This is a genomic window from Bhargavaea massiliensis (assembly GCF_018390575.1).
GTDB classification, from domain to species: Bacteria; Bacillota; Bacilli; order Bacillales_A; family Planococcaceae; genus Bhargavaea; species Bhargavaea massiliensis.
Genome location: NZ_JAHBCJ010000002.1, coordinates 136,154 through 192,927, shown reverse-complemented (window position 1 = coordinate 192,927; position 56,774 = coordinate 136,154). Strand labels below are relative to the sequence as shown.

Annotated in this window: 59 protein-coding genes and 1 tRNA gene (2 of these 60 running past the window's edge); 22 read left to right on the top strand and 38 right to left on the bottom strand. The window is 55.5% G+C overall.

Translation table 11 applies throughout. The annotated features are described in order from the left end of the window. Positions 1–405 carry the 5' end (the start) of an arginine--tRNA ligase gene (argS, locus tag KHA84_RS03760; RefSeq protein ID WP_213422194.1) on the bottom strand. The gene continues 1,266 nt to the left of window position 1, outside the view, so the window shows 405 of its 1,671 coding nt (coding positions 1–405); its start codon is at positions 403–405; its stop codon lies beyond the left edge, outside the window. Continuing rightward, on the bottom strand, positions 402–836 hold the full coding sequence (locus tag KHA84_RS03755; RefSeq protein WP_213422193.1) for a YwiB family protein: 435 nt from the start codon (positions 834–836) through the stop codon (positions 402–404). Before KHA84_RS03755 ends, argS begins: the two co-directional genes overlap by 4 nt. 157 nt (positions 837–993) lie before the next feature. Here KHA84_RS03755 and KHA84_RS03750 point away from each other — a divergent pair, with 157 nt between their 5' ends. Beyond that, positions 994–2,082 (top strand): GGDEF domain-containing protein, encoded by a 1,089-nt coding sequence (locus KHA84_RS03750; protein WP_213422192.1) that lies wholly within the window; start codon positions 994–996, stop codon positions 2,080–2,082. Positions 2,083–2,136: 54 nt separating this feature from the next. Here KHA84_RS03750 and speB read toward each other — a convergent pair whose 3' ends face one another. Beyond that, positions 2,137–3,009 (bottom strand): agmatinase, encoded by an 873-nt coding sequence (gene speB / locus KHA84_RS03745; protein WP_213422191.1) that lies wholly within the window; start codon positions 3,007–3,009, stop codon positions 2,137–2,139. Further along, positions 3,006–3,848, bottom strand: coding sequence for a polyamine aminopropyltransferase (speE, locus tag KHA84_RS03740; RefSeq protein ID WP_213422190.1), 843 nt, complete (start codon positions 3,846–3,848; stop codon positions 3,006–3,008). Before speE ends, speB begins: the two co-directional genes overlap by 4 nt. Before the next feature lie 208 nt (positions 3,849–4,056). Here speE and KHA84_RS03735 point away from each other — a divergent pair, with 208 nt between their 5' ends. Then, entirely contained in the window at positions 4,057–6,120 is a 2,064-nt protein-coding gene (locus tag KHA84_RS03735; protein ID WP_213422189.1) for a transglycosylase domain-containing protein, read from the top strand. Between the two features lie 265 nt (positions 6,121–6,385). Here KHA84_RS03735 and KHA84_RS03730 read toward each other — a convergent pair whose 3' ends face one another. From KHA84_RS03730 to KHA84_RS03720, 3 genes are read right to left on the bottom strand one after another with little or no spacing between them, the layout of a single operon-like run. Further along, on the bottom strand, positions 6,386–6,904 hold the full coding sequence (locus tag KHA84_RS03730) for a YwhD family protein (RefSeq protein WP_213422188.1): 519 nt from the start codon (positions 6,902–6,904) through the stop codon (positions 6,386–6,388). Between the two features lie 58 nt (positions 6,905–6,962). Next, positions 6,963–7,469 (bottom strand): YwgA family protein, encoded by a 507-nt coding sequence (locus KHA84_RS03725; RefSeq protein WP_213422187.1) that lies wholly within the window; start codon positions 7,467–7,469, stop codon positions 6,963–6,965. 19 nt (positions 7,470–7,488) lie between these two features. After that, positions 7,489–8,787 (bottom strand): HD domain-containing protein, encoded by a 1,299-nt coding sequence (locus KHA84_RS03720; RefSeq protein ID WP_213422186.1) that lies wholly within the window; start codon positions 8,785–8,787, stop codon positions 7,489–7,491. Positions 8,788–8,998: 211 nt separating this feature from the next. On the opposite strand from KHA84_RS03720, the gene KHA84_RS03715 reads away from it, so the two are divergent. Further along, positions 8,999–9,631, top strand: a complete 633-nt coding sequence (locus KHA84_RS03715) for an RsfA family transcriptional regulator (protein WP_213422185.1) — start codon at positions 8,999–9,001, stop codon at positions 9,629–9,631. Between the two features lie 91 nt (positions 9,632–9,722). On the opposite strand, the gene lipL is transcribed toward KHA84_RS03715, so the two are convergent. Further along, the gene (gene lipL / locus KHA84_RS03710) at positions 9,723–10,565 is read right to left on the bottom strand and encodes an octanoyl-[GcvH]:protein N-octanoyltransferase (RefSeq protein WP_213422184.1); all 843 of its coding nucleotides are present in this window, start codon (positions 10,563–10,565) and stop codon (positions 9,723–9,725) included. Between the two features lie 207 nt (positions 10,566–10,772). Between lipL and hemQ the strand changes: the two genes are divergently transcribed. Beyond that, complete coding sequence (gene hemQ / locus KHA84_RS03705) at positions 10,773–11,525, top strand: hydrogen peroxide-dependent heme synthase (protein WP_213422183.1); 753 nt, start codon at positions 10,773–10,775, stop codon at positions 11,523–11,525. A gap of 121 nt (positions 11,526–11,646) precedes the next feature. On the opposite strand, the gene KHA84_RS03700 is transcribed toward hemQ, so the two are convergent. Continuing rightward, positions 11,647–12,504: a hypothetical protein gene (locus tag KHA84_RS03700; protein ID WP_213422182.1), complete on the bottom strand. Its 858-nt coding sequence runs from the start codon at positions 12,502–12,504 to the stop codon at positions 11,647–11,649. A gap of 84 nt (positions 12,505–12,588) precedes the next feature. Between KHA84_RS03700 and KHA84_RS03695 the strand changes: the two genes are divergently transcribed. Both KHA84_RS03695 and gerQ read left to right on the top strand, forming a co-directional pair. Further along, positions 12,589–13,008, top strand: coding sequence for a cell wall hydrolase (locus KHA84_RS03695; protein WP_213422181.1), 420 nt, complete (start codon positions 12,589–12,591; stop codon positions 13,006–13,008). Positions 13,009–13,029: 21 nt separating this feature from the next. Continuing rightward, complete coding sequence (gerQ, locus tag KHA84_RS03690; protein WP_236823101.1) at positions 13,030–13,401, top strand: spore coat protein GerQ; 372 nt, start codon at positions 13,030–13,032, stop codon at positions 13,399–13,401. 111 nt (positions 13,402–13,512) lie between these two features. On the opposite strand, the gene KHA84_RS03685 is transcribed toward gerQ, so the two are convergent. The 4 genes from KHA84_RS03685 to KHA84_RS03670 all read right to left on the bottom strand — a co-directional run bounded on the left by KHA84_RS03685 (position 13,513) and on the right by KHA84_RS03670 (position 15,663). After that, the gene (locus tag KHA84_RS03685) at positions 13,513–13,890 is read right to left on the bottom strand and encodes a DUF423 domain-containing protein (protein WP_213422180.1); all 378 of its coding nucleotides are present in this window, start codon (positions 13,888–13,890) and stop codon (positions 13,513–13,515) included. Between the two features lie 22 nt (positions 13,891–13,912). After that, a complete protein-coding gene (locus tag KHA84_RS03680) occupies positions 13,913–14,176 on the bottom strand; it encodes a YwdI family protein (protein ID WP_213422179.1) in 264 nt (87 codons plus the stop codon). 80 nt (positions 14,177–14,256) lie between these two features. After that, on the bottom strand, positions 14,257–14,940 hold the full coding sequence (locus KHA84_RS03675; RefSeq protein WP_213422178.1) for a uracil-DNA glycosylase: 684 nt from the start codon (positions 14,938–14,940) through the stop codon (positions 14,257–14,259). Positions 14,941–14,946: 6 nt separating this feature from the next. Further along, entirely contained in the window at positions 14,947–15,663 is a 717-nt protein-coding gene (locus KHA84_RS03670; protein ID WP_213422177.1) for a DUF4230 domain-containing protein, read from the bottom strand. Between the two features lie 203 nt (positions 15,664–15,866). Here KHA84_RS03670 and thiD point away from each other — a divergent pair, with 203 nt between their 5' ends. The 4 genes from thiD (at position 15,867) to KHA84_RS03650 (ending at position 19,441) form a co-directional block, all read left to right on the top strand. Continuing rightward, positions 15,867–16,700 carry a bifunctional hydroxymethylpyrimidine kinase/phosphomethylpyrimidine kinase gene (gene thiD / locus KHA84_RS03665; protein WP_213422176.1) on the top strand — a complete coding sequence of 278 codons (834 nt, stop codon included), beginning with the start codon at positions 15,867–15,869 and terminating at the stop codon, positions 16,698–16,700. A 153-nt stretch (positions 16,701–16,853) separates the two neighbouring features. Then, complete coding sequence (locus KHA84_RS03660; protein ID WP_213422175.1) at positions 16,854–17,204, top strand: YojF family protein; 351 nt, start codon at positions 16,854–16,856, stop codon at positions 17,202–17,204. A gap of 13 nt (positions 17,205–17,217) precedes the next feature. Beyond that, positions 17,218–17,919: a bacillithiol biosynthesis deacetylase BshB2 gene (gene bshB2, locus KHA84_RS03655; RefSeq protein ID WP_213422174.1), complete on the top strand. Its 702-nt coding sequence runs from the start codon at positions 17,218–17,220 to the stop codon at positions 17,917–17,919. A 163-nt stretch (positions 17,920–18,082) separates the two neighbouring features. Then, the gene (locus KHA84_RS03650; protein ID WP_213422173.1) at positions 18,083–19,441 is read left to right on the top strand and encodes a YjiH family protein; all 1,359 of its coding nucleotides are present in this window, start codon (positions 18,083–18,085) and stop codon (positions 19,439–19,441) included. Positions 19,442–19,513: 72 nt separating this feature from the next. On the opposite strand, the gene KHA84_RS03645 is transcribed toward KHA84_RS03650, so the two are convergent. Both KHA84_RS03645 and KHA84_RS03640 read right to left on the bottom strand, forming a co-directional pair. Continuing rightward, positions 19,514–20,392, bottom strand: coding sequence for a GNAT family N-acetyltransferase (locus tag KHA84_RS03645; protein ID WP_213422172.1), 879 nt, complete (start codon positions 20,390–20,392; stop codon positions 19,514–19,516). A gap of 174 nt (positions 20,393–20,566) precedes the next feature. Further along, positions 20,567–21,517: an L-threonine 3-dehydrogenase gene (locus KHA84_RS03640; RefSeq protein ID WP_213422171.1), complete on the bottom strand. Its 951-nt coding sequence runs from the start codon at positions 21,515–21,517 to the stop codon at positions 20,567–20,569. Positions 21,518–21,701: 184 nt separating this feature from the next. Between KHA84_RS03640 and KHA84_RS03635 the strand changes: the two genes are divergently transcribed. Then, complete coding sequence (locus KHA84_RS03635) at positions 21,702–22,367, top strand: hypothetical protein (RefSeq protein WP_213422170.1); 666 nt, start codon at positions 21,702–21,704, stop codon at positions 22,365–22,367. Positions 22,368–22,372: 5 nt separating this feature from the next. Further along, a complete protein-coding gene (locus KHA84_RS03630; protein ID WP_213422169.1) occupies positions 22,373–22,531 on the top strand; it encodes a hypothetical protein in 159 nt (52 codons plus the stop codon). Positions 22,532–22,586: 55 nt separating this feature from the next. Here KHA84_RS03630 and KHA84_RS03625 read toward each other — a convergent pair whose 3' ends face one another. The 9 genes from KHA84_RS03625 to KHA84_RS03585 all read right to left on the bottom strand — a co-directional run bounded on the left by KHA84_RS03625 (position 22,587) and on the right by KHA84_RS03585 (position 31,550). Continuing rightward, the gene (locus tag KHA84_RS03625; RefSeq protein ID WP_213422168.1) at positions 22,587–22,874 is read right to left on the bottom strand and encodes a DUF6958 family protein; all 288 of its coding nucleotides are present in this window, start codon (positions 22,872–22,874) and stop codon (positions 22,587–22,589) included. Between the two features lie 11 nt (positions 22,875–22,885). Further along, complete coding sequence (locus KHA84_RS03620; RefSeq protein ID WP_213422167.1) at positions 22,886–24,076, bottom strand: glycine C-acetyltransferase; 1,191 nt, start codon at positions 24,074–24,076, stop codon at positions 22,886–22,888. A gap of 50 nt (positions 24,077–24,126) precedes the next feature. Continuing rightward, complete coding sequence (locus KHA84_RS03615) at positions 24,127–24,441, bottom strand: DMT family transporter (RefSeq protein WP_213422166.1); 315 nt, start codon at positions 24,439–24,441, stop codon at positions 24,127–24,129. Continuing rightward, positions 24,441–24,782 (bottom strand): DMT family transporter, encoded by a 342-nt coding sequence (locus KHA84_RS03610; RefSeq protein WP_213422165.1) that lies wholly within the window; start codon positions 24,780–24,782, stop codon positions 24,441–24,443. The genes KHA84_RS03615 and KHA84_RS03610 overlap by 1 nt, the downstream gene beginning before the upstream one ends. Positions 24,783–24,880: 98 nt before the next feature. Further along, positions 24,881–25,948, bottom strand: coding sequence for a hypothetical protein (locus KHA84_RS03605; RefSeq protein WP_213422164.1), 1,068 nt, complete (start codon positions 25,946–25,948; stop codon positions 24,881–24,883). Between the two features lie 83 nt (positions 25,949–26,031). Further along, entirely contained in the window at positions 26,032–26,664 is a 633-nt protein-coding gene (locus KHA84_RS03600) for a YczE/YyaS/YitT family protein (RefSeq protein ID WP_213422163.1), read from the bottom strand. A 34-nt stretch (positions 26,665–26,698) separates the two neighbouring features. Beyond that, positions 26,699–27,187 carry a Cys-tRNA(Pro) deacylase gene (gene ybaK / locus KHA84_RS03595; protein WP_213422162.1) on the bottom strand — a complete coding sequence of 163 codons (489 nt, stop codon included), beginning with the start codon at positions 27,185–27,187 and terminating at the stop codon, positions 26,699–26,701. Positions 27,188–27,201: 14 nt separating this feature from the next. Continuing rightward, positions 27,202–29,376, bottom strand: a complete 2,175-nt coding sequence (locus tag KHA84_RS03590; protein WP_213422161.1) for a DNA topoisomerase III — start codon at positions 29,374–29,376, stop codon at positions 27,202–27,204. Between the two features lie 209 nt (positions 29,377–29,585). Next, the gene (locus tag KHA84_RS03585; RefSeq protein ID WP_213422160.1) at positions 29,586–31,550 is read right to left on the bottom strand and encodes a cation:proton antiporter; all 1,965 of its coding nucleotides are present in this window, start codon (positions 31,548–31,550) and stop codon (positions 29,586–29,588) included. Positions 31,551–31,693: 143 nt separating this feature from the next. Here KHA84_RS03585 and KHA84_RS03580 point away from each other — a divergent pair, with 143 nt between their 5' ends. Both KHA84_RS03580 and KHA84_RS03575 read left to right on the top strand, forming a co-directional pair. Then, positions 31,694–32,719 carry a glycosyltransferase family protein gene (locus tag KHA84_RS03580; RefSeq protein WP_213422159.1) on the top strand — a complete coding sequence of 342 codons (1,026 nt, stop codon included), beginning with the start codon at positions 31,694–31,696 and terminating at the stop codon, positions 32,717–32,719. A 70-nt stretch (positions 32,720–32,789) separates the two neighbouring features. Beyond that, entirely contained in the window at positions 32,790–32,975 is a 186-nt protein-coding gene (locus tag KHA84_RS03575) for an SE1832 family protein (RefSeq protein WP_035000982.1), read from the top strand. Positions 32,976–33,034: 59 nt separating this feature from the next. Here the strand turns inward: KHA84_RS03575 and KHA84_RS03570 are convergent, their stop codons facing one another. The 3 genes from KHA84_RS03570 to KHA84_RS03560 form a co-directional block, all read right to left on the bottom strand. Next, complete coding sequence (locus KHA84_RS03570; protein WP_213422158.1) at positions 33,035–34,495, bottom strand: phospholipase D family protein; 1,461 nt, start codon at positions 34,493–34,495, stop codon at positions 33,035–33,037. A gap of 129 nt (positions 34,496–34,624) precedes the next feature. Beyond that, positions 34,625–35,176, bottom strand: coding sequence for an RNA polymerase sigma factor (locus KHA84_RS03565; protein ID WP_213422157.1), 552 nt, complete (start codon positions 35,174–35,176; stop codon positions 34,625–34,627). Positions 35,177–35,521: 345 nt separating this feature from the next. Next, positions 35,522–36,784, bottom strand: coding sequence for a hemolysin family protein (locus KHA84_RS03560; protein ID WP_213422156.1), 1,263 nt, complete (start codon positions 36,782–36,784; stop codon positions 35,522–35,524). 146 nt (positions 36,785–36,930) lie between these two features. On the opposite strand from KHA84_RS03560, the gene KHA84_RS03555 reads away from it, so the two are divergent. Continuing rightward, positions 36,931–38,322, top strand: a complete 1,392-nt coding sequence (locus KHA84_RS03555; RefSeq protein ID WP_213422155.1) for a dipeptidase — start codon at positions 36,931–36,933, stop codon at positions 38,320–38,322. On the opposite strand, the gene KHA84_RS03550 is transcribed toward KHA84_RS03555, so the two are convergent. Next, positions 38,283–38,882 (bottom strand): nitroreductase family protein, encoded by a 600-nt coding sequence (locus KHA84_RS03550; protein WP_213422154.1) that lies wholly within the window; start codon positions 38,880–38,882, stop codon positions 38,283–38,285. The two genes, KHA84_RS03555 and KHA84_RS03550, sit on opposite strands and share 40 nt — an antisense overlap. A 62-nt stretch (positions 38,883–38,944) precedes the next feature. Here KHA84_RS03550 and KHA84_RS03545 point away from each other — a divergent pair, with 62 nt between their 5' ends. Both KHA84_RS03545 and KHA84_RS03540 read left to right on the top strand, forming a co-directional pair. Next, entirely contained in the window at positions 38,945–39,517 is a 573-nt protein-coding gene (locus tag KHA84_RS03545; protein WP_213422153.1) for a glycerol-3-phosphate acyltransferase, read from the top strand. Between the two features lie 143 nt (positions 39,518–39,660). Then, complete coding sequence (locus KHA84_RS03540; protein WP_213422152.1) at positions 39,661–40,512, top strand: DegV family protein; 852 nt, start codon at positions 39,661–39,663, stop codon at positions 40,510–40,512. Positions 40,513–40,568: 56 nt separating this feature from the next. Here the strand turns inward: KHA84_RS03540 and KHA84_RS03535 are convergent, their stop codons facing one another. Next, positions 40,569–41,069: an amidase domain-containing protein gene (locus KHA84_RS03535; protein WP_336511077.1), complete on the bottom strand. Its 501-nt coding sequence runs from the start codon at positions 41,067–41,069 to the stop codon at positions 40,569–40,571. 282 nt (positions 41,070–41,351) lie between these two features. Then, positions 41,352–41,424 (bottom strand) — tRNA-Ala (locus tag KHA84_RS03530). Positions 41,425–41,495: 71 nt separating this feature from the next. Here KHA84_RS03530 and KHA84_RS03525 point away from each other — a divergent pair. Continuing rightward, positions 41,496–42,518 carry a DUF2804 domain-containing protein gene (locus KHA84_RS03525; RefSeq protein WP_213422150.1) on the top strand — a complete coding sequence of 341 codons (1,023 nt, stop codon included), beginning with the start codon at positions 41,496–41,498 and terminating at the stop codon, positions 42,516–42,518. 43 nt (positions 42,519–42,561) lie between these two features. Here KHA84_RS03525 and KHA84_RS03520 read toward each other — a convergent pair whose 3' ends face one another. Further along, the gene (locus KHA84_RS03520) at positions 42,562–43,278 is read right to left on the bottom strand and encodes a glycerophosphodiester phosphodiesterase (RefSeq protein ID WP_213422149.1); all 717 of its coding nucleotides are present in this window, start codon (positions 43,276–43,278) and stop codon (positions 42,562–42,564) included. A gap of 140 nt (positions 43,279–43,418) precedes the next feature. On the opposite strand from KHA84_RS03520, the gene KHA84_RS03515 reads away from it, so the two are divergent. Next, positions 43,419–43,973, top strand: coding sequence for a YusW family protein (locus tag KHA84_RS03515; protein WP_213422148.1), 555 nt, complete (start codon positions 43,419–43,421; stop codon positions 43,971–43,973). Between the two features lie 173 nt (positions 43,974–44,146). Continuing rightward, positions 44,147–45,208, top strand: coding sequence for an acyltransferase family protein (locus tag KHA84_RS03510; RefSeq protein WP_213422147.1), 1,062 nt, complete (start codon positions 44,147–44,149; stop codon positions 45,206–45,208). Here KHA84_RS03510 and KHA84_RS03505 read toward each other — a convergent pair. The 4 genes from KHA84_RS03505 to KHA84_RS03490 all read right to left on the bottom strand — a co-directional run bounded on the left by KHA84_RS03505 (position 45,201) and on the right by KHA84_RS03490 (position 50,078). Further along, entirely contained in the window at positions 45,201–45,422 is a 222-nt protein-coding gene (locus KHA84_RS03505) for a hypothetical protein (protein WP_213422146.1), read from the bottom strand. The genes KHA84_RS03510 and KHA84_RS03505 overlap by 8 nt on opposite strands. Then, positions 45,423–47,246 (bottom strand): ABC transporter ATP-binding protein, encoded by a 1,824-nt coding sequence (locus KHA84_RS03500; protein ID WP_213422145.1) that lies wholly within the window; start codon positions 47,244–47,246, stop codon positions 45,423–45,425. It abuts the gene before it with no gap. Beyond that, complete coding sequence (locus KHA84_RS03495; protein ID WP_213422144.1) at positions 47,239–48,969, bottom strand: ABC transporter ATP-binding protein; 1,731 nt, start codon at positions 48,967–48,969, stop codon at positions 47,239–47,241. Before KHA84_RS03495 ends, KHA84_RS03500 begins: the two co-directional genes overlap by 8 nt. Positions 48,970–49,151: 182 nt before the next feature. Beyond that, the gene (locus KHA84_RS03490) at positions 49,152–50,078 is read right to left on the bottom strand and encodes a DMT family transporter (RefSeq protein WP_213422143.1); all 927 of its coding nucleotides are present in this window, start codon (positions 50,076–50,078) and stop codon (positions 49,152–49,154) included. A gap of 221 nt (positions 50,079–50,299) precedes the next feature. Here KHA84_RS03490 and KHA84_RS03485 point away from each other — a divergent pair, with 221 nt between their 5' ends. Then, positions 50,300–51,988, top strand: coding sequence for a putative bifunctional diguanylate cyclase/phosphodiesterase (locus tag KHA84_RS03485; RefSeq protein WP_213422142.1), 1,689 nt, complete (start codon positions 50,300–50,302; stop codon positions 51,986–51,988). 50 nt (positions 51,989–52,038) lie between these two features. Here KHA84_RS03485 and KHA84_RS03480 read toward each other — a convergent pair whose 3' ends face one another. From KHA84_RS03480 to KHA84_RS03470, 3 genes are all read right to left on the bottom strand, one after another. Further along, entirely contained in the window at positions 52,039–52,482 is a 444-nt protein-coding gene (locus KHA84_RS03480) for a threonine/serine exporter family protein (protein WP_213422141.1), read from the bottom strand. Beyond that, positions 52,479–53,240: a threonine/serine exporter family protein gene (locus KHA84_RS03475; protein WP_213422140.1), complete on the bottom strand. Its 762-nt coding sequence runs from the start codon at positions 53,238–53,240 to the stop codon at positions 52,479–52,481. Before KHA84_RS03475 ends, KHA84_RS03480 begins: the two co-directional genes overlap by 4 nt. Before the next feature lie 68 nt (positions 53,241–53,308). Further along, on the bottom strand, positions 53,309–55,447 hold the full coding sequence (locus KHA84_RS03470; RefSeq protein ID WP_213422139.1) for a beta-propeller domain-containing protein: 2,139 nt from the start codon (positions 55,445–55,447) through the stop codon (positions 53,309–53,311). Positions 55,448–55,616: 169 nt separating this feature from the next. Here KHA84_RS03470 and KHA84_RS03465 point away from each other — a divergent pair, with 169 nt between their 5' ends. Next, positions 55,617–56,774 carry the 5' portion of a short-chain fatty acid transporter gene (locus KHA84_RS03465; RefSeq protein WP_213422138.1) on the top strand. Its footprint extends 156 nt past the window's final position, so 1,158 of the gene's 1,314 nt are visible here — the first part of the coding sequence; the start codon lies at positions 55,617–55,619; the stop codon falls past the right edge of the window.

The following is a 56,774-nucleotide window of genomic DNA, read 5'->3' as shown; positions in this document are numbered from 1 at the left end:
TGTCGGGTTCGCCGAGACGAACTCGACCTGGATTTTCTCGCCTTCGCCCGCATCGCTGCGGCCGAAGTTTTCGCCCTTTTCCAGCACGTCCTTTACAACATCACCGAGGTAGTCGGTTTTGATGGTGATGTTGATAAAGCCCGGACCTGCGATGTCGACTGATTGGATCGGCGTGCCTTCCGTATCCAGGTTGCCGACAATCGCTTCTGCGATGGCACGCGGCGGCTTTTTCGCGATTTTCGTCAGCTGCATCGCAATATTGGTGGCATAATCGCCATTTTCTTTGCTTTTTGGCGTCTCGAGCATCACATCCGGCATGTCCGCGGCTTCCACGAGACCCGCCTTGCCCACCGCGCCTGCCAGCGCGTCCTTTAGCTGCTGTTTGATCTGTTCCACTGTGCTCATGCTTTTCCCTCCGAATAAGTAAATTCTACATTATAGGTACCGACAGTCTCGCTGCCCGACATCAGGTCATACGCGGCCGCAAACCGTCCTTCCGCTCCCGGTTCATAGCGGACCGAGTCGGTCTTGACCGTAAGCGGCAGGTCCATGCCCCCGCTTCCGTAACGGCCTTCCCGGCGCTCGCCCGGTACGAGAGGGAGCCGCATCGAAACGTCGCCGTTCCGCATGATCAGCCCCTCTTCATGTCCCATCCGGACCATCGTGCGGATTCCCTGCCCGTCCATGCTTTCCTCAAAGCTCAGATAAGTTTTGCCCGCTTTCTCAATCAGAAGGCCTTCCGCCCGGATGAAGTTCCGGAACGGCTTCTCGCCCGGCTGACGGACCATCGTCACGAGGCGGATGCTGACCGCTCTTCCTTCTTCGGGTATATTCATCTGGATGCCCCCGTTCATAGTCATTTCCCTATTATATCCCTCAGGGCCCGGGGATTTCAATGGATGCCGGCTCCGTCTCCGTCTGCCCGAACGGATTTTATATCGGTGTCACGGATTCCCGGCAAATTGGTATAATCGTTCCAATGGAGGGATGTCCATGTTCTACCAGCTCGCGGTCAACTTTTGTATCCTGTTCACCTTTTCGGTCCTCAGCTATTGGCCGTTCCAGGACAGGGCACGGTTCAGGGTCCCCTTTCCCCGGTTTCACCCGATTCTGATCGGCGTCATGGCCGGCATCACGGGACTGTTTCTGCTGGACTCATCCGTCACCGTAGCGGATAAAGTGATCGTCGATGCCCGCCTTCCGGTGATCATCCTTTCCGGCGTGTTCGGCGGTCCCGTCCCGCCGATAATCTCTTCACTCATCATCGCCATAGACCGCATTATTCTGGGCGGTTTTGGTGACGAAGCCCTGATCGCAGGGAGCAATACCTTCCTGATCGGGGCTGCCGCCGCAATCATTTTTACGTGGCGGGGAGCCTCATTCCGGACCGCCCGTTTTGTGTTCCATTACGCGACAGTCCAGACCGGCCTCGTTATTATCTACCTGTCGCCCGAGGGTTCGGATAAGATCCTGAATGTCTTTATTTTTGCCGTCTATTCCTACATCTCTTTTTTTACGATCGCGTTCCTCCTTGCCGAGCTGTCCGGTCATTTCAGAAAGCTTGCGGGTATTGAGCAATTGTCCCGCACTGACTATTTGACAGGACTGAACAACAACCGCACGTTCGGCGAGTTATCGGAATCTCTTCTCAATGGAGAAGGTTCGGTTGCGCTGATTGTGCTTGATATCGACCGTTTCAAGTCGGTCAATGACACATACGGCCACCCGGCAGGAGATGAGGTGCTGCGGGAACTGGCATTCCGCCTGAAAAACATCCGGCTTCCGAAAGGCGCGGTTCTTTCAAGAAACGGCGGAGAAGAGTTTTCCGTCCTGCTCCCCGGAGCGGATAAACAGGAAGCGGCGGAGGCCGCGGAGAACATCCGGCAGACTGTTTGCGGCAACCCGTTTATCCTGGAAGGAGGACTCTCCCTCACCATCACCGTATCGCTCGGTGTTTCCGCCCACCCGGAGGATACCACAAGTGCCAAACATCTGTATGAACTTGCCGACAAGGCCCTTTACCGGGCGAAAAACAGCGGACGCAACCGGGTCGCCGTCTACGGAACACAGCCCGTCGGCTAAATGCCACGAACAAAAAGGTGATGCGCAATTTTCCACAGCGCATCACCTTTTTAATTACTTCACAAATCCGAGCAGCATTTCCCGGAATAGCTTGCTTGCCGTATTGACCGTCTGTTCGGACGGGTCATAGACTGGTGCCACTTCTACGAGGTCAAAACCGGCGACCCGGACTCCGGAACGCGCAATCTCGTGGATTGATGCAAGCAGTTCGCGGGATGTGATGCCGCCGCAGTCGACCGTGCCTGTACCCGGCGCATGGGCCGGATCCAGGACATCGATGTCGATCGTGACGTAGACGGGGCGGCCGGCAAGCGCAGGCAGCACTTCCTTCAGCGGATCAAGCACATCGAACTTTGAGATGTGCATGCCGTTTTCGCGTGCCCATTCAAACTCCTCTTTCATGCCGGAACGGATTCCGAACGAATAGACGTTGTGAGGTCCGATGAGATCGGCAATCTTGCGGATCGGCGTGGAATGGGAATGTTCCTCACCCTCGTACTCGGTCCGGAGGTCGGTGTGGGCATCGATATGGATGATGGCGAGGTCCTTGTGCACTGCCGCCACTTCCTTCATAACCGGCAGCGACACGAGATGCTCGCCGCCCATCCCCGCCGGAACCTTTCCATCAGCCAATAACTGCCGGACGAATCCGGCAATCAGGTCAAGGGATTTTCCCGCGTTGCCGAATGGAAGCGGGATGTCTCCTGCATCGTAAAAGCGGATATCGTCAAGTTCCCGGTCCAGATAAGGGCTGTACTCCTCAAGCCCGACCGATGCTTCGCGAATACGCGCGGGGCCGAACCGGGAGCCCGGGCGCCAGCTGACCGTCCAGTCCATCGGCATGCCATAGATCACCGCGTCCGCTTCATCATAGCTGTCGCCGCTCTTGATGAACACATTGCCGGAGTAGGCTTCGTCGAACTTCATTCGCCTTCTCCCTCCGCCAGGTCACGGACGAATTTCGGCAATACGAAAGCCGCCCGGTGCAGTTCACTCGTGTAGTATTTCGTGTCGATATCATGGAACCGCTCTTCCTTCACTTCGAGCGGGTCATGCTTTTTCGAGCCGAGCGTGAAGCACCAGAGCCCGCTCGGGTACGTCGGGATGTTGGCGGTATACAGGCGGGTGACCGGGAAGATTTCCCGGACGTCCTTCTGTACCTGGCGGATCAGGTCCGCCTTGAACCACGGGTTATCGCTTTGAGCGACAAACAGCCCGTCCTCTTTCAGCGCCTTCGAGATGCCCGCGTAGAAGCCTTTCGTGAACAGGTTGACCGCAGGGCCGACAGGCTCCGTCGAGTCCACCATAATGACATCATACTCGTTTTCGGACTCGGCAATATGCATGAACCCGTCGCCGACACGGACGTCCACCCGAGGGTCCACGAGCTTGCCTGCAATCGACGGCAGGTACTGTTTCGAGTATTCGATCACCTTTCCGTCGATGTCGACCAGCACCGCCTGTTCGACTTGCGGATGCTTCAGCACCTCGCGGATCACACCGCCGTCGCCGCCTCCGACGACCAGCACCTTTTTCGGATCGGGATGGGTGAACAGCGGTACGTGTGCAACCATCTCGTGATAGACGAATTCGTCACGCTCCGAGGTCATCACCATGCCGTCGAGAAACAGCATGTTCCCCCACTCTTCCGTCTCCGCCATCTCCAGCAGCTGGAAATCCGTCTGCTCGACATGCAGCGTCTGTTTGATCTTCATCGTAATTCCAAAGTTGTCAGTCTGCTTTTCCGTATACCATAACCCTGCCATGGGCTGCATTCCTCCTTCATTAAAGGGAAACGTCCCGCACTGCCTGTATTCCCGGCCTCCACGAAACTAAGCTTCATTATACGGCCACTGTTCTCCGTTGCAACTGTTTTTTCAATCAGGCATGCGGTGAAATTGCTTTAAACTCGCCGGATGAAATGCTGCCTGCCTGCACATACTTGCGGAAAAGCGCAAGAAAGGCGGGAATGCGGTGAAACGGGCACATTTCAAAAGGCAGCGAAAGCGGCGGTCGATCATGAAGCGGCTGTTGCTTCTTTCCCTAAGCCTCAGCGTGGCGGGGCTGGTCATGTACGGGGCGCTTCTCATCTACATCCATTCGGCCGGGCCCCCTTCGCTTGCGGTGCCGAACGCGACCGTCTTCCTCGACCGCAACGGCGATCCGATCGGTGACCGGCATTCAGGCGAGCGCCGCTACTGGGCTTCCCTCGACGACATGTCCCCATTTCTCGCCGATGCGTTCGTTGCCGTCGAGGACAAGGACTTTTACGAGCACAAGGGATTCGACTATTCGAGGATTGCCGCCGCCGTGCTAAAGGATGTCAAATCGTTCCGCAAAGCAGAAGGCGCTAGCACAATCACCCAGCAGTATGCCCGCAATCTGTTTCTGACCCACCAGAAAACGTGGACACGGAAAATCAACGAGGCGGTCTACGCAAGAAGAATCGAAACGTTCTATGACAAGGACACCATTCTCGAAGGCTACCTGAACACTGTCTATTTCGGCCATGGCATGTACGGTGCCGAGGCGGCAAGCAAGTTTTTCTTCGGCAAGGCAGCGGAAGACCTGACTCTGGCTGAAGCGACATTGCTTGCGGCCGTGCCAAAAGGGCCTTCGGTTTACTCCCCTGTGCACAATCCGGAGGCGGCTGCGGGCCGGCAGGAAATCATCCTCAATGCGATGGTGCGGGACGGATACGTAACACGCGAGCAGGCGGACCATGCCCTGAATCAGCGGATTGCGCTGAAGCATGACCAGTGGGACGCGGGCGAAAAAGTCGCCCCGTACTTCTTGGACGAGGTTTGGCAGGAGGCCGAAAAACGATTGGATGAAGCCGGGCGCGACATCGCGGAAGGCGGGTGGACAATCCGGACGACATTGGACCCATTCCACCAGAAAACGGCGGAAGCCGCGGCCGGGAAATGGATGCCTGATAACGGACTCCAGTATGGCTTTATCACGATGGAGCCCGAAAGCGGGCAGATCACTTCACTGATTGGCGGGCGGGATTATTCCATAAGCCCCTTTAACCGGGTCACCCAGGCGGAACGCCAATCCGGCTCCGCGATGAAACCGATTCTTTACGCCGCTGCGCTCGAACAGGGGTTCACGCCGCTCACCTTCCTGAAAAGCGAGCCGACCGTTTTCACTTTTGACGACGGCCGCAAGGAGTACGAACCCCAGAACGTCAATGGCAAATTTGCTGAACGGCCGATTTCGCTCGCCCAGGCACTTGCCATCTCAGACAATATCTATGCCGTCAAGACACTCGAGGAAATCGGCTACAAGCCGTTCAAGGATATGGCCGCCCGCCTCGGCATCACCGGCAACTTCGTTGATGCGCCGGCAACCGCTCTCGGGACGACCGAAGTCACCCTTTATGAGATGACAGGGGCATACAACCGAATCGCCTCAGGAGGCAAAAGGGTCGTTCCGACAACCATTCTGTCCATCACCGATGCCGCCGGTGAAACCGTCTATCGGAGCGAGGAAGAAGACAAAAAGTCACGGGAAGTGTTGGATCCGGCAGATGCCTTCGTCCTGACACAGATGATGACCGGAATGTTCGACCCTGTCTTCAGCGACTATACCCCGGCCACGGGTCTGTCGATGCGGCCCAGCCAAACACGTCCATACGCGGCAAAGTCCGGAACAACGCTTTCCGATCAATACCTGATCGGCTTCTCCACGACCCTGACCGCCGGCATCTGGGCCGGATTCGACGAAGGGCGCCGCCTAACCGAAAACAGCGACAAAATGGCCGCAAAAAAGATGTGGATCGACTTCATGGAAAACGCACATGCCGGCATGCCGCCGGAACCGTTCGTACAGCCCGAGGGCGTCACAGGCGTCATCGTCGATGTGGAGACCGGTGGTCTTGCTGTCGAAGGTTGCGGTAAGCAGCGCATGGTATACGTCAAGGAACGGAACGTGCCGCGAAAACTCTGCACAGATCCCGCTCTACGGCAAGATCGCTCCTCCGACACGAAAGACGGCGGGCCGATCCGGTTGTTCCCGTTCTCGTTTTTTGACTGACTACTTGAGATTACGGGGGAGACGTTGACATACCCGACTGAGACGTTGACATACCGACCGGCTGCCCATTCAGGCACATCAAAAAAACCGCCCCGCCTCCAAATTTCGGAGGCGGGGCGGGTTCTGTGCGCCGTTAGCTAGACGCCGCACTGTCCTAGCTTGTATTCAGCAAGCGTTGCTATCAGTTTACTCCCTTTTCGCCAGCGGTTCAACCGGCTGCAACCGCACCGGGCGAAACTGTCAAAGATCGTTCATAATTGCGCACTTATCCGGTGATGCCGAGCGCTAACTGGAGTTCTTGGCTCCGCTCCCACAATTCCGGATTCTGCTCTTGCAGAAATTCCGCGAGCACCTTTTTCGAGCGGTCATCCATCTTGTCGACGATGACATGGCGCTTCAGCGCTTTATCCAGCAGGTTTACATGCTCGGGCAGGTTCTTGTAGCCGCGCCGCTTTTCGCGGTTGACGACCATCTCTGCCGCCGTGACCCCTGCAAAATAAGGTCCGTCCTCTTTGTAGTCGATGGCGACCCATACGAGCCAGTACGGCTTGCCGCCTTCGGAATCCTCGCGGTTCGGGGTGAACTTGACGCCCCGCTCCGTCTTGCTTCGGGCATGCAGCGCGCCGATTTCCACCTGTGCAAGTTCCTCTTCCACATCGATAATGACGGGAGATACGTTTTCCAGCGAAATCGAGCCGATGCCGAACCCCTTATGACCGGCGGTCGGGTTGTCGCGGATAATCGTGAACTCCATCTTTTGCTTTGGTTTTTCTCCGTTGGCCATGATCATACCCCCTTCCCTGCATTATAGCCAATCCGCCCCTGCTGTTAAAAGAGGAGGCTCATTGGCGGATACAGGCGGAAAGCTCCCCGATGAAGGCAAAGGCCTCATCGATCTCCGCATCCGTATAATTCAGCTTGTTCTTGACGATATGTACCTTCGCAACCTGTTCTTCCCGCGGCAGATAATCAAAATACAGCAGCGTGGAAACCAGTTCCAGGAAGCGGGAACTCTTTTCACTCATCCGGCCGATGCACTCGTCGAGAGTGTCCGGTACTTCGATCGCATCACCGATAAAGTCTTGGCCTTCGCCGGTGACCCGGTAGCTGTATTGAACGTAGGAGCCCTTGTCTTCGCATTTTTCGGCGAGAAAGCCCATTTCGCACAGTTCCTCGATGCGGAGCGTCAGCTCTTCAGAGTAAGGGCCGTAAATATGGAGCTCGTATTTTTCCTGGAACGGGAAGTCCATCTTTTTGGCGATGTAGATCATCTTCTGCAACTTCTTCCGCCCGGTCACCCCATCAGCCAGCGAAATGAACTGAACAAGTTTTGCATGTTCCTGAAGCATCAAAAATGCCCTCCCTATTCTATGTGTTCAAGATGCTTAGGATTTGTTGCCTGAGCACTTTTTTCTTTTTCCCTTCTTTGAGCATGTCCTCCGGGAAGTAGAGTTTATGGTCCGTGCGCCGCTTGCCTGAGATGGCATCGACGATATCGGATTCGCGGGACAGCTCCCGCAGTTCGCCGTCCCTCATCAGCAGATGGATCGGCAGCCGTTCCTCTTCCTCACCCGGCCTATAAAAATCGTAAGGCAAGTCTGACGAAGAGTCGACGACAAGATAATATTCCGGATCGATCCCGGCTTTCCGGAACAATGCTTCGAGTTCACCGAGCCTACGGTATTCTTTGGCCGGATTGAAATCGATATATTGGAACAGGCGCCGGTTCACAAACCTGTCGCACAGATCGGACAGGATCTCATCGTCCTCCCGGATCCAAGATTCAAAATAAGTCATGAGAATGTATTCATCCAAAGCAATATAATCAGCAAGATCGAATGTCTTATCGAAAAACGACTTAAAGTGGACAGGCTCCTGTTTGAACGTATACCCTTCTTCGCTCAAAACTTTCGCCCTCTGCAAAATTTTCACGAGAATCACTTCCGCCGAGCGGGATACCGGGTGGAAATACACCTGCCAATACATCTGGTAGCGGCTCATGATATAGTCCTCCACCGCATGCATGCCGCTCTGCTTGATGACAGCCTGATCCTCTGCCGGGCGCATGACGCGAAGGATCCGCTCCATGTCGAAATGGCCGTAGCTGACCCCCGTGAAGTAGGCGTCCCTCTGAAGATAATCCATCCGGTCGGCGTCAATCTGGCTTGAAATCAGGCTCACGACCAACTTGTCCGGATAGGTCTTCCCGATGACGTCGGCGACTTTCTGGGGAAAGTCCTCGCTGACTTCCCGGAGGACCGCATTCACCCCCGTGTCCCCAAGAAGGATCTTCTGGGTGAACAGCTCGTGATCCAGGTCGAACACCTTCTCGAAGGCATGGGAAAACGGCCCGTGCCCCAGGTCATGGAGCAACGCCGCGCACAGCGTTACAAGCCGCTCCGAATCATTCCATTGCGGACGCCCGCTAAAGCCGTCGTCGATAATTCGGCGGACAATTTCATAGACCCCGAGCGAATGATTAAAGCGGCTGTGCTCCGCCCCGTGGAACACCAGATACGTCGTGCCAAGCTGATGGATACGGCGGAGCCGCTGGAATTCCCTGGTCGCAATCAGGTCCCAGATCACCTGGTCCCTCACGTGGATGTACCGGTGAACCGGGTCTTTGAACACTTTTTCTTCACTTAATTTTTGTGTGGCATAGTCCATCATCTGGCACCTCCCGGAAACAGTGGGTCCTTCCAGTATACCCTGTCCGGCACTTGTTTGGAACGGTCACCGGTCTCCTTCTCCCTCCTAAAATCAAATCCGAAAAGATGCGCATTCTCCGACATTTCCAAATGGAACGGTATAAAACGCGGAGCCGCGGTGCAAACTGACACCAGGCAAACATTCTATGAAGATGGCAGGAGGTACACAAATGGTGAAAGTCAGACAGGATGCCTGGGTAGAAGAAAACGACCGGCTGCTCGCAGAAACGGTGTTGCGTCATGTGCGCGAAGGAAGCACACAGCTCAACGCGTTCGAAGAAGCCGGTGATGCAATGAACCGGACGGCTGCGGCATGCGGATTCAGATGGAACGCAGTCGTCAGGAAAGAGTACGAAAAAGAGCTTGCCGAAGCGAAGAAGGAACGCAAGGCAAATCTGAAGGCGATGGGCAAGGATTTTCGCCGCAAAAACTCCGGACTCTATGTCGTGCCGGACGGAGCAGAGGGCGATGGACGGGCGGCAATCCGGCTTTCCAATCTCTCTCTTGATGTGGTGATCGCTTATCTGATGCGCCTTCAGCATACGAATCTCGCGGACCAGGAGACGATGAAGTGGAAACATACCGCCGAAGCGGCCGAGCGCCGGGTCGGCGAACTGGAGAACGAAGTTGCGCGACTTGCCAGGGAAAACGACGAAATCCGCGATGACTATGAGCAGTTTGTACAGATTATGAACCGTGCACGCAAACTGGTTGCATTTGAAGAAGACGAAAACTCATCAGCCGTTTTCCGGATGGAACAGAACGGAAATCTCGTGAATAACGATGAACAGCAGGCCCACTGAAGCGAAACACACGCAAATAGAAACGGCAAGGACACCATCGCCTATGAAACAGGCGGCTGAGTCCTTGCCGTTTGTTCGGTTGCTTTTGGATTCAGATGCCCTCCAGCAGTTTTGCATTCCGGTCGACGACCCGCTTCAGATAAGTTGCATACAGGTCGACTTCCTCCCCTTCAAGAAGGCTGTCACGGACGTTGCCCGATAACGCGTGAAGCAGCCTGCGGACACGGCTGTTCAGTTCCGTGACTGTGACCGGCGCACCAAGCAGTTCGGTAAGGGAAGCCATCACCTCCGGCCGGATAGCCGGGTATTCGAACTTCGTCTCTTCGCCTTTCAGTCCGGCCTCATACATCTCACCGATAAGCCGGGCACGCTCGGAGCCGCTCCCTTCCGCGCAGAGATAAATCTGGACGGCGATGCCGCCGCGGAGCCTGCGCTGGGAAATGCCGGCGAATTTTCTGCCGCCGATGCTCAGATCGTACGACCCCGGGCAATAGGAACCGACAATCTCATAAGCTTCGATCCGACCCGCCGCTTCGGGCAATAGCATGCGGACAAATTCGAGCATCACCTCGTAGCCCGCCGGTATATCGATCGCACGGCCTTTCTCGGACAGCGCAATCGTGATGTTCAGGATGCCTTCATCGAGGACGACAGCAAGCCCGCCTGAATTCCGGACAATCGGGCGCCAGCCGTTTAGCCGGAGCTGTTCCGTTGCGTCTCCGATATACGGCAGCCTGTGGTCCTGGATGCCGAGGACAATGGTCCTGTCATGCACCCACGTGCGCACGGCCGGCAAGCTTTTTTGCTGGCCGACGACGTGGCAGAGTGTGTCGTCCATAGCGAACGACTCAAGAGCGGAGCGGCCGAGCCCGCTCACCGACTGATCGATAAACCGCCAGGCCGGCTGCCGGAGAAGCTGAAGCGTTTGGTCCATATCAATGTCTCCCATATAGCTGATCCGTCCGTCCGGTGTATGCCGGACGCGGTACGTTATTTCATTCCAGAGTCAAGCATACACAAAAAGCGGCCAAACGGAAAACCTGGAACTTTTCACAAAACAGTGACAAGGGGGCTTGCGGGCGGACCGTGCCTGCCTTCTATGATAGACTGAAGCCATATGATCCTAAAGGAGTGTTTCCACATGAACGAAGCTGCAATCACACTGGATGGCTGGTATGTCCTCCACGACTTCCGCACGATGGACTGGACATCGTGGAAAGCCCTTCCTGCAGAAGAACGGAAAGCGGCAACCGATGAATTCATCGCTTTCCTCGACAAGCTCCAGAAAGCAGATAACGAAAAAACAGGCAGCCATGCCTTCTATACGGTGGTCGGCCAGAAGGCGGACTTCATGCTTATGACCCTCCGCCCGACGATGGATGAGCTCCAGCAGCTGGAAGCGGAGTTCAATAAACTCGCCATTGCGGACTACACCATTCCATCTTATTCCTATGTGTCTGTTGTCGAGCTGTCCAACTACCTGGCGAAGGAATCAGACGAAGATCCATATCAGAACCCTTATGTCCGCGGGCGCCTTTATCCCGAACTCCCCCGCTCGCAGTATGTGTGCTTCTACCCGATGGACAAAAAGCGCGAGGGCGAAGACAACTGGTACATGCTCGACATGGACCGCCGCCGCGAACTGATGAGGAGCCACGGACTGATCGGCCGCAGCTACGCAGGCAAGGTCAAGCAAATCATCTCCGGTTCCGTCGGATTCGACGACTACGAATGGGGCGTCACGCTCTTCTCGGATGACGTGCTCCAGTTCAAGAAGCTTGTCTATGAAATGCGTTTTGATGAAGTAAGCGCACGCTACGGCGTCTTCGGCTCGTTCTTCGTAGGAACGATTCTGCAGGATGACGACCGCGTCTCCTTCTTTGATGTCAAGTAACAGAAGTTAAAAGCCCGGCAGCCATTTGGCTGCCGGGCTCTTTGTTCCGGTTGGATGGGCTGGAAACGGAGAAGATCCACAGCCGGATGCCAAAATTATATGAACACCCGCGCGCTTTATGTCAGCGTTTCAGGTAATCCGAAAATTCTTCTTCAAGCGTCATCGCATCCCAATCAGTAAGCGCTGCGTCCATCCCGCGGAGCTCCGCCCGGTGTTCGATCAAGTCGTCAGCAATATAGTAGCCGAGACGCGGGATGCCGTGCCTTGTACCGCCGGAAAGGCGGAACCACTCTTTATCCTTATCTTCATTCCAGCCCGCCTTCATATCGTCCGCGAACGCTTCATGAAGCTTTTTCCTGTTCGCCATGTAGAAGCCGTAGCCTTCCTCACCGAGCGCCCCGAATGAGACATAGTCCGGGCGGCCCATGCCCGGTACCGCCAGCTTGGACAGATAAATGGCTCCCCCTTCCGACAACAGGGTTACGAGTGGGTGGCTCCAATCAACTTTGCGCCACCATGTATCCCCCGAAGCTTGAGCACTCATGCGGTGGTGGACGACATGGCCCATCTCGTGTGCTGCGACAAGGCGCAAATCGTCCGGCTCGGGAGACAGCATTTCAAGCGCGTAAAACACTTCGTCCTTGTTTGCTCCCGCAACAAAGGCGTTCGAACCGAAGGCGCCCACAAACAGGTGATGGTCATTGTCCGCATCGATTCCTGTCAGGCCGCGGTAAAGGTCGCGCACGTTTTCAATCTCCTCCGGAAGCCGCTGGCCGGCACGCGCGATGTCTTCCTCCTTGGCCGGGTACCGCCCGATTGCCCTGATCAGCCGCTCATCTGTCTTAGGGCAGTAATCCGGGAAGTAGACATCAAAAATTTCGGGATACCGCGAGAAATAATCAAGCAGCCCGGTTTTCGTCTTTAGTTCCCCTCTTTCAAGCCGCTCCATGAACTCATAGACCGTATTATTGATCGCCATCGGAATTCTCCTCCCGTCCAAATGTGCATATAAGGAATGTACCCCCCTCCCTCCTCATATAGTCATTAGCGAGGGGGTCAGGCGATGGCGGTTGTACGAGCAACTGAAAAAGAAGTGCAACTGCTGGCGCGCCTTATGCGTGCCGAAGCTGAAGGGGAAGGCGATCTCGGGATGCTCATGGTCGGCAATGTCGGCGTCAACCGGGTCCGCGGTGACTGTTTGGACTTCCAGGACATCCGGACACTCCAACAGATGGTCTTCCAGCGGCCGGGCGGCTTCGAGGCAACGACAAAAGGTTACTTTTACCAGCGCGCCCGCCCGGAAGACATCCGCCTGGCCCGCCGGGTCATCAACGGAGAACGGTTCCACCCCGCGACCCGTTCCCTATGGTTTTTCATGCCCGAGGGGGCGTGTCCCGCGCAGTGGTGGAACCAATGGAACACGGGCCGCTATAAGTCGCACTGCTTCTATTCGCCGTCTGAAAGTGATTGTCCGACAGTATAAGTGAAAGAAAGGTGGAACCACATGGTCCAATATTACTGGAATCCGAATTACCGGCCGATGCCGATGCAGCCGGTCCAGCAGCCTCAGCAACAGATTGTCCCGCCGCAGGTGACGTTGCCGACGGCCGGGCGCCCGCCTCAGGGGGAAGAATCTTACATCGAGAATATCCTGCGCCTGAACCGTGGGCAGCCCGGCACATTCCATTTCTCGTTTGAGCACGGGGACCGGCAGACGACATCAAAAAGCGTACGCGGTTTTGTCGAGGCGGCAGGACGGGATCACGTCATTTTGCGGGAAGCGCGAACCGATCACCGTTTCCTGTTCCCGATGATTTACTTTGACTACGCGGAATTCGATGAAGAACTCAACTATTTCGACCAGACACCGAGATAACGGAAAAGAGCCATCCGGCGCGGATGGCTCTTTTCATTGTGCTGCATGACTTCTTTCACATCGTACTGAAGCCGGACGCGGTACAGAACGGCGGCCCTCCTTCAGAGCTCTTCAGACATGTTTGACGGCTGCAAGGATCACCATGATCCAGCCGGCGATAAAGGCCACGCCGCCAATTGGCGTGATGGCACCGAGGACGCCGATCTGGGTCAGGGCGAGCACGTAAAGGCTTCCGGAGAAAATGATGATACCCGAAAGCATCAGCCATCCCGCCCAGTTCAGCTGGGAGGCAGCGCCCAGAAGAGCCTGGCTCTGCAGGATGCCGATCAGGATGAGACCAAGTGCATGGTACATCTGGTACTTGGCCGCCGTCTCCCAGATGGCGATGTAGTGATCAGAGACTTTACCCTCGAGGCCGTGCGCTCCGAATGCGCCCATTCCAACCGAAATCAATGCGTTCACTGCACCCGCTATCAAAAAGAATTTCACTTTCTTCCCCTTCTTTCAGGCATTAAAAGTCGAAGATGGAATTACCATTGGCTCCGTCCTCTTCCTGCTTTGGCGCAGCAGGAGGAACATTATGCGGAGCTGCCGGCGCGGCCAGCGGCACCGGCTTCACTTCCGGCATCCGATTATGTGGCCGGCTGCCGAGCGCCGCTTCGGACAACGCCCGGATGGCGGCAATCGACTCCCGCTGAGCAGCCGGGTCGCCTGCGCTTTTGGCCGCCCGCAGATGGCGCTCCATCTCTTCGAGGATCCGTTCAATCGGAATCATCCGATCCCCTCCATTCCGTTAAAAGTGTACCATATCCGCAGTTGGAATCCGGCTGCGGAACCGTACAATCCCGTGACAATTCACCGGGCATCCGTCCGGCACCAATCAATCTCCAGTTCGCCCCATTCCCTCAGAAAAGCATTTGCGCGGCTGAACGGCCGGCTTCCGAAAAATCCGCGATTTGCGCTGAGCGGGCTCGGATGGGGGGATTCGATCACTGCATGCCGCTCCGTATCGATCAGTTTTTTCTTTTCCTGCGCGGGACGTCCCCAAAGGATGAATACAATCGGCGCCTCACGTTCCGATAGCTTCCGGATGACTTCATCGGTGAGTGTTTCCCATCCTTTTCCCCGGTGGGAATGCGCTTCCCCGGAGCGAACCGTCAGCACGGTGTTCAGCAGCATGACGCCCTGCTCCGCCCAACCGGTGAGTGTTCCGTCACCGGGAACGCCGCAGCCGATGTCCTCACGCAGTTCTTTAAACACGTTCCGAAGGCTCGGCGGTTTCCGGATGCCCTTTTTTACAGAGAAGCTGAGCCCGTGCGCCTGTCCCGGCCCGTGGTACGGATCCTGGCCCAAGATGACCACCCTGACCGATTCATACGGCGTCAGTTCGAATGCAGTCCAGATGTCGTTCATCGGAGGATAAATTTCGCGTTCGGCATATTCCTTTTTAAGGAACTCGCGCAGCTCCAAATAATAAGACTTGGAAAACTCGTTGCCGATCACATCCTGCCAGCTGTTGTCCAGAATCTCCTTTGCCATACCGCATCACTCCTTGAACTTGACCTGAACATCATAGCCCGAGAACGAAAACATCTCCTTCAGGGTCTTTTCCGCATTTTTCTTTGCCGTCGCAAGGACGCCTTGTTCGGTCGCTTCTTCGATGATCATCTTCTGGGCATCTTCGGCAAGCTCATACCCTTCACGGATGTCAGGCCGGTCTCGGAACAGCCCTTCCTGCGAATACACTTCCACCTCATCAAAACGGATTTCCGGCTCACCAAGAAACGCGGGTTCCGGTACGGTCAGGGTAACCGTCTTGGCTTCTTCATCAAAAATCATGTCGTCCTCCGTGACCTTTTCAAAATCAATTCCCGCCTTGACAGACCCAGGAATGACCACGAGTAGATGGCGCTTTGTCCCCGGAATATCGAGACCGATGCTCTGGCCGAACAATTCATTGTCCGTGCGTTCGACAATCACTTTTGTAAAAGCTTCCGCGGTCGCCAGCTCGCTCAGCTCCTGAACACTTTGGACGACAGCTCCCTTTTGTTCGGTGAACGTGCTGCCCCCTGTCAGCATCCGCAACGCAACCACAGGGAGGACCACCGCGAGCAGGAGTTGAGGAACCGCAATCCAAAGGAACCCCTTTAGCGCCCGGCCCCGCCTTATTTTGCCGCGCATTCCGGCCGGTGCTTCCCAAGTCTCATCCACCGTCACCGCGCTTTCTTCTTCTGCCCGGCCCTGATCTTTGCGTCCTGCCATGTCTGCACTCCCCTCTCCCGCCAATCGGGTAAATCTTTCATTCTTCTACAATACCCGATGTCCAACGGTTCACGCACGCACTGCGCAACCTGAGGCCTTCCGGGTACATTTCTCTGTCGTGAAATGCAATTTTTCGTAAAAAGACGTTTTTATTTGTTACAATGAGGACATTAAACGAATTATCCCAAAAGGAGCCCTGACACATGACACTCAATAAGACACTCACAATCGCAGGATCCGATACGTCGGGCGGCGCCGGCATTCAGGCCGACCTTAAAACTTTCCAGGAACACGGAACATACGGCATGACTGCGCTGACCGTCGTTGCAACGATGGATCCGGACAACAACTGGAGCCACGGCGTCTATACTCTCCCGATTGACGTTCTGAAAGCGCAGCTGAAGACGGCGCTGTCCGTCGGGATCGATGCGGTAAAGACCGGCATGCTGAGCACAGAAGATGTTATACGCACAGCCGGTGAGGGAATCCGGGAAACCGGCACCAATCATGTGGTCATCGATCCGGTCATGGTATGTAAGGGTGAAGATGAAGTCCTGAACCCGGGCACGGTCGATGCCATGATCGAATATCTTCTTCCGCTTGCAGAAGTCGTTACGCCGAACCTGTTCGAAGCAGGACAGCTATCCGGTCTCGGCAAACTGACAACCATCGACGATATGAAAAAAGCCGCGGGTAAAATCCACGAGCTGGGTGCGAAAAACGTTGTCATCAAAGGCGGCAAGCAGCTCCAGCATAACAAAGCGGCCGACCTCTTCTATGACGGATCCAAGTTTCTGCTTCTTGAATCCGAAAAGCAGGACACGCTCTACACACACGGTGCAGGCTGCACGTTTGCCGCTGCCATCACCGCGAACCTCGCGAACGGTCTCGGCGTAGAAGAAGCCGTCATCGAAGCTAAAAAATTCGTCGCGGCAGCGATTGCCCACGGCTGGAAACTCAATCAGTACGTCGGTCCGGTCCTCCACGGCGCGAAAAACGAGCACGGTCCGGCAGACGTCACCGTGACTGAAATCTGATATCAGCCAGACGGCCGGGAAACCCGGCCGTTTTTTAATGGACAAAACAGTGCGCATCCCAAACGATGCCTTCCTCGGGAGCACCCCTTTCGCATTCCCGGCTGATGTTCTTTATACTGAATACGATATAGGTAACTGGAGGAGGCCTGAAACATGGAAAAAGTGAACCCCGAACAACTTCAGCGCCTCATCGATTCGTTCGCCGGCAAGGAGCTCTACATCCACTTGGAGACGACGAACGGTTCGTATGCGGCCCATTTCAACGAAGGATTCTTCAACGCCGGCGCCTTCATCCGAAATGCCCAGATCCGTTTTGAACTGGGCAAGGTCGCCGGCGAAGCCCCGCACCGCGTCGGGCTGAAACTGCCTTACGGCTGGGTGTATGCACAAGGCATCACCCACTATGAACTTGATGAACACGGACGCCTGCTCTTGGCCGGCCTCGACGGCGAGGGCAAACTCGCCGTTGCGCTCCAACTGAGCGAGACGCCGTTCGCATACTAAGGAGGGAAACGATATGGCTGTTACGATTGAAAAAGAACGCAGTGTCCTCGTCGTCTTCCCTCATCCGGATGACGAGGCCTTCGGCACATCAGGGACGCTCTCCAAATATGTGGACCTGGGCGTGCCGGTCACTTATGCCTGCCTGACACTCGGCGAAATGGGACGCAACCTTGGCATTCCGCCGTTTGCCACGAGGGAAACACTTCCCGAAATCCGCAAGAAGGAACTTCAGGCTGCCGCGAACGCCATCGGCATCAAAGATCTACGCATGATGGGCTTCCGCGACAAAACCGTTGAATTCGAGGACGATGAAAAAATGGTCCAACTGATCAGCGACCTCATCGGCGAACTGGATCCATCGCTGATCATCTCGTTTTATCCGGGATACTCGGTTCATCCGGACCATGAAGCAACTGCCCGCGCGGTTGTCCGGGCAGTGCGCAGGCTGCCGGATGAAAAGCGGCCGAAGATGTACCTTGTCGCTTTTTCGAACGATACGGAAGAAGGTCTCGGCATGCCAGACGTGGAGCATGATGTATCGGATATGCTGGACAGGAAAATCAATACATTGAAGGCCCATTCCTCCCAGACCGCCTGGATGATGCGGGACCTCGAGCCGGCCCTTGCAGCCGGCAAAGCCGAAGCGCTCGAGCGCTTTGCGAAAGAACGTTTTTATTATTATCGCTGGCATGAGGATTTTGAAAAATTCTTTTGACGGTACACCCCCTCCCTGCTATTGTTGGGAGGGGTATTTTTTGTGCCGGAATTGGCTGAATTCACTTTCATTTGCAAGGGGATTTACTTATTCACCGAGGTGAATTATTATGTAAAAAAGTGACTGTCAAAACCGGTAAAAATAATATTGGGGGATAATAAAAATGCAAAAGACAAGTGCATCGACATGGATCTGGTTCCTGATCCCGTCGATCATTGGGGTCTTCCTGTTCATGATCCCGGTTAAATATGAAGGAGATTGGATTGTGTCGATCGCCATTCTCGCCAATTGGCTTGCTGGGATCGTCACGCCGATCATCATGTGGGTGGCGGTCGCCATTCTCGTCATTGCGGCCCTCGGCTCGGTCATCATGCTATTCGGACCGAAAAAGGAACCCGAAAAACGGGGATTCTGGTATAACCTGTTCAGCGTCTCGCTATTCTGGACAGTGGTCAGGGTGATCGGGGCCGTCTTCGCAATCATGACCGCCTTCCGGCTCGGACCGGAGGCTATCTGGAGCGAGAACACCGGAGGTCTTCTCCTGGACCCGGCAGAAGGACTCGTCACGTTCCTCTTCACGATTTTCGTATTTGCGGGGTTGCTGCTTCCGCTTCTCATGAACTTCGGGCTTCTGGAGTTTTTCGGAACAATGATGGTCAAGATCATGCGCCCGCTATTTAAACTGCCGGGCCGCTCATCGATTGATGCACTTGCTTCCTGGGTAGGGGACGGCACGATCGGCGTCCTTCTAACCGATAAGCAGTACCAGGAAGGCCACTATACGAAAAAAGAATCGGCTATCATCGCTACGACGTTCTCCGTCGTATCGATCACGTTTTCGATCGTCATTATCGATACGGTCGGTTTGTCCAAATACTTCCTGCCATTCTACGGTACCGTCATGCTGACCGGCCTCGCCCTGGCGCTCATCATGCCGCGCATTTATCCGCTTTCCCGCAAAAAACAGGAGTATGTGGATGGACGTGAATTTACAGGCGAAGCAGAAAAAGTGCCGGCAGGGTACAATTCGTTTACCCATGGTGTGGAAAATGCCCTGACAAAAGCACATGCCAACCGCGACATCGGCAAGATGCTTAAAGACGGACTGAAAAACGTATTGGATATGTGGATCGGTGTCATTCCGGTCGTTATGGCGTTCGGTACAATCGCACTTATTCTCGCCGAGTACACAAACTTCTTCCAGATCATCGGCAAACCGTTCGAGCCGTACCTTGCGCTTCTCCAGATTCCGGAAGCTTCCGAAGCGGCACCGCTCATGATTGTCGGATTTGCAGATATGTTCCTCCCGTCGATTCTCGCCGCGGGCACGGTCGCATCCGAAATCACACTGTTTACGGTTGCGGTCATCTCGGTCGTCCAACTGATCTATATGTCGGAAGTCGGCGGACTGATTCTCGGCTCCAAGATCCCGGTCAACTTCTTCGAGCTGTTTGTGATTTTCCTGCTCCGGACGATCATCGCTTTGCCGATTGTGTCATTAATCGCCCATATGCTGTTTTGATTAAAAACCGCCCTTCCTTTGGAAGCGGCGGTTTTTATATTTGTGTTTTATCACCCGGTATACCTGTTCCGGTCAGCCCATTTCGAGCCGGTAGGCATTCATCCGATGAAGCTGTTCAAATCCGGCGGCTTCGTAGAGGCCCATGGCGGCTCTGTTTTCCTCTCCGACGGTAAGCCGGACTTCGCGGATGGACTCATGGCGGAACAATTCGCCGAGCCCGGCTTGCAGCAGTTGTGTTGCCAGTCCTTGGCGGCGGTACGCCTCCCCGACCGCGAGAAACTCGATGCTGCCTTCTCCGTGGATCGGATCCGCCTCGGTGTAAACGTATCCTCTCACGCCTTCTTCCCCTTCCGGGATGACGAGGAGCCTGTGGGTGTCGTCCCGGAGATCGAGGATTTCCCCGGCAGACAAATAAGTTTCCGGAAAAGCATGGGCATGAAGCGTGCAGAATTCTTTTTCGTGCTGTTCTTCAGCCGGAATCGCCTGATGCCCGCCAAGATTTATCGCTCCTGACTGTGCCCGCAAGATCAGGTGCCGCCCTGTATGGAACGCGCCGAGAGTTTCGGCCATTGCCGACACGTCCGTGTTTTCTTCATTCACGAAGAACTGGAAGGTCCGGACTCCTTCAAGGGCAGCGACTGCCTCGCTCCACATGGGCATGGCCACTTCCCTGAATGGCAGGTCTTCACTGACAAACGGCCCCCACACTTCTGCGGCCCCTTCATCGCTATCGATATCGAAGCCGACCGCCCCAACGTTCCGCCCTTCTTTTTCCGCCACGAAAAATGACTGTTCAAATCCTGAATCGGAAAAGCCGTTCTCCAGCGCATGCCGGATCTCCTTTTCATCCACACCGCAAAAACCGATATGGTTTGTCCGGTGGATGTTCAGGGATGCAATAAACTTTGCTGCTTTCCCTGCATCCCTTGCCGGCCTCACCCGGATGTCCATCTTGACGCCCCCTTTATCCTACTGTACACATTGTGGGCAGGGCATTCATCTCCCAATCAAAAAAGGGAATGACGTTTTCCGTCACTCCCGCCTGCTCAAGGCCAAGTCATTTAGGGTTTGCTTCAAACTCAGAAGCTGATTCTGAACACTCAGCCCGGTTTTCTTAGAAATCGTTTATTTCCCCAGCTTTTCCCGAAGTTTTTCGAGCATATCCGCTGTCATTTTTTCAAGGTCGAACTTGGCCTTGAAGCCCCATTCCGCAATGGCTGCAGACGGATCGATCGAATCCGGCCAACTCTCGGCGATTGCCTGGCGCACCGGGTCGACGTCGTAGTTGAGTTGAAATTCCGGAATATGCTGTCGGATCGCCTTTTCGAAATCGGACGGCTCGACGCTCATCGCGGTCACGTTGAACGCGTTGCGGTGGATCAGTTTCGACGGGTCCGCCTCCATCAGGTCAACGATGGCCTGCAGGGCATCCGGCATGTACATCATGTCCATGTATGTGCCTTCTGCGATAAACGAGGCATATTTGCCTTCCTCGATCGCCTTGTAATAGATATCGACGGCATAATCCGTCGTTCCGCCGCCCGGAGGTGTCACATACGAGATGAGGCCCGGGAACCGGACGCCGCGGGTATCGACTCCGAACTTCTCGAAATAATAATCACAGAGCAGTTCTCCGGACACTTTGTTGACTCCATACATCGTTGACGGACGCTGGATCGTATCCTGCGGCGTGTTTTTCTTCGGCGTGCTTGGGCCAAATGCGCCGATCGAGCTCGGCGTAAAGAACTGGAGGTCCAGTTCGCGTGCGGTCTCAAGCGCATTGACGAGTCCGCCCATATTCAGGTTCCAGGCGAACAGCGGATTTTTCTCTGCTGTCGCGGACAGGAGTGCGGCCATGTGGATAATCGTGTCGGCCCCGAATGACTTGGCGAGCTCGTGCATGCGTTTGCCGTCGGTGACGTCAAGTTGCTCGAACGGCCCATCAAGCGCCGGTCCAGAATCCGGTACCCGTATATCCGTTGCGAGGACCTGATCCGTACCGTACAGACCCCTCAGTTTTCCCGTCAGTTCCGAGCCGATCTGTCCCAGCGCGCCGGTCACCATGATTTTCTTCATTTCCGTCACTCCCATTCGTCCATTTGTATTTTTAGAACGGACAGTCTATTCAAGCAAGCCACTGATTTCACTGTGTTTCAATGTTCACTATTATAATTTGTATTCACTGTAAGTACAACATCGGAATTCTTTTCCCGAAAGATCTGCATTGGTATAATAGTGAAAAAATAGAGGAAGTGCCGTTTTGATAGCTGTCGTACAATTTCTCATGCTGCTCGCCATCCTGGTGTTGGCGGCTCTGCTGCTGATCTGGCTCGGGGCACCGTTTTGGCTGACGGTGCTCGTGCTCGCCGCCCTGTACATGACACTGACTACCGTGCCGACGCTGGTGCTGTCCTACAAATCGAAGAATTTGCGGGCGATCGACAGGTTCCTGTTGCGGAATTCCCGCAAGCCGATCTACAAATACGCCTACTCCGTGGCGCACGGTACCGATGAAGAGATCAGAGCATCTCTCAGAGAGATTATGAACCGGTACAAGCAGCCGGACATCCGCCATGTTTACGGCGCTCTGTATGCCGTGACGGAAAAGGACGGTGCCGGTGTTTTGTCTCATGCGGAGAAGATCGGCAGCGAACCGATGCAGTCGTATTATGATGCATATGGCCACGCCCTGAACGGGGAGGATGAACGGGCGGAAGAAGCCCTCTCGCGCATCCCGGAAGGCTATGCATGGATGAAACACGCCATTCGTGCGATCACGGCACACCGTAAAGGGGACCTGGATGCATTCCGTAAAGAAGCAAATGCCGCAAAGGCCAACGCCGGGGGCATCCAGTATTATCTTCTGCACCACAACTTCAGAAAATTGCAGGAATCGGCTGCTCATAAAAAACATACAGGAGGATGATTGCCATGTTGCTTGTCGAGAATACAGCCGTCGAACTAAAGGACGGCCGACGCGGGCTGATCGTGGACGTTCGGGACAACGGGGAATCCATCCAGTATGATGTCGAAATGGGAGACGGAGAGATTGTCACTGTCTTTGCCGAAGAAGTGAACCGGCCAATCTGAGCCGGACACAGAAAAACCGCCAGGACACCGGCTGATGCCGGTATCCTGGCGGTTTTCATGTTCGCCTGATATGTTGCCTGCCGTTCCGCTCGAAGCGTTGCAGCTCTCCCCTCGCCTCAAGATCAAGTTTGACGGCTGTGACGTACCACGTTGTCTTGCCGTCAAAATGGGAAAGCCGCTTCGGAGCGCGTTCGGTCAGATCCATGAATGAGATTTCCTCGGATGCTGCAACTTCATCAAGGATCGCTTTGCGGATGGCTTCATAGCGGCGCTTCAGAATCTTTGCGCCCTGTTTGCCTTCCGGATGAAGCAGTTGGATCTGTTCTTCGTCCCGCTTTTTCACGGAATCCCTCCTCAGCCGATGACACCCAGTTCCTTGCCGATTTTCTCGTAAACGGCGAGTGCTTCGTCAAGCATTTCTTTCGTGTGCGCGGCCGTAGGCATGTTGCGGACACGTCCGGTGCCTTTCGGTACGGTCGGGAAGACGATCGATTTCGCGTAGACGCCTTCTTCCATCAGGCGCTTCGAGAATTTCTGTGTCAGGTTTTCATCACCGATGATGCAAGGCGTAATCGGTGTTTCGGAGTGGCCGATGTCAAAGCCCAGCTTTTTCAGGCCGTCTTTCAGGTAGTCGCCGTTTTCCCACAGCTTGTCCACGAGCTCGTCGGATGCCAGAAGCTTGTCGACTGCCCCGATGACCGCCGCGACGTCTCCAGGCGTCATTGCAGTCGAGAACAAGAAGGGACGGGAGCGGACTTTCAGCCAGTCGATCAGCTGCTGCTTCCCGGCAACATATCCGCCGACAACGCCGATCGCCTTGGAAAGCGTGCCAATCTGGAAGTCAATCTCCTTTTCCAGTCCGAAGTGCTTGACGGTGCCCTTTCCGCCACCCATGACACCGGATCCGTGCGCATCATCCACATAGGTGATGAGGTCGAATTCCTTGGCGATCTGGACTGCATCCGGCAGATTGGCGACATCGCCGTCCATCGAGAACACGCCGTCCGTGATGTACATGACTTTGTTGAACTGCCCGGACCCCGTCGCTTCCTTCGCTTTTTTGCGGAGATCGTCCATGTCCTGATGGTTGACGCGGATGATTTTGGCCCTGGACAGACGGCATCCGTCGATGATCGATGCGTGGTTCAGTTCATCGGAGAGGATCGCATCGTTTTTGTCCATGACCGCCGAGATGGCCGCCATGTTGCAATTGAATCCGGACTGGTAGGCAATTGCCGCTTCGGTCCCTTTGAACTCAGCCAACTTTTCCTCAAGTCGCACGTGGATATCGAGCGTGCCGTTAATGGTGCGGACGGCGCCCGCTCCGACACCGTATTTGTCGATGGCGTCCTTCGCGAGCTTTTTTAGGCCTTCGTCCGTTGCAAGGCCGAGGTAGTTGTTCGAGCTCAGGTTGATCAGGTCTTTTCCGCCGATCTTGATTGTCGGCCCGTTCGGCCCTTCTACCGGGTCGATTTCGTTATATAATCCTGCACCTCGCAGCTCCTGCAAGTTTTCTTCAAGAAATTGATCCAAAGTTTTAGCCAAAGGAATCTTCCTTTCCGACGCGTGATTGATTTCATTTTAACACAGCGGACTCAGCTGAACAGCTTTAGGCCGGCCGCACCAGTGATGATACACGAAATGAACAGGAGCCGCCGCCATCCGGCAGGCTCCCTGAAAAACAGGATCCCCATCAGCACGGCCCCCGCAGCTCCGAGGCCTGTCCAGATGGCATAGGCAGTGCCCATCGGAATCTCCCGCATGGCGATGGACAATAGGACAAAGCCGACACTGAAAGAAAGGATGAGCGGGACGAGCCGCCACCATTTTTTGTCTTTCAGATAGAGGTTGATGAACATGACACCAAAGATTTCTCCCAAGCTGGCGAGCGCCAGGAAGACCCATGCCATCACGGCTCCCCCCTTTCCTGTTCTGTCTTGCCTTCCCGGTCAGTCAGCTTGATGCCAACCACGCCGACAAGGATGAGGACGATGAAAAACAGCTTAACCGGCGAGAATGGCTCGCCGAAAATGACGATATCCACGAGGACGATCGCTGCGGCTCCCGATCCGGTGAAAACGGCATAGACCGTCCCGGAAGGCAAATTCTCACAAGCTTTGATAATAAAATAAAAACTGAAAATGATGGCGATTGCCGTTCCGGTCCATTCGAGGGCACTGTCCGAGTAGGAGAGGCCGACCACCCAGAACACCTCGACGACGGCAGCGAAAAATACATACAGCCATGCCACCGGCCGTCACCTCTTTCCATTCTGCTATCGTATCCACTTTAACAGAACAGAATGCGGCCCACATAGCAAAACCGCCCGGGAGCTCACCGGGCGGTCTGTCACAATTGTTCTTTGATCGTCCTGATTTTCTCTTCCCATCGCTCCTGGTTGATGGCACTGTCCATCCTTGCCCGGATGGCATGGATGTCACGCACATAGGCATTCATATAGGCACGTGCGTCAAGCATCGCTTCCCGGTAGGCCGATTCGATTTCCGCGGCTCTTTCCTCAAGCTTTGCATCATCCCGGCACATTCCGAGCATGTCGACGATCTCGTCCCCGTCCCGCTCCGGTCCGTACTCATGTGGCTTGGTCGCATCGAACACGCACACGGAAAGCTCCGGAAGCACAATTAGATCGACGCTTCCCGGATCAAGCGCGCACCAGCCGTAGATGACATCAAGGCCGCGCTCCTCCGCCTGCTTCCCGAGTTTCTTCATCATCGTGGACTTGCCCGTTCCGGGATGGGCCTTGATGAGAAGTCTGCGTTTCAGGCCTTTTGTCACTGAATCGAAAAAGTCCTGCGCGCCTTCCGCGGTAAGCGTGCCGATATACCGGTTGGCGACTGTCGATGCCTTATTGAGCGACAGGTCGCCAAACAGCGTTTCCGCCATGCCGGCCGAAAGTTTATCAGCCAGTTCCCAGGACATTCTTGCCCGGTTTGCCTCTTCCCACCTGTCATGCAGTTCCTTTGCCCGCCGGAGGGATGCGAATGTCTTGCCGAGGGCCCCCTCAGCCCGATCCGCAGTTTCCTGAATGAAACCGTGCTGAAGACGAAGGCGATTCTCGTCATACCCGTCATAGAAGGTAACTACCCGATGTGCCCCTCCGAGCTGCACGGGTTCGAGCGACACAGGATGGGAGGCCTGGACAAACAGAATCCCCGGCTTCACCACATGGACGGCATCCAGTCCGTCCGGTGTGAGCGGATCATGGAAAAGCTCCACATCCCATCCCCGTTTCACATAATACTGTGCGACTTCCCTCAAAAGAACGGCAAGGGCCCCGGTCGGAGGCGCCTTCAGGAGGAACGCCTTGGACGCACCGGAAAGCAGCTCCTTGTAATTATGGCGGATTCCTTCTGACGTGTACGCCGTGCTCATGTAGGATGTGATGGTCCCGTTCAAGCGATCACCCTTTCCTCTTGACGGGACATTATATGCAAGGCAGGCATGAAAAAGCACGGCCGGGCAGTCCCGGCCGTGCCATTTCAGTTGGCCTGTGCGGCCTCAGGCGCATCAGCAAGCCGCCTGAGCAGTTCTTTAAAATACGGTAGCGTGTATTGAAGCAGCTGGCCGAAAAACAAGGCGATGATCACGGTACCGATGCCGATCGGCCCCCCGATCAGCCAACCGGCCAGCGCCACGCTCACTTCAAGTGCTGTCCTCACAGTCTTGACGCTCCATCCGGTCTTCTCGATCAGGACGAGCATCAGTGTATCCCTCGGCCCGGCACCGATATCCGGCGAGACATACATGCCGAGCCCCACCGCCATAACGGCAATCCCGAGTATAAAGACCGCCGCCTGTCCGGCAAGGGTTGGAACAGCCGGGATCAACCAGTTGAAAAAGTCGATGAACAGCCCGATCAGGAACATATTGATCCAAGTCCCGATCTGCGGCCATCTTCTCAGGTAAATGGCCGTGGAGCCGACGATGAAGAGGCCGGTCAGAATCGACCAGGTTCCGATTGTAAAGCCGAACATCCGGTACAGCCCCACATGGAGCACGTCCCAGGGCGCGATGCCCAGCAGATGTCCTTTGATGGTCAGCGTGATTCCGAGCGCTAAAATCACCTGTCCCGCAATAAAAAAGAACCATCTCCACATCCGGGTCCGATGCATGGCTGTACCTCCTTTCCGAGCCGGCCGTTCCCGTTCACTTCGACAGCGGCGCAAACTCTGCATCCGCCGCGCGGATGAGCGCATCCGGCGCGAGCTTCATCTGGAGCCCGCGCTTTCCCGCGCTGACGATCATCCGGTCCAGCGCCCGCGCCGATTCATCGATGAACGTCGGGAAGGCCTTTTTCATGCCGACCGGCGAACATCCGCCCCGCACGTACCCTGTCACATCGGTCAGGTCGCGCAAATGCAGCATCTCAACTTTTTTCTCACCTGCCGCCTTCGCCGCCTTTTTCAGATCCAGCTCTTCGGCAACCGGAATAACAAAGACGAAGAACTTTCCCGCTCCGGCAGTTGCGACAAGCGTCTTGTAGACAGTCTCTTCCGCCTGGCCCGTTTTTTCCGCGACCGAGACGCCGTCAAGTTGTCCGTCATCGGTAGCATATTCAATCAGTTCATATTCGGCCTTTTGCCGATCCAGGATACGGACGGCATTGGTTTTCTGGACTTTGTCCTTTTTGCCCAAACCGGACACCTCCGTCAGTCTTGGTCACCGAGCAGTTTCTTCAGCTGGTCGGCCAGCGCCGTGTTTACCGGCTCCTCGTCCTGCTTTTTCATGTATTTCTGCACGTCACGCTTGGAAACCTTGCCCTTGTTCGTCTTGGCTTTGCGCTTCTCGAATGACGACAGCTTTTCACGGTAGCCGCATCGGCAGGTGAAGATCCGGCCTTCGCCCTCGCCCCGCAGCTCAAGCTTTTTATGGCAGTTCGGGCAGCGGGCATTCGTCAGCTGGGACACCCGCTGGCGGTGTCCGCATTCGCGGTCCTGGCAGACGAGCATTTTGCCGCGCTTGCCGTTCACCTCGAGCATCGGCTTGCCGCAGTCCGGGCACATCTTGCCAGTGACGTTATCGTGCTTGAACTTTTTCTCGGAAGCCTTGACTTCCGAGACGGCCCGTTTCGCAAACCCGGTCATTTCCTTCATGAATTCTTTTTTCGAAAGCCGTCCTTTCGCAATCTCGGTCAGCTTCTGTTCCCATTCTCCGGTCAGTGCCGGAGATTTGAGGTCTTCCGGGACAAGCTCCAGCAGTTGGCGGCCCTTGGATGTCGTGAAGATGTCATTGCCCTTTTTCTCAATGACGAACGAATTGAACAGTTTGTCGATGATGTCCGCCCGAGTCGCGACTGTCCCGAGTCCGCCTGTCTCGCCGAGCGTCCGGATCAGCTCCTTGGATTCCCCGGCCATGAACTGCGCCGGGTTCTCCATCGCGGCGAGAAGGGTCCCTTCGTTGAACCGCGCCGGCGGCTTGGTCTGCCCTTCCGTCATCGTGAACGCGCGGATGGCAAGTTTTTCCCCTTTTTCAAACGGCGGAAGCGTCTTGTCGTCTTCCTCTTCCGCATCCAATCCGTATACGGCGCGCCAGCCTTCATCGGTGATCGTCCTGCCCTTTGCGTGGAACCGTTCGCTGCCGGCCCCGAGGACCGCGGTGACCGCTTCGTACTTGTACGGGCCCGAGAAGACAGCGATGAACCGCTTCACGATCAGGTCGAACAGCCTCTTCTCGCTGTCGGACATGCGCTCCAGAATCGCAGGCTCCTCTGTCGGGATGATGGCGTGGTGGTCGCTGACCTTGGCGTCATCAATGACCCCTTTTTGAGGTTTCGGGCTGCCCTTTTTCAGGATGGCCGCAATGTCCTTCCGGTACGGAGCGAGGCGCACGGCTTCCAGCCGGTCCTTCAGGGTCGATGCCATATCGGAGGTAAGGTGCTTGGAATCAGTCCGCGGATAAGTGACCGCCTTATGCGACTCGTAAAGCCCCTGCAAGGTGTTCAATGTTTCCTTTGCCGACCAGCCAAAGCGTTTATGCGCTTCCTTCTGCAGTTCCGTCAGATCAAAAAGCTGGGGTGCCGGCTGGCTTTTCGGCGTGCGCTTCACCTCTTGGATGACGCCCTCACGGATGTTCTCGAGCTTGCCGAGAAGCCCCTCCGCCTCTCCTTTGTCGAACGTGCGGCCATCACCCGACTTGGCAGTCCACTTGAACCTGCCGGAATCGGTGAGCGCTTCGATGCCGTAGAACGACCTAGGCCGGAACTCCCGGATCTGCCGCTCCCGCTCCGCGATCATCGCAAGTGTTGGCGTCTGCACGCGGCCGGTCGACAGCTGGGCGTTGTGCTTCACCGTAAGGGCCCGCGTCGCGTTGATGCCGACGACCCAGTCCGCCTCGGCACGTGCTTCAGCTGCCTCGAACAGTTTTTCGTACTCACGCCCGCCCTTCAGGTTGCGGAAACCGTCTTTGATCGCCTTGTCGGTGACCGAAGAAATCCAGAGCCGCTTGACCGGCTTGTTCGCCTTTGCTTTTTCAAGGATCCAGCGGGCGACCAGTTCTCCTTCGCGGCCTGCGTCAGTCGCGATGATGACTTCCCTGATGTCACCCCGTTTCAGGAGCGCCTTTACGGCGTTGAACTGCTTGGTCGTCTGCCGGATCGGCACGAGCTTGAAGGGCTCGGGCAAGATCGGCAGGTCCTCCATTTTCCAGTCCTTGTATTTCGGGTCATACTGTTCCGGATCGGCCTGGGTCACGAGATGGCCGAGCGCCCATGTGACGACGTAATCCTTTCCTTCCAGTGCCCCATTCCGCTTATCGTTGCATCCGAGCACACGGGCAATGTCCCGCGCGACGGACGGTTTTTCTGCCAAAACCAATGATTTGGACAATGTGCGTCCACTCCTCTCATACGTACTGATTATACAAGACCGGCGGCTTGATTTCATCGGGCACGGCGGGACGGAAGAGGATCGATGAAGGAAACCTGTAAGTCCGAAATCCAGGCTGTAAGGATGCTGAGCCCTCTTTCCGGGTGCGGCTGGCTCAGCAGGACCATGAGAAAAAGCCGGGAGTGATTGCCCTCCCCGCCTTGTCTGTGTTATTTAAGTGCCGACTCCGGAGCGGGGCCCGGGAGCGGCGGTTTTCCGCCGTTGCCGTCACCGCCCACCGGATCGTTGCCGTTCAGGCGATTTTTGATCTGTTCCTTGCTGGCGGATGCCTTGCCGTCCGTCTTGACCTCCAGCTTCTCCTTTACCTTATCGACGGTTTTGTCGGGCGGGCTCAAGGAAACGACGGTATCTCCCGGCTCTGCTGCAAGCTCTGCTCCCGGAGAGTAAAAGTCGATCTTGCCGTCCTTCCTCAAGATATATAAGAGAACCGGACTTTCATCACGCTCGCGGAGATACTGGGTGTACTTGTACCGTTCCGTGATCGGCGTTTTTCGGATCACATGGCCGTTCCGGACACGCGAGTCCAAGACGCCCACAGGGAGCGCCGGTTCAAATATGAACCTGCCCGGTGAACGGACAAGCCGGACGCTCTCCACACCGTAGCGCTTCGGATCCCCTTTGAGACCGGCGCGAAAGACGAATGACGGGCCGAAATCATGGGCGAAGTCGTTGCAGATGTGGGCGTTGTACATGTCCATCGGTGTCATCGACAGCAGGTTCTGGTAAGGCGCAAGGTCATACCGGTAATCGACCTGCTCGGACAGGATGTCACCCGAGAGCACCTTGATGCCGGCCTTGCGTGCCTCGAACACATCGTTCCACGCATCGGTCATCAGGGCGACCGGCTTGCCGTCCTCCTTGATCGATGCGGCAAGCCGTGCGTTGAACAACCCGCCCCCGACGATGAGCGCACCCGAGTTATCCGCAGCGACAAGATTGAGCTTTTTGGCGAGCGGCCCGAGCGAGAAGCCATGGACGATAACCGTTCCGAAAACGAGCGCAAACGTCAGTGCTGTCAGCAGCTCGGCATCTTTGTAGCCCTGATCCAGCAGGATGGTCGCAAAATAACCGGAAACCGTAAGTGCGACAATGCCCCGTGGCGCGATCCAGCCAACGAGCATTCGCTCCTGATTGGTCAGGTCAGTGCCGATGGTCGAAAGCCAGATCGATAGCGGGCGTACGACAAACAGTGTTGCAAGGACAAATGCGATGATTCGCGGCTCAAAAATGGCGAGCAAAGTGTCCACCGACAGCGAAGCCGTCAGCATGACGAAAATCGCAGAGACGAGAAGAACCGAAATGTTTTCCTTGAAATGCCGGATGTCTTCGATGGAAGACAGATGCATATTCGCCATCGCGACCCCCATGACAGTCACGGCGAGCAGCCCCGTCTCGTGCATGATTTCGTCAGACAGCACGAAGACAAACAGGACAGCCGCAAACAGCAAAGGCGATTTCAGGAATTCCGGCACTTTGTCGGCCTCGAACATCCTGCCGAGCGCCCATGCGAAAAACCAGCCGAGCACACCAGCAAATGCCGAAGCAGCAAAGAAGATCATGATGCCTGTGCCGGTCAGGTCGCCGCTCAGGAAGCGGATGGTCTCAAACGCAAACAATGCAAGCAGCGCGCCGAAAGGATCGACAATGATCCCTTCCCATTTCAGGATGGCCCCGACACGCGGCTTCAGCTTCGCCTGCCTGAGAAGCGGCAGAATGACAGTCGGCCCCGTGACGATAAACAGTCCCCCGATGACGAATGCCACTTCCCAGCTGAGCCCTGCCACATAGTGCGCGGCAAGCGATCCTAAGATCCAGGCAAGAAAAGCACCGAGTGTCACGATGCGGCCGACCGGCTTGGAAAATCCGCGGATTTCCCGCACGTCCAGATTCAGACTCCCCTCGAACAAGATGATGGCAACCGCAATCGAGATGACCGGACCGAAAAAGTCCCCGAGCTGCTGTTCCGGATTCAGCAAGCCAAGCAATGGGCCCAGCAAAAGCCCGGCAATGGACATGACGACAATCGCAGGCAGCCGGAGCCTCCAGGCAAGCCACTGCGACCCGATGCCGAGTGCCGCTATGGCCATAAAGGAGAACAGGAACGAGTCGAACATGGGAAATCCCTCCTTTGTGGTCTCAAAAATAATACCCAGTTTACCATATCCAGACGAGACTTCCATCTCAAACCCTCATATTCCGGGGGCCGGTCCCATATGTTGGACAGGAACCGATTTTGCAGCCAGAAAGGGTGAAGGCCTTGACCGGAAAACCAAAAAAGAAAGCGGTATTTTACTGTACGGCAATCGATATCCCTTCCGCCTACCGGACACGGCGCGCACTGCGCATCGCGCAGTCGCTTACCGATATTGAAGTGATCTTCCTTTCGGAGCGCCCGCTCTCCCATGTCGAGGAGGCGGGCTTCCGGGTTGTCCGGATCCGGGGAAAGGCCGGTCTCAGAAAAGCGGCCGCTGATCTGCGCCCGGATATCCTCCTGCGGGACGGCCGCTCCGAACCGGGTGAAACGGATGAACTCAGGGACCTGATTCCTGCCATCATCCATTTTGATGACAGCGGCGAAGGCGAAACAGCGGCAGACCTCGTCTTCCGCACATTTGAAGGGGAACTTCGGGGTCCTGTGCCCTCCAATGTTGTTGCGGGCAAAACGGGCTTTATCGCAGATCCGAGCCTGATCCGGCACCGCCGTATCGGACTCGCGAAACGGCCGCCGGGCGATCTGCCGCATATTGTCGTCACTCACGGCCCTTCCGACCCGGCCAACCTTTCCCACCGGACGCTCCGTCATCTGACACAGCTCCACATTCCTTTAAAGGTGACCGTCCTTCTCGGGGAAGCATATTCCCACCCGGATGATCCTCTTATGATGATGGCACTCGGCCGCCGCAATGTGACCGTCAAAAAGATGCCTTACGACTACGGCAGGGAACTGGCTTCCGCCGACATTGTCATCTGTTCTTCCGGATACATCCCTTTTGATGTCGCATTTTTAAGTATTCCCTGCATTGTTCTCGCGCAGGATGAAGAAGAGCTGGGACACGCTCTTCCCAATGAGGAAAATGGCTTTATCCCGCTCGGGCTGGGGCGAAAGGTCAAACAGTCGATGCTGCTGAATGCGGTGATGGAGCTTCTCCTGCATGAACCGCGCAGAAAACGAGCTGTCGAAAGACAGGCCGCGCTCAACGTCGAGGACGGGCTCGACATGGTGAGCGAAGCGGTTCACTACTACCTGGAGTATCCGCCGCGCAGGCAGGCCGGAAAACACTGATCTTCCGCAGTAAAGGAATACGCCCGCCTTGCGGTTATGGTACAATGTCCGCGACAAGGAGGCGTTCCTGATGGACAAACGTTCCCTCGAAGCGGAAATCGCGGAACTGAAGATGGACTATATCAGCCTGCAGGGCGACATCGAGAAACTCGAGTCGACCGGCCATGAGGCACAGGTCCAAAAAGCGGAACAGCGGCTGGCGGACATGGAAGCCCGCCTGTCGGAACTGAACCGGCAACTGGACGCGCTGGACTGAGCAGGCGAAAGCGGCCTTCGCACCTTTCAACAGGTGCGGAGGCCGCCGGCATTTTCAGGTCAGTATGTGGTGAGCTTCAGGAGTTTCTGCAGGCCGTACACAAAACGCTGTGCCCGGGCAAAACCGTCCAGCTTTTCCTCGGCCTCCAGCGTGTATAGGGCATCCTCATTGCTCCAAAGCCGGTTAAAGTATGCATCCAGATCCGCTACAAGCGGACTGTCCGCCGGTGCCTCGATGCGCAGATTGGCCTCAAGATTATAGTCATCCAGTGCACGCTCTGTCATGTTGGCCGCCCCACTTGAAATGTAGGCTTCTTCCCCATCCTTCACGTAAACCAGTTTGGTATGGTACTGCCCGATAACGGCATTGTAGAAGCGGATTTTGATGCGGCCCTCCGAGTCCTCGATCAGCTCTTCCGCGACCGGCATATTCGGCAGGCCGGTCTTTTTATTGCCGAAGGCATTTTCGTTCGGGTCCAGGATGATCCGGACTTGGGCGCCCCGCTCTGCCGCTTCGACGAGGGCGGATAAAATGTCCCGCTTGGCCAGATAAAACATACCCAGCCATACCTCATCCCCTTTCCCCGCTTTACCGATGTCTTCAAGCAGGTGTTCGAGGATCGGCCGTTCCGTCACGTACTGCACGCCGTACAGTCCGTCGATGTTTTTATCCGTTTCCGCACGAGGAAACGTTTCCGGGCCGCCCGAATAGCGGGAAATCGCTTCTTCCGCCTTAAGCACATCATTAATTACGGGGCCATCCGTCTTGAACGCGACATTTCCGTGCCAGCCGCTCGCGTCGTGTGGGTTTCCGGAATTGACAAGGACCCCTTTTTCCGTGGCAATCACTTTCCGGTGATTGGCCTTGACGTTCAGCAGCTTCAGATAAGAACGGACCGTCATCTTGGGCGCGTCTTCAGCCATCGGGTTTGGCAGCCACCCCTTGCCGTCCTCCCCCCACCATTGGAAAAGAATCCGATAGACCCCCGAATAAATCGGCGTTGAATCCCGGAGCGGATCCAGGGCTGTGACCACGACGTCGACGCCCGCATCCTCCAGCCGCCTTATTTCCTTCGATTTATACGAGCCGTACCCATTGTTGACGGGATCTGTGATAAGGATGACCGGCATGCCGGGATTCTCTTTTTTCTTCTGCACGAGCCGATCGGTCAGCGTGCGGGCAAGCTCGGGGAAATCTTCTTTTTCATCGTAGTAGCCGTTGTAAAGGAAAAAATCCGTCACGACGAACTCTTCGGCCCGGTCAATCATCGAAAACACTTCATCGAAAATCTGCAGCTCGTGGACCATGCCGTCCTTTGACCGATCCTTCGAATAAGTCAGGTCGGTGAGCATCTCCACATTGTCCGTCCGGAAGAGCGTCCCGTCATGGGAGATGCCTTCCGGGAGCGGCTTGTATGTATGATAGAGCACGATGCCGATATAAATAAGCACGAACAGGCAGGCGATGATCGTCAGCACCCTGCGCCTCGTGCTCCATTCTTTGACTTTCTTCTTGTCCATGCAGTTCCCCCCTTTGATCCCCCTTCCATTCCCCTTTCTAATGCCAAGGAAAACACTTGAGGGGAAGCGGGGAAAAAAAACAGGCGGTCCGGGCAACTTTCTGCCCGGACCGCCGTCCTAATGATTATCTTATCCGGCTGTAACATAGCCTTTTGCCTGCTCATCGAGAAGCATCATTTCCTTCAGCCGCTGCTTGGCGCGGAATAAGCGGGATTTCACAGTCCCGATCGACACTTTCATGAGATCGGCGATTTCGTTGAGCGAGTACTGGTTCACATAAAAATAAAGCACTGTCTTTCGGTAGATGCCGTCCAGCTCATTCAGCTTCGATTGGACGATCGCACGGATGTCCTCGCGCTCCAGCAGGTCATCCGCTGTCGGTTCGGCACAAGGCACGAGGTCCAGGATCGGCACGTCGAGCGTTTCCGGCTGATCCATGACATGCTGGCTTCGGCGGACCGTCTTGCGGTAGCGGTCGCGGAATGTGTTCATGCAGATTGTCGTGAGCCATGCTTTGACGTGGTCGACGCCTTCAAGCGACTTCTCGTTCCGGACGACTTTCAGCCAGACGTCCTGCATCAGATCTTCCGCCTCGTCCTTGTTTCGCGTGAGCTTCAGGCAGAGATGATAAATGAAGCGATCATATTCTTCGTAGATGGTTTCGATGTTACGACCGGCCATGGCCGATCCCTCCCGTTCGTACTGTTCTTTGTTGACTTTATTGTCCTATAGAGCAACCTTGCCCTCCATCGGATTCTCTTTCAGCTCCATTACAAAGATGTAAGAAAAGGAGAAAGGTTGAATACTAAAGCGCAAGCGCCCGTTCAGCAACGTACAAACTGAAGCCCTTCGCAATGAGATAAAGGAAACACGGCGAGGAACGAACCGATGTTGACTGATCGCAATGGAGAAGTGCAAAGTTTGCTAGTTGCCGGGTGCTGGAGCTGGCCGTTGCGGTCAGGAAATCAAAAAGGCGCTCCCGTCAGGAAGCGCCCCAACGCAGGCTGCTGCCTGCGTTTTTGTGTTTTATTCTTCGGTTGTGGCCGCCTGTTCCGCTTCTTCTTGTTCCCGCTTGGTGATGAGCATGCGGGTGATGCGGTTGCGGTCCATTTCCTCGATGACGACATCCAGGTTGCCGTAGGTGAATTTTTCACCCGGCTCAGGCACATGTCCGAGTTGCTGCAGGACGAATCCGCCGACCGTCTCATGCTCGTCCGGCATCTCGGAACGGAAGGATTCCATCACGTCATCCATCTCAAGACGTCCCGAGCACTCCAGGCGGGTATCCGTCATTTCGTAGACGAGCACCTCGTCTTGCTGGTCGGTCTCGTCTTCAATGTCCTGGCCGATCATCTCTTCAATGATATCTTCGTGCGTGACGATGCCGAGGGTGCCGCCGTATTCGTCGAGGACGATCGCGATATGCTTCTTTTTCGCCAGCATCATCTTGAATACCCGCTCGACACTGAGCGTCTCGACGACAAACAGCGGTTCACGGTCCATGTAATCCTCGATCGTCGAATTAGGCTCCATCGACCATTCAATCAGCTGTTTGGAATAAAACACGCCGACGATGGTATCCATGTTGTCCTCATACACCGGATAACGCGTGTACCAGTGTTCAAGGATGGTATCCCGAACATATTCATAGCCGGCATCAAGAGGGACCCCAACGATTTCCGTCCGGTGGGCCGACATGACGTCGGACACATCTTTTTCGGGAAAGTCCATCACGCCCTTGAGGCGGATGGATTCCTCTTCTTCAAAGGTCCCTTCCGTAGATGCAATATCCACCATCGACCTAAGATCTTCCTTCGTCAGTGTCGCCTCCGTCACCGCGCCTCGCGAAATGATCCGGATAAAGATATTCGTGAACAGCGACAGCAGATACGTAAGCGGCGAAAGGATGATGACCAGGAACCGGATAATCGGAAAGACCAGATAGGCGACCTTTTCGGAGAACGTTGCCGCTATCGTCTTCGGCAGCACTTCACCGAAGATGATAAGGGTGATTGTCAGAATCGTTGTCGCCAGCCCGACCTGCCAGCCCTTGTCGATTGCGATCGCCGTAAGGAGGGTCGGCAAGAGGATATTCACGATATTGTTCCCGATCAGGATCGACGTAATCATCCGATCGGGCTTGCTGATGAGTTTCAGCAGTTTCTCAGATTTACTGTCTCCCTGGTCAGCACGCAGCTGTACCTTCATCCTGTTCGTGGCTGTAAGCGCCGTTTCGCTGCCCGAGAAGAAAAAGGACAGGAAGAGCAGGATTCCCAAGACGATAAACAAAAGCCATTCCCCCTGAGTTTACACGGAATTCAAACACTTATTGAACATCATACCATAAACCTTTCCCCCGATAGGTCAATTTGAATCCGCTTTCTCTGTTTCTGGTATACTTGGCACGTAAACCACACCGGAAAGAGGGATCTTTGATGGACCATCTGAATGAATTGGACCGCTACTTTACAGAGCAACGCGATGCGCATCTTGCTGAGCTGACTGACTTCCTGAAAATCCCGAGCATCAGCTCGCTCTCCGAACATAAGGGTGACATGAGAAACGCTGCAGAATGGCTTGCAGGATCGCTCAAGGCTGCGGGACTCGAAAACATTACCATCGATGAAACAAAGGGCCATCCCGTCGTCTATGCGGACTGGCTGCATGCGGAAGGCCAGCCGACCCTCCTCATCTACGGCCACTATGACGTCCAGCCGGTCGACCCGCTGGAGCTATGGGACAGCGCGCCGTTCGAGCCCGAAATCCGTGACAACAAACTGTTTGCGCGAGGCGCAAGCGACGACAAGGGCCAGGTGTTCATGCATGTGAAGGCTGTCGAGGCTCTTTTCAAGACAAACGGCAAGCTCCCGGTGAATGTGAAGTTTTGCATCGAAGGCGAAGAAGAGATCGGCAGTCCGAACCTTCCGGCCTATGTGGAAGAAAACAGGGACAAGCTTGCTGCCGACGTAATCGTCATTTCCGACACGGGCATGCAGGGACCCGGCCGGCCGGCTGTCTGTTACGGACTCCGCGGGCTTGCGGGAGTCCAGATTGATGTGAAGGGAGCCAAGGGCGACCTCCACTCCGGCCTGTACGGCGGCGGCGTCCAGAACGCCACCCATGCGCTCGTTGAACTGCTCGCTTCCTTCCGCGGCAAGGAAGGCACGATCACCGTTGACGGCTTCTATGACGATGTTCGTCCCGCAACGGAAGAAGAACGGGAGGAGTACCGTAAGCTCGGCTTCGATGAGGAAGCATTGAAAAAAGAGCTCGGCGTAAGCGAGCTCTTCGGTGAAGCGGGCTATTCACATCTCGAACGCACATGGACCCGCCCGACTCTGGAGATCAATGGCGTATTCGGCGGATTCTCCGGCGAAGGGATCAAGACCGTGCTTCCGTCCGAAGCAGGAGCGAAAATCACCTGCCGCCTCGTGCCGGACCAGGACCCGGACGACATCGTCAAAAAACTGCGCAGCCATATCGAAAAAAATCAGCCGGCCGGCGTTACGGTGACCGTCACTGAATTCGATAAAGGAAAGCCGTTCCTCACCCCTTACGACCACCCCGCCATCCAGGCTGCCGGCAAATCGTATGAGCGGGTATATAACGTCCCGACCGCCTATACGCGCGGCGGCGGCTCGATTCCGATCGTTGCGGCATTTGACGAGATTCTCGGCCTCCCGGTCGTACTCATGGGCTTCGGGCTGTCGTCCGAGAACTTCCATGCGCCGAACGAACACTTCCATCTCGAAAACTTCGACAAAGGTCTTCGCGTCATCGGCGACTATTACTTTGAAGTGTCGTCCGCGCTTTCCGGAGCGGAATAAAACGTAACTTTATCTTCAATCGGGGTGTGGTCCCATTCCTTCGGCATCGTATCCGAATGCCCGAAGTGCAGCATGCAGATCACGCGCTCCCCTTCCCCGGCGCCCAGCGCCTCGCGGAAATTGGGATGATCCAGCCAGGCAGGTGTTTTGATGCATGTGCCGATGCCCTTATCCCACGCGAGGAGCTGGGCGTTTTGCAGGAAGGCGGCAATTGCCATATGGTCTTCGCTGCGCTGCTTCTGGCGCATATCTTCGCGGACGATGGCAAACACGATGGCCCCCGCGCTCGTGAACTTGGAGGACTGGCGCTCAAGGGCTTCTTCCGTAAGATCCCGCCAGTTAGGAATGGCGTATTCCCTGATCAGGCGCTGCACATCGGAAAGGTTATCCCCTGCCCCGACGACAAACCGCCATGGTTCGCGTTTGCCGTGGTTCGGTGCGAACCTGGAATCGGACAGGACTTCCATGACATCTTCCCGGGAGACCGGGGTACCGTTAAAGTTCTTGATGGAGCGGCGCTCGATCACCGCTTGCCGGACACTCATCTGCTGTTGGCTCATCATGATTCTCCTTCACTACCAGTAATCACCCTGATTATAGCAGACCCCGGGGAGGGATGCTGTTGAACGCTTTAAGCATGGAATCCCTCATTTATCTCACCTTGTGCTGGGCGGCGGGCTCAATCCTCTGGGCACATGTGATTGGAAGCCTGCTCGGTGCGGATCCTGCCTCTGAGGGTAGTGGAAATCCCGGCGCGAGAAATGCCGGAAGACTTTTTGGAGCCGCTGCATTTTTCGCAGTGTTCGCTGGAGATGCACTAAAAGGTGCCGTTGCCGTCCTGGCCGGCCGGTATTTCGGCTATCCTGAAGGGCTGATTGCTGCAGGCGCGGCGCTTGCAGTATTCGGGCACGTTTTTCCTCTATTCCAAGGAAAAGGCGGAAAGGGCGTCTCCGCATTTATCGGTGCCGCAATAGCCTTTTCTCCCCCGGCCTTCGCCGGGTTCGCAATCGGGATGGCCGCCTCCCTTCTCCTGCTCCGATCGGCAACGCTTGCCATGCCGGGAGGATTCGTTGCATGGGCTGCCGGACTCTGGTTCTCCGGGATCCTTCCTTCTTCATGGCCTCTTCTCTTGGCGGGAGGTCTTGTGCTGGCCCGGCATAGGGAGGACTTTAGCGAGGCAATCCGGCGGGCTTAGACATTATCCTACCGATAATAAAAATATAGAAAAGACTTATATTATCTCACTATAATATAAGTCTTTTCTATTTCCCCGCCCTCTTTATTGTTCAGTATGGTATAGTATCCAGAAAACGACTGCACTTTCAGGGGGGATGAAAAATGAAGAAAAAACCGATTGCCTATATCGTCGACAGCACCGCCCATATTTCAAGTGAACTGGCGGACCATCCGGACTTGTACGTCGTGCCGCTTAACATCCATTTCGGAGACCAGGAGTATACGGACGGTGTGGGCATCCGTCCGGAAGAATTATATGAAAAGATCCGCACATCCAGCGAGCTGCCGAAAACCTCGCAGCCGTCCGCGGGCCGCTTTGCCGAACTGTTTGACCGTCTCAAGGAAGAATACGAGCAGGGGCTTGCGGTCATGCTCACATCCGAACTGAGCGGAACCTATGCCTCTGCCGTTTCAGGGGCGGAACTGAGCGGCTTCGACGTCCGCATCATCGACGGAAAATCGCTTTCCTACGGCACGACCGGGCTCCTCCGTCTTGCGATGGAGCTGGAACAGCAAGGAAAAAGCCGTGATGAGATTGCCGAGGAAGTCAGCGTTCATGCCGGAAAAACCCGTTCCTTTATTTACATTGGACAGCTGAATCAGCTGCACAAAGGCGGACGGATGGGCAACATTCAGTTCTACCTCGGCAGCATGCTTCAGATCAAGCCGATCATCCAGATCACTCCTGAGGGCAAGCTTGAGGCGATCGATAAGGTTCGCTCCGAGAAAAAGGCGTTCCGCTACCTGGTGGACAAAGTAAAAGCCGCATACGATCACGGACGCCGTACCATTCACCTGATGCATGCAAATAGTCCGAAGGAAGCGGCCCGGCTAAAGGAACAGATGCTGGAGGTCATGCCCGGACTTGAAGTAAAGATGGGAGATATCGGTTCCGTCCTTGCCGTCCATGCCGGCGAAGGCACAATGGCCGTCATCTGGTATGACTTTGATTAAAGTTTCAGCATGAATTTAAAAACGGCCGGAAGAAATTCCCCGGGCCGTTTTTTCGTTTAGTCAAATCGGTCATTGATTTTCCAGAAAACGTATGTTGCGTCCGGCCTCCAGGCATAGGAATCTTTGTATGCCCAGTGCCGGTCCCGGACGTTGTACGTATGGGCATTCACATACGGAACGCCGTCCCTCTTCGACGTCACGATGGTGGTGTGATTAAAAACGCCGTCTCCTTCAAAGTCATAGGAAATGACGTCCCCCGGTTCCAGCTCCGCCGCTGACTGAACCCGCCTTGCCGTCAGCCCACGCTGCGAGCCAGCCAGATACCAACGGAGCGAATGCGACACGCTCCAGCTAAAACTCCAATTGCCTCCACCGATCCACCATCCCCGCTCCCGATTCGGGGACCCCCACATCGGCGCACCGCCTGCCCTCAGACATTGCGAGATATAGTTCGTACAGTCCACAGCGAATTTTGGATAAGCGGGATTGTAATCATTCCACCACCGGTTTGCATAGGCGACCGCCGCTTCCCGGTCATAAACCGCCAACTTCCGCACCCCCTCTCCTGCAACGTATGCGGAGAGCGGAAAGTTTTATGCGGCCGTTAGAGGACCCATCCTACAGTGCAGGTCTGGATGTGTGCTTCGAATTCCCGGGCGAGTGCATCAAGCGGAGGGCGAGAATCGGGGCCGAGAATCGGGGGCGAGTGGTGTGCTGAGCGATTACCTGCCCCATATCAGGACTATTGGCAATCCCCTGACTCAGTCCGAGAGAGACCAGTTTTGCATAAAAATAAAAACCGCCGGAATCCTTCAAAGGATTCCGGCGGTTTTATGTGATGGAGCATAGGGGGCTTGAACCCCTAACCTCTGCGCTGCCAGCGCAGCACTCTCCCAATTGAGCTAATGCCCCGTGTCTCTGGTACAATAAAGAGTATATCAGCAAAACGAAAGTTTGACAATAGTCGTTTTCGAGGTGATCGTATGCAGCACAAGGAACGCGAATTGACAGAGCCCGTCCGGCTTTCCAACACTGACGGGACACTGAATCCGGAAGCGATCGGCTTCGCCAGGAACCCGATCATCACGGGCAATCTCGCCAAAAACTATATGCGCAAAAAGCGCTGGAATTACTGGTGCGTGTACGCTGAAGACGTTCTGTTTTCCGTCACGGTGTCCCACCTCGACTATGCCGCATCCTGTTTCGTTTATGTCTTCCACTATGAAACCCAGCGGTTTTTCGAGAAAACGGTCACCGTTCCGATGGGCCGAAATGTCCGGATGGGCGATGAAGTGCTCGGCAATGTGTCTTTCATTCACCCCGACATGAACATCCAGATGATCCATATCAAGGATGAGACCCATCTGCTTGTCACTGTGCCTGACTTTGACGGTGAACTTCTCCATGCGGATCTGCATATCAGGCATCCCGAAGGCGAGGAGTCGCTAAACGTAGTCGTGCCGTGGAACCGCCACCAATATCAGTTCACCGCAAAGCACCATCTCCTGCCGGCCGAAGGGTTCATCACGATTGATGACCGGCGTTTCCGGCTCGCCAGTGAAGAATCCTTTGCCGTCCTTGATTTTGGCAGAGGCATCTGGCCCCGCAAGGCTGTCTGGAACTGGGCGATGGCTTCCCAGCGCTATGGGCGCCGCCGCATCGGTTTGAACTTTGGCGGGCAGTGGACCGACGGGACCGGCATGACCGAAAATGCAGTGTTCGTCGACGGCAAGATGCATAAAATCAGCGAGGATGTACTTTTTGATTACGATCCGGACGACTACATGAAGACGTGGAGAATCCGCACCAAATTTACAAATTCAGTCGATCTGACATTCACGCCCTTTTTTGAGCGGACCGCTGCGACGGATGCCAAGCTCGTCAAATCGGATGTCCATCAGTTGTTCGGTTACTTCAGGGGCCGCATCCGACTTGAGGAAGCCGGCGTCAACCTTCATATCGTTAAACTTCTCGGGTGCAGCGAGGAGCACAGGGCCACCTGGTGATGAAAACAAAACACAGGAACCGGATCTGCCGGTCCCTGTGTTTTTATTTGAATAATTTGAGCATCCTATCCGGGTAATCGGTGAAGATGGCCTGCGCGCCCGCTTCCCGTGCCATGAGCGCGTGTTCCGGTTCATTGACTGTGTATACCCGCAGCACGGTGCCTTCTGCCGCTGCCCGCCTGCCGGGTTCACGCACTGCGTATGGCAGCGCCGGATGAAGAGCATCGGCTCCGATTCGGGCAGCCATTGCCCGGGCATCGGCGAGAATTTCGACAAACAGCATTCCTGTCTCGATTTCAGGCGCTTCGCGCTTCACCGCCTCAAGCGTCACATGGTCAAAAGATGACAAGATGACCCGGTCTGCAATCCCAAATTCCTTCACCATTGCAATCACTTTCTCACGCATTCCGGGATAAGGGAACACATCCGATTTAAGTTCGATGTTGAGCTTGTGGGGCTTGTCCCGGAACAGATCGAGCACTTCCCGCAACGTCGGAATCCGTTCATCGTAGTATTCATCGGCAAACCGGCAGCCGGCGCTCAGCTTCTTTAGTTCATCCAGCATCATGTCCTTGACGTATCCGCTGCCGTCAGTTGTCCGGTCAACTGTTTCATCATGAATCACGACCGGCACTCCATCGCCCGATAAATGGACGTCAAGTTCTATCCCGTCGATTGGCAGTGCGGCAGCTTCACTGAATGCAGCCAATGTATTTTCCGGCCGGCTGCCGGATGCACCACGGTGTGCAAAAATTTCCATTTACGCACCTCCTGTCCGTTCCATCAGTGCTTTCATCGATTATGGCATATCCGAACCGCACCTGCTACGCAGAGACTGTTTAAAATTCCGCGGAATAGGAAAGATAAACTACAAACAGGGAATCGAAAGGACGTGCAACTATGAAACAAAAACTGCTCGGAATTACGGCACTCGCCGCCGTCCTCACTCTCAGCGCCTGCGGCGGCAATAACGATGCCATGGACGACGCAGCTGGCGGCGACAACGACGACCAGGCACCCACCACCGAAGAGACAGGTGATAACACCGAATCAGCGATCGAAAGCGATGAAGCCGGCGATAACCCTTCCGGAGGCAAAAACGACGGGATGCAGGAAACCACACAGGGCTACGGGTTCACGGAATTCGATCTTGAAATCGACGTAGACGGCAAAGACGCAGTGGATGCAAGCTATGAGACCAAGACAGACGGAACATCCGAGGCAGAGTACAAAAACACGCTGGAAGGTGTTGATTACGGGGAGGACAACCAACAGGAAGAGGCGATGAATGAACTTGATGCCCTGTTCAAGGAAATCGTGCTCGACCAGAATGTGACTGAAGAAGAGGCCAAGAAGAAAATCCTCAACGCCCTGGAAATTCAGGACTACACCAAGTTTGAACTGGAAGTGAATTTCGAAGAGGGACCAAATTTGAACATTGAAGAAACGAAATGATTTGTGAAGGCGGCCGTGCCCGGTTTGGGGCGGCCGCCATTTTTTGTATCTTTTCAAATGGGGCTGACGGGTGTAAGATGCCCGTATTCCCCCTGCAGGTTTGAAACCTGCCCAAATGGGGCATGTATTCCGGAGATAGAATCCAAGACTCATGTACAGATGGAGGACCTGCCATGGCAAAACAGAGACTGACCTGGGTTGACGTCACAAAAGGATTTCTGATGATCCTTGTCGTGATCGGCCATTATCCCGGAGAACTAAACTTTCCCCTGTCCAAGTATATTTATTGGTTCCATATGCCGGCCTTTTTCCTGTTGAGCGGTTTGTTTTTCAAGGAAGCAAAAAACCGTGCGGAAGCCGGCGAGTCCATCAAGAAGCGATTTATGCAGCTGATTGTCCCGTACCTGTTCTTCCTGATCCTGATCACGGCAATGCGCTACGGGATGGAGTTGGGCTACGGCAACACCGACTTGCAGTGGTACCTCAATGACCTCTGGACGCTCGTCGTCGGCGGCCGGTTTGTCCGGGGCGCTTACGGGGTGTTCTGGTTCGTGACGGCCCTGTTCGCCGTGTTCGTGCTGTTTACATTCATGACGAGGTACTTTAGCAGGAAGGTCCAGATTGGCCTGGTTGCCCTTTCGTATCTCGTCGCCCACACGGAGAGCCTGTTCGCTCAGCGGGTGCTGGACGGAGGCGTCGTAGAATCCGCCCAGCAGATTCCCCTCCCTTGGAACGTCGATGTCGCGCTCATGGCGCTCGTCTATTTCGCGATTGGCTACTACCTGAAGACTTTTTGGATGGAGATCAGCGGCAAAGTGCTCGCTGCTGGGGCTGCGACCATCACCGCATGCCTCGCCCTGGACGCGGCGGGTTTGTTCGACTACCATCTCAGCATGAAGTTCTTGCGGTATGACCACTTCTTCCTGGACCTGATCATTCCGATTTCCTGCACAATTTTAGTCATCGGGCTGTTCCAGCGTGCCGCAAGAAGAATGCCGCTGAACTGGCTGCAGTTTGTCGAGAAGCATTCAATCTCAATCATGTATCTCCATATTTTCGCCGACATCGTGCTGAACGATTTCTTCAACTATGGCCTGATCGGATTTACCGCAATCGGTCTTGTCCTCCCGATTCTGGTATCGATCGCGCTTGAGAAATTCGTTCCATACGGAAAGATTTTCCTCGGCGGTTTCCGTCCGAGAAAGAAACCCGGTTCCGCTGCGATGGTCAGATAACGAAAAATCCGGAGAGGTCCGCATCTCCGGATTTTTCGTATATTTCGGGGGATATGCCCAGGACCGGTTGGTGATCTTTCACCTCACGGTACTGATCTTTCAGGGCGCCTTTTTGATCTTTCACGGCCTCATATTGATCTTTCGGATCACTTTGCTGATCTTTCCTCACATTTCTCTCACGAAAACCCGGAGCTATGCTGGCTCCGGGTTTCATTTATAATTCCGCACCCTTCAGCATCTGATCGTACAGCCCCCCGCTGCCGATCAGATCCTGCTGCCTGCCGGCTTCGGCGAGACGGCCGTCCTGCATGACGAAGATAAGGTCCGCTTTTCTCACCGTGTTCAGCCGGTGGGCGATGATGAAGCTGGTCCTGCCTTCCATCAGGCGTTCGAGCGCTTCCTGGATCTTCATCTCGGTGACGGTGTCGATCGAGGAAGTGGCCTCATCCAGCAAGAGCAGCACCGGATCCGCGACAAGCGCACGGGCGATGGAAAGCAGCTGCTTCTGCCCCTGGCTGATTTCCCCTCCGTCCGCCGATAGCACCGTTCCGTAGCCGTCTTCCAGCTTCATGATGAAGTCATGTGCATTGGCTTCCTGTGCCGCAGCGATCACTTCCTCATCCGTTGCGTCCAGGCGCCCGTAGCGGATATTTTCCATGACGGTTGCCTCAAACAAAAACGGATCCTGGAGAACGAATGCCATCTGGCTTCTTAGAGTTTTCCTCGGCAGATCCGTGATCGGGATGCCGTCGATCAGGATCTGGCCCTCACTCGCGTCATAAAATCGGGCCAACAGCTGCATGACGGTTGTTTTCCCGGCGCCCGTCGCTCCGACAAACGCAGCCGCCTCCCCCGGTCGCACCCTGAAACTGACACCTTCGACGGTATAGTCGTCCTCGCCATAGCCGAACGCGACATTCCGGAATTCCACGTCACCCTTGAGAGTCGTGTCCGCATGTCCTTTCGCATCGTCGCGCTCCGGTTCCTCATCCATGATGGCAAACACCCGCTCCGCACCCGCAATGGCGGAAAGGACGGTGTTGAACTGGTTGGCAAGGTCGTTGAGCGGGCGTGTGAACTGGCGGGCATATTCAGTGAAGATGACGATTGTTCCGATTGTGACGAGCCCGTCGCCGGCCAGCGCCAAGATCCCCCCAATGCCGGCAACCACCGCGAATGCCCCGTTGTTCAGGAAGTTCATCACTTTCGGGATGAATCCGGCATAGGTCAGTGCCCAGAAGCCGGTCCGGCGGAGCCGTTCACTTTTCTCGGTGAATTCCTCCATCACCCGGTCCTCCTGTGAAAAGGCTTTGACAATGCGCTGCCCGGAAATTGACTCTTCGATCATGCCGTTCAGCTCGCCGACAGCGCGCTGCTGCGCTTTGTAGAGCCGGCCTGTCCGCTTCGTGATCCAGCGGACCGCGGTGAACATGAGCGGAATGATTGTCATCGTGAGCACAGTAAGCAAAGGGCTGAGGGACAGCATGACGGCCACCGTCCCCACGAGCGTCAGTACGCTAGAGAATACTTGGATAAACGAGTTGTTCAGCGTCTGGCTGACGTTCTCGATATCGTTTGTCATCCGGCTCATCAGCTCGCCGTGCTGCCTGCGGTCAAAAAATTTCACCGGCAGCTGCTGGAAATGACTAAAGAGGCCCGTACGCATCTTATACACTGCGCGCTGGGAAATGCCGATCATCCAGAAACTCTGCAGGTACATGGCGACCGACAGTCCGGCATAGACGGCAATCAGCAACACCACCATCCGGCCGAATCCGCCGAACTGTCCGGCGACAATGTATTCGTCGACGATATGGCCGACCAGGTACGGACCAAGGATCGACAGCCCCGAACTGATGGCGACGAGGACAAGCACTGCGATGAGTAGCGCACGCTGCTCATCGACAAGCCGCCAGATGCGCATAAGCACATCCTTCCAGTTGTTCGGCCGTTCACTCTTCTTCTCCTTTGGTTTCTTCAGGTCTTCCTTCGTAAGAATCGGCTCGTAGCCGAACGGCTTTCTGATGAAATCAAACATCCCCGTTCACCTCCCCGGCATGCGCACTCTGGGATTCGACGATCTGCCGGTACAGCTCCGACTGCAGCAACAGTTCCTCATGCGTCCCGTAGCCGGACACCCGGCCCTCGTCCAGCAGAAGAATCCGGTCGGCGCCCGCTGCGGTCCCGACTTTCTGCGTGACGACGAGCATCGTCGCGCGCTCCCCCTCGAGTGCTTCCCAGAGGGCGTTCTCGGTTTTTACGTCCAGCGCAGACGTACTGTCATCCAAAATAAGGATTGACGGATGACGCACGAGCGCGCGAGCGATGGAAAGGCGCTGTTTCTGCCCGCCCGACAGGTTGACCCCCTTCTGGCCGACCCGCGTTCCGTATTTGTCCGGGAAGCGCTCGACGGAATCATGGATCTGGGCCTTTCGTGCGGCTTCTTCCAATTCGTCCAGCCCGGCTTCGGAATCCCCCCAGCCAAGGTTCTCATGGATCGACCCGGTAAACAGCATCGACTGCTGCGGCACGTAGCCAATCGCATCCCGGAGGTCCTTCAGCGGCCATTCCAGGATATCCCGGCCGTCCAACAGCACCCTGCCTGATGTCGGCTCGAAAAATCTCGGGATCAGGTTCAGGAGTGTTGACTTGCCTGAACCCGTTGCGCCCATGATGGCAAGTTTCTCGCCTGGCTCCACGTGGAAACTGATGCCATGGAGGACCCCCTTGTCCGCCCCATCATAGGTGAATGACACCTTCTCGAAGCGCAGGTCGCCGGCCGGTTGCTTCCCGCTTCCACGCTCCGCCTCTTCGGTGCCTCCGTCCGCAAGAAGCACTTCTTCCATCCGCTCCGCGGACGCTTTGGCCCGCGAATATGCCACGATGATGAATGAGAACATCGAGAACGATCCGGTCATCCGCAGCGCGTAGTTCACGATCGCGACGACTTCACCGACTTCCGCTCCGCCTGCCCGGACTTCCTGCGCGCCGAACCAGAGAACCGCGAGCAGGCTTACGTTCATGACAAAGAGAAGCACCGGCAAAATCAATTCCATCAGGCGGACTGCCGTTACGGTATCCGAACGGAGCGCCCCCGCCACTTTCATGAAGCGGGACGATTCATAGGCCCCGCGCAAGTATGCCTTCACCAGGCGCACCGCCTGCAGGTTCTCCTGCACGACACGGTTCACCCGGTCGAGGCGGCGCTGCACGCGTCCGAACATGGCTACCCCCTTCCTCACCATGAAGACGAGGAAGATCACGAGGAACGGCACGCCGATCATGAGAAACAGCGCAAGCTTCGGATTGACGATAAACGCCATGATCAGACTTCCGGCCGCGGCAAGCGGCGCCCTGAGCATAATCCGGAGACTCATATAAAGGACGTTCGATGTCATCGTGATGTCGCTCGTCATCCGGGTCAGGAGCCCGGACTGTGGGAAGCGCAGGAACGTCGACATTGTGAATGACTGGATTTTCCGGAACATCGCGGCCCGCAGGTCAAACGCGAAACTGTGCGCCGCATGGGCTGCGAAAAACGAATTGGTCACTCCAGACAGGAACGCTGCAAACGCAAGCCCCATCATGACGGTGCCCCAAGTCCAGACCGTCCCCGAATCCCCGGGGATAATACCGTCATCAATGATTTTTCCGATAACGAGCGGCTGGATCAGCTCGACCGCCAGTTCCACAAGCATCAGCAGGAGCGCGATGGCAATGGGCCATTTATACGTCTTGGCATAAGAGAATACAGTTTTCAAAGTTTCACCCCAAATATCCTTCGCATAACGAATCAACTGTTCCTTCATTATGCCATATTCCCCCCCGGCCGGATAGGTGGAGGGAGAATTTTCAGTTAGCTTTGATTGGCCAGCAGTTAAATTAAAGATACCCTTCCTCTTTGCTTAAACGGCACAGAGAAAGGGTTTATTAAATACGCAGACTACATCGTCTTCGGCGGTTCCGCTTCGATCTCGGATGCCTTGCTGCCGGCTACCGACAGCCAGACAACACCAATGAGCATCGTGGCGGTACCCGCAAACTGCCACTGGCCGAGCAGCTGGCCAAACCAGAAAATCGACACAACCATCGCTGTCAGCGGCTCAAAGCTCGACAGGACGCTCGTCTCGACCGGCGAGATATATTGTGTGCTTCCGAGCAGCAGGATAAATCCCGCAGTCGCAAACACAATGATTAAAATCAGCATACCGAATGCCACCGGATCGAGCAGCATTGGTATCATCCGAAAAACAGCAAGCGGCTGTGTAATGAACAGAGCCGTCCCGCCGATCACCATCGCCCATGCGACAGTCTGAATCACTCCGTATTCGTGCATGAGCCGTGCCGGATACAGCGTGTAAAATGCGAATGTGAACCCAAGGGTCACTCCCCAGGCAAGTGCTGTACTGGATACCTCGAGTGACGATAGGGATCCGTTTGTCAGAAGCAGCACGAGACCGGCGAGTGTCACTGCGATACCGAGAACTTGATACACCGGCGGCCATTTTCTCTGATTAAACGAGACGAAGCCGATGACGAAAATCGGTGCCAGAAACTGCAGGAGCGTCGCGATGACCGCGTTGCTTTCTTCGATGGTTTTCAAGAATGTAAACTGGACACCGAGCATTCCGATAATCCCGAACAGGACCAGCTGGCGTGTCCATGCCTTCTGACGCCAGATGAGACCGACCCGCTTCCCCCGCACACGCAGGACGAGGAGGAGCACCGCTCCGGCGATCAGCAGGCGCAATACAATAAACGGCGCGACTTCTATAGGCTTCTCCTCGAGCAGCCACTCCATCATCGGACCTGTTGCCCCCCAGAGCATGGCACCTACGACGATCATGGCAATTCCCTTTATCCGTGCCATCCGGCCCCCTCCTTTCTGTCATAAATCGTGTTCAGCCTTGTCTATCTTACACAAATTTTGTTTGGAAGGTTGCCCTTTTTTCTTCTCTTCCCTCTCAGGTCGCATTCCATCCGCGATGACCTGTTACTTTTGCAGGAAAATGCCGGCAAAAGGATGCCACTTCATGCCTCATCCTGTATATTGGATAAATATAACCTGCTTTTTCGGGAGGTCGGAGTGCGTTGAAAGACAATCGAAGGCTCGAAAAGAGCCCAGTTACATTGCAGCAGGAAACAGCTTATGAAAGCCTGCTTGCCGGGCTGGACAAGAAATTTATGATTTACAAGATTGATGCCGAGGGCCTCATTCTGGAAGCCAACACGAAATTTCTCGAAAAAAGCGGCTGGACACCAAAGCGCGTACTCGGAAAACCGTTCCGTGTGATGTTTCCCGATACTCGCGAGGGCAAGGCGAGCGCCGTGAAAATCTGGCGGCGCATGCGGGCCGGCCGGCCGTGGCAGGGTGATGTGGAGCAGGTCACGAAAGACGGCGTGCCGTATCACGTCATGCTGACCGCGGTGCCCGTCTTCTCAAACAGCAGCCATCTCTATACACTTATGCTGGAAACAGACCGGACGGAAGAGCGGGAATTGCAGAGGAAGCTTGAGGAGATTGCCTACGTGGATCCTGACACCGGTCTTATCAACCGCCATAAGCTGTCGGATGAAGCGGAGCGCCTGATTGCGGAAGACCGGCATTTCACTTTTGTCTACCTCTCCATAGAAAACTTCCATACACTCATGGAACCCGGGGACCAGGATGCGGAAAAGCGGATTCTTCAGGAGTTTGTCAGGAGCATGAAAATCTATTTCCGCAACAGCCTGTTTGCACGGATTGGCATGAATGAATTTGCCGTCCTTACCCCGCTCGGCAGCTGGTTCGCCGAAGGTTTCCTCAGTTTCCTGGACGAGCACCCGATCCGTTCGGAACTTACCGGCCTCCAGATCCGCGTCAGTGGCGGAATTGCAAAGTATCCTGATGACCAGCAGTCGTTCAATCACCTGCTGAGCGCATCCTCCATGGCGCGGCACCGGGTCCGGATGGAAGGCGGAAATCATATCGCCTCCCTGCCGAAGTCCGAGCAACGGGCGGTTGCACGCAGGCTCCGCATTGAGCAAAAGCTGCCCCAGGCGCTTGAGAGTGGCGCCATCATGCCCGTCTTCCAGCCCCAGGTCGACATGAAGACCGGGAAAGTGATTGCCGCGGAAGCCTTGGTCCGTTGGGAAGACCGGGATCTCGGTGCGGTCAGCCCCGCCGAGCTGATCCCCGTCGCGGAAGACTGCGGCATGATCGGGACGCTCGGTGAAGTCATGATCGAAGCCGCCTGCCGCCAGGCCGTTTCCTGGAAGGAGCAGGGAATCGGCATCCGGGTGAGCTGCAACTCTTCTGTACGTGAATTCCGGAACGGCGAGATGACTGCCAGGGTCCGCGATATCCTGGCGAGGACCGGCTGTCCGGCCTCTCTCCTGGAGCTCGAGATCACCGAGCGGTTCGCCTTCGAGGCGGAGGCTGAGGAAGCGATCATGCATCAGCTAAAAGCTCTCCAGGAGGAAGGCGTGTCACTCGCGCTGGATGACTTCGGAACCGGCTCGGCTTCTTTCCGGTACATGCAGACCGTCCCTCTCTCCAAAATCAAGATCGGCGAGGAATTTATCGCTTCCTTCCCGACAAACGCCAAAGTCGGCAAAATTGTCGACGGGCTTGTTCGTTTCGGCCATTCACTCGGCCTCACCGTCGTCGCGGAGGGAGTCGAAGAAGAAGCTGTCTGGAAAGCACTTGAAGCAAGCGGCTGTGACGCGGTCCAAGGATACTATACCGGCCGGCCGATGACCGCAGCCAAGCTGACCGAACTTCTTCAGTCCCAAAAATGACCTTCATCCCAAAACCGCCCCCGGTTTGCAACCGAGGGCGGTTTTTTCGCTTATGCCGTTTTCCGTTTATTAAAGATCAATTGGATGATCACTTCGGCAAATACGAGTCCCATCGCAATCGCCCCGGAAATCATGAGCACCTCCATGGCATGGACGGTGGCGGCATCATAACTTTTCTCCATGACATTGCGCATCGTGTTGTAGGCCGTCCCGCCCGGAACAAGCGGGATGATGCCGGCTACGCTAAAGATGATCATCGGGGTCCGGTATCTCTTCGAAAACAGATGGGCAACAACCGCCACGGCAAATGCCCCGATAAAGGAAGCTTTTACGGCGTCCCCTTCCAAAAGCAGGTCGCGAGAAGAGAAAAACACAAGCCAGCCGACAGCGCCGACAAATCCACAGTGCAGCAACCGGTTCCTCGGAGAATTGAATATGATGCCGAACATCGCTGTTGCAAGAAAGCTGAAGATCCCATGGATGACGTATGTCACATGCCCACCCCCTGGAATGACAGGATCATCGCGATGCCGGATCCGATTGCAAAGGCTGTAAGGAAAGCTTCCATTCCTTTGGAGATTCCCGACATGAAGTGGCCTGACATCAGGTCGCGAATGGCGTTTGTAATCAGAAGGCCCGGTACGAGGGGCATGACAGACGCGATAATGATGATGTCCAGCTGGCTGCCGACCCCCGAACCGACGGCAGCGAGTGAGATCAGTCCGATCGTGGCGGAACCGGTGAATTCCGAGAAGAACTTCACCCTTGTCCGCTCATGGAACTTTTCCGACACCGCAAAGCCGATGCCCCCGGCGATAACTGCAAAGACCATATTCCTCCAATCCCCGCCGAAGAGGACGAGGAAACTGGCGCTGGCAACGGCAGCAGCCAGCACCTGAAGCCAAAATGGGAACATGAAGTTGCCGCTCTCCGCCTTTTTCAGTTCCCCGTACGCTTCTTCCAGCGACATTTCCCGTGATGACAGCGACCTTGAGATGGCATTGACCCGGGCGATTTTCTCGAGGTCCGTCGCCCGCCGCCGGATACTGGTCAGCTTCACCCTGCGCTGTCCGCCCGGAGAGAAAATGATTCCGGTCGAGGTGGTGAACGAGTCGGCACCGTGCATATCAAGAGAAGCAGCCATCCTCTTCATCGTGTCATCAACACGATAGGTTTCCGCCCCGGCTTCCATCATCAGTCTGCCCGCGAGCAGGCAGGCGTCAATTCCCATCTCTTCTCTTGAATCGTTCATCCTCTCACCGCCGTCCGATTTACTGAATTTCATCGTAGCGGAAACAGGTCGAAAACTCAACGGAGGATTCAGTCGGACGACGTGCCGAGCGGCCGGAAACCGTCCATCGAGTAGGCTGCCACTTCATCGGGAGACACGGTGTAGACGGTATTGCCTGAATAGACGATTCTTAGGACCCTCTGTTCATAATCCGGGTATCCCTGAACGGCCCCTTCCTCGGAAATGAACTTACCCTGCAGGCGGATGCCGTTTTCAGGGGTGATTTCGTAGATCATTGCGCCGCTCCCGCCAAATCGGACCTCTTCGCTTTCCGCTGTCCCCTCATAGAGATCCACCGGGAATCCATACAGGTTGCGTTCCTTATGCTCAAACAGCGCCTTGTGATCGTATTGAAGCTCGGAATACGTGCCTCTGCCCCCGATCACTTCAACGGCGACTTCCTTTGGTGAAGCCATGTCCGACACATCGAACAGCGAGATTTTCATCCCCGCGGTGAGAATCTGAGGCTCAGGCCCTTCTCCTTTCACGGTCACCGTCTCCTGCCCAAATCCGATCAGATGGCGATCGCCGAGCGGATGAAGATAGTTGCTGAAGCCCGGGATTTTCAACTCGCCGAGCACGGCCGGCGTTGCCGGGTCCGACAGATCGATTGCGAAAAGCGGGTCGGTTTCGCGGAACGTCACCACATACGCGCGGTCCCCCATGAAGCGGGCCGAATAGATTCGCTCCCCCTTTGCCAGCCCCGTCACTGAACCGGTTTCTTTCAGCTCCGAGTCAAGGACATAAACCGCCGACTCTGACGGCTGACGTTCATCCCACATGTTGCCGTCGGTGACCGCGATTCGGAAGTGGTTGTCATATTCGTCCATCGAGAACTGGTTGAGCGGCGTTCCCGGCACTTCTCCGGAGGCGGTGAAGGTCACTTTCGTGCCGTCCAGCGCATACTTGAATAGTTTTGTATAGGATTCCGGCGGCCGGCCAGCCGCCCCTTCCTCAGCAAACAGCCCCGCGTGATATTCCGTGGATGCCAGATACAGATTTTCCTGCGACATGTACACCCCGCCTCCGCTGCCGACAAACCCTTCCGTCTCAATGGTAGCATCCGCTCCGCCTCCGAGGTCGACGGCGGTGATGAGCGTATAGGAGTCACCGGCAGGCCCCGGCAGGATCGTGATCGAGTCCGTGTCCATCGGTCCGACTGTGTCTGGCCGGGCGCTGTCATACTGATACGGCCGGACATCCCCCTCTTGCTCCATGATGCGGTAAATCGGTGTCATCGAGGAGATCAGGTAGAGAATATTCCCGTTTAACCTGGACGAAACATGCCAGCCTTCATTCCCGGATTCCCGGACGAGTTTGGGATTGGCAGGATTTTTGACATCGTACAGACGCACCCCGACTGCGCTGCTTTCCGCAGGCATGATTTCTGCCGGCCCGCCGATCACCCCACCCGTCGCCTGGTACTGGTGGCCGACCACCGCCAGGAGATCTCCGGACAAATAAAGTTCAAGCGGCTGGAAACTGTCATCCCCTTCAACTGTCGCGACCCGCTCAGGTTTTCCTTCATTCCGTATATCATAGATTTTCACCAGTGCGCCCTCGGACGTCGCATACAGAAAATCACCGTCCGTCTTGACGATGTCCCCTTCATCAATCCCCGATACCTGATTGTTGGTCACCGAGTGGCCGGCACCTCCGTCAGGACCCGCTGCGCTGTCTTCTGATGTTGCCGACGTTTCTACAGAGACCTCTCCTCTTTCCTGTTCAATCTCCCTCTTCTGGCGCTCGGCGATCAGCCGGAAGTGTTCCTCAAGTTCCCCGAGCGAACCGACAGGCGCGATGCCTTCCCTGATCGTGAATGAAACCATCTCTTCCCCGCCCTTTGAACGTTTCCCGAATGCGGCTCCGGTAATGTGGAGGATATAGCGGCCGGGTTTTAATCCGTCCACTTCCAGTTGGCTTCCTGAAAGCCGAATGTTTCCATCTGCCGGATTACCGTCTTCGTCCGTGACTTTCAATGCCCCATTTTCAAGAGCATCCTCCGAAAGTTCTGCAGGAAATGATGCGCGCCACGGCTCCCCGCTGATCACGCTTGCGTCCGCCCGCACACCCGGCTCCTGCCGGTCCGCAGCCCGGATGCCTGCAATCCCGGCGATGGCCAGCAGAACGGCGAGCCCGAACCATACCGCTTTTCTTCCCTTTTGCATGATGCCCCCTCCTTTTCCCATTAGTCTGAAAACCATTGAGATTGGTTACACCTTCTCGCATGCAAACAGTTAGTATCACATACTATTAAAATAGTCTGGCAATATCATTCATCATCGACTACATTGGTATGGGGGAGATTCAACAACTTTCGACAAGGGGGAAAGATCTTTGAAAACATTAACGAGATTCTCGAACACGCTCATGGAGCGCTTTCTGCCTGATCCGTATATCTTTGTCGCAGTCCTGACTCTGGTCGTGTTTCTGCTCGGACTCGGCCTGACCGATACGGGGCCGATCGAGATGGTTGATTATTGGGGAGACGGGTTTTGGGGGCTTCTGGCTTTTGCCATGCAGATGGTCATCGTGCTCGTTGCTGGCCACGTTTTGGCCAATAGCCCGTTCTTTAAGCGACTGCTCAGCACACTTGCCGGAATTGCAAAATCACCTGGAGCTGCCATTCTTCTCGTATCGGTCGTCTCCATTATCGCCAGCTGGATCAACTGGGGATTCGGTCTGGTCATAGGCGCCCTGTTCGCGAAGGAAATTGCGAAGAAAGTCACAAACGTCGATTACCGCCTGCTGGTGGCAAGTGCCTATGCCGGATTTGTCGTCTGGCACGGAGGCCTTGGCGGATCGATTCCGCTGTCAATTGCGACGCCCGACCATCCGTTTGCCGGACAGATCGGGGTAATTTCTACAACGGATACAATATTCACGCCGTACAACCTGTTCATTGTCCTCGTTCTGTTCATTACCATTCCGCTCCTGAACCGCTGGATGATGCCGAAGCCCGAAGATACGGTGACGGTCGACCCGGCAAAACTTGAAGAGCCGATCGAAGTAGAGGAACCGGCCGAGAAGACACCTGCGTCACGCATGGAAGACAGCGTGATCCTGTCGATGCTGATCGGCGCGCTCGGACTCATTTATCTGGTTCATCACTTTGTGCGCAACGGATTCGACCTGAACCTGAACATCGTGAATCTGATTTTCCTGATCCTCGGCATCATCCTTCACGGAACACCGCGCCGTTTCCTCGCCGCGGTCGCCAATGCCGTAAAGACTGCAGGCGGAATCATCATCCAGTTCCCGTTCTACGCGGGCATCATGGGGATGATGACTTCCTCCGGACTTGCCGGGGTCATCTCGGATGCCTTCGTGTCCATCTCGAATGAGCATACGTTCCCGCTGTTCACTTTCTATGCTGCCGGCATCGTCAACTTCTTTGTGCCTTCCGGCGGCGGCCAGTGGGCCGTTCAGGCACCGATTATGCTCGATGCCGCTCAGGCGCTGGGGGTCGACTATGCAAAGACTGCAATGAGCATC

Coding starts and splice junctions, on each gene's coding strand:
- hemQ (WP_213422183.1), top strand. CDS start 10,773: ATGAACGAAGCTGCAATCACACTGGATGGCTGGTATGTCCTCCACGAC.
- KHA84_RS03645 (WP_213422172.1), bottom strand. CDS start 20,392: ATGGACATCCGGGTGAGGCCGGCAAGGGATGCAGGGAAAGCAGCAAAG.
- KHA84_RS03695 (WP_213422181.1), top strand. CDS start 12,589: ATGGCGGTTGTACGAGCAACTGAAAAAGAAGTGCAACTGCTGGCGCGC.
- KHA84_RS03700 (WP_213422182.1), bottom strand. CDS start 12,504: ATGGCGATCAATAATACGGTCTATGAGTTCATGGAGCGGCTTGAAAGA.
- KHA84_RS03615 (WP_213422166.1), bottom strand. CDS start 24,441: ATGGCATGGGTCTTCCTGGCGCTCGCCAGCTTGGGAGAAATCTTTGGT.
- KHA84_RS03650 (WP_213422173.1), top strand. CDS start 18,083: ATGCAAAAGACAAGTGCATCGACATGGATCTGGTTCCTGATCCCGTCG.
- KHA84_RS03515 (WP_213422148.1), top strand. CDS start 43,419: ATGAAACAAAAACTGCTCGGAATTACGGCACTCGCCGCCGTCCTCACT.
- KHA84_RS03670 (WP_213422177.1), bottom strand. CDS start 15,663: ATGGCAGGACGCAAAGATCAGGGCCGGGCAGAAGAAGAAAGCGCGGTG.
- KHA84_RS03540 (WP_213422152.1), top strand. CDS start 39,661: ATGAAGAAAAAACCGATTGCCTATATCGTCGACAGCACCGCCCATATT.
- KHA84_RS03490 (WP_213422143.1), bottom strand. CDS start 50,078: ATGGCACGGATAAAGGGAATTGCCATGATCGTCGTAGGTGCCATGCTC.
- KHA84_RS03585 (WP_213422160.1), bottom strand. CDS start 31,550: ATGTTCGACTCGTTCCTGTTCTCCTTTATGGCCATAGCGGCACTCGGC.
- KHA84_RS03600 (WP_213422163.1), bottom strand. CDS start 26,664: ATGCATCGGACCCGGATGTGGAGATGGTTCTTTTTTATTGCGGGACAG.
- KHA84_RS03750 (WP_213422192.1), top strand. CDS start 994: ATGTTCTACCAGCTCGCGGTCAACTTTTGTATCCTGTTCACCTTTTCG.
- KHA84_RS03755 (WP_213422193.1), bottom strand. CDS start 836: ATGAATATACCCGAAGAAGGAAGAGCGGTCAGCATCCGCCTCGTGACG.
- KHA84_RS03520 (WP_213422149.1), bottom strand. CDS start 43,278: ATGGAAATTTTTGCACACCGTGGTGCATCCGGCAGCCGGCCGGAAAAT.
- gerQ (WP_236823101.1), top strand. CDS start 13,030: ATGGTCCAATATTACTGGAATCCGAATTACCGGCCGATGCCGATGCAG.
- KHA84_RS03730 (WP_213422188.1), bottom strand. CDS start 6,904: ATGGCCAACGGAGAAAAACCAAAGCAAAAGATGGAGTTCACGATTATC.
- KHA84_RS03500 (WP_213422145.1), bottom strand. CDS start 47,246: ATGTTTGATTTCATCAGAAAGCCGTTCGGCTACGAGCCGATTCTTACG.
- thiD (WP_213422176.1), top strand. CDS start 15,867: ATGACACTCAATAAGACACTCACAATCGCAGGATCCGATACGTCGGGC.
- KHA84_RS03725 (WP_213422187.1), bottom strand. CDS start 7,469: ATGCTTCAGGAACATGCAAAACTTGTTCAGTTCATTTCGCTGGCTGAT.
- KHA84_RS03550 (WP_213422154.1), bottom strand. CDS start 38,882: ATGAGCCAACAGCAGATGAGTGTCCGGCAAGCGGTGATCGAGCGCCGC.
- KHA84_RS03470 (WP_213422139.1), bottom strand. CDS start 55,447: ATGCAAAAGGGAAGAAAAGCGGTATGGTTCGGGCTCGCCGTTCTGCTG.
- KHA84_RS03555 (WP_213422155.1), top strand. CDS start 36,931: ATGGACCATCTGAATGAATTGGACCGCTACTTTACAGAGCAACGCGAT.
- KHA84_RS03510 (WP_213422147.1), top strand. CDS start 44,147: ATGGCAAAACAGAGACTGACCTGGGTTGACGTCACAAAAGGATTTCTG.
- KHA84_RS03640 (WP_213422171.1), bottom strand. CDS start 21,517: ATGAAGAAAATCATGGTGACCGGCGCGCTGGGACAGATCGGCTCGGAA.
- KHA84_RS03565 (WP_213422157.1), bottom strand. CDS start 35,176: ATGGCCGGTCGTAACATCGAAACCATCTACGAAGAATATGATCGCTTC.
- speB (WP_213422191.1), bottom strand. CDS start 3,009: ATGAAGTTCGACGAAGCCTACTCCGGCAATGTGTTCATCAAGAGCGGC.
- KHA84_RS03505 (WP_213422146.1), bottom strand. CDS start 45,422: ATGAAACCCGGAGCCAGCATAGCTCCGGGTTTTCGTGAGAGAAATGTG.
- KHA84_RS03475 (WP_213422140.1), bottom strand. CDS start 53,240: ATGAACGATTCAAGAGAAGAGATGGGAATTGACGCCTGCCTGCTCGCG.
- KHA84_RS03720 (WP_213422186.1), bottom strand. CDS start 8,787: ATGGACTATGCCACACAAAAATTAAGTGAAGAAAAAGTGTTCAAAGAC.
- KHA84_RS03680 (WP_213422179.1), bottom strand. CDS start 14,176: ATGATTCCGATTGAACGGATCCTCGAAGAGATGGAGCGCCATCTGCGG.
- KHA84_RS03675 (WP_213422178.1), bottom strand. CDS start 14,940: ATGGCAAAGGAGATTCTGGACAACAGCTGGCAGGATGTGATCGGCAAC.
- KHA84_RS03575 (WP_035000982.1), top strand. CDS start 32,790: ATGGACAAACGTTCCCTCGAAGCGGAAATCGCGGAACTGAAGATGGAC.
- speE (WP_213422190.1), bottom strand. CDS start 3,848: ATGGCAGGGTTATGGTATACGGAAAAGCAGACTGACAACTTTGGAATT.
- KHA84_RS03630 (WP_213422169.1), top strand. CDS start 22,373: ATGTTGCTTGTCGAGAATACAGCCGTCGAACTAAAGGACGGCCGACGC.
- lipL (WP_213422184.1), bottom strand. CDS start 10,565: ATGGACCAAACGCTTCAGCTTCTCCGGCAGCCGGCCTGGCGGTTTATC.
- KHA84_RS03570 (WP_213422158.1), bottom strand. CDS start 34,495: ATGGACAAGAAGAAAGTCAAAGAATGGAGCACGAGGCGCAGGGTGCTG.
- KHA84_RS03660 (WP_213422175.1), top strand. CDS start 16,854: ATGGAAAAAGTGAACCCCGAACAACTTCAGCGCCTCATCGATTCGTTC.
- bshB2 (WP_213422174.1), top strand. CDS start 17,218: ATGGCTGTTACGATTGAAAAAGAACGCAGTGTCCTCGTCGTCTTCCCT.
- KHA84_RS03525 (WP_213422150.1), top strand. CDS start 41,496: ATGCAGCACAAGGAACGCGAATTGACAGAGCCCGTCCGGCTTTCCAAC.
- KHA84_RS03715 (WP_213422185.1), top strand. CDS start 8,999: ATGGTGAAAGTCAGACAGGATGCCTGGGTAGAAGAAAACGACCGGCTG.